The following is a 55,062-nucleotide window of genomic DNA, read 5'->3' on the forward strand; positions in this document are numbered from 1 at the left end:
GCGCAACATAAAAAACTTTTTGTGCTAATCCCTTGACCGATTGCCTATGCGTGTTTTTCGTTCTCCTTGCAAAAGGGGAAAAATAATCCCCCTTTGGGGAACATCAGCGCTTCGGCTTCAAAAGGGAAAACCCAAGATAAAAGAAAAAGGAGGAAAGACAGAAACATTAAAGATGAAAATAGAGAGAAAAAGTAACATTCAAAATCACAAGCACAAAGGAGATTGTAAAAATGAAATTAGAAGCGATTTTTGAAGTTGTACGAATCAAACAGGAAATTAGAGAAGTATCAGCACCATTTGCCAGTTATCGAATCGCATCACCAATGGACGCCCAGAAACTTGCGGCTTCATACATTGCAGACGAGGACAGAGAGGTATTTCTTGTGATGATGCTCAATACAAAAAATGAAGTTATTGGACTTCATCGAGCACATACGGGAAGCTTAAATGCGAGTATTGCACACCCTAGAGAAATCATGAAATGCGCAATATTAAACAATGCGGCTTCGATTATTTTGGCACATAACCATCCGAGTGGGTCGCCACTTGAATCGAGAGAAGATTGCCAAGTAACTAGCCGTGTTGTAGAAGCTGGCAAGATTTTGGGTATTGAAGTTCTAGACCATGTCATCGTAACCCATACTGGAAAACATGTCAGCTTGAAGGAAAAAGGATATATTTAAGTAATAAAACAAAGGGGAAATACCCCTTTGAAAGGAGTTTTCATCAGCTGCAGGATCAGCAGCTGGTGAAGCTTCACGAATGGAGGAAAAAAACATCCGTTTTTTTCTTGAATAAAACAGGCATCGAGCCTGTTTCAAGTTGCTGTCGCAACCTAATAAAACCCTTTGAAAGCAAATTCGAAGAAGGAAAAAAGCTTTTGCTGAAGCAACGCTTTTTTTGTTACCAAAAAAATCTTGAAAACCCATATTTTCGGTTTTTATTTTGTTATTATCAAAGATAAGAACTTGTTTACATACAAATAAAGGGGGTAGTAGTCATATATGCGAGAAATTTTTTCACAATTTGTTGCATATATGATAGTATATATGGAAATAGCTATTGCAAATATCATTTCTTTACCTGATGAGTATGGTGTTGAGCATTTAACGGATTTTCTTCTGTATTTAGAAGAAACAGACGATCATCCGTCCAGAGTTAAATATCAATTCATTATGCAAGCTTGGGAACTTTTAGCGTATGTTAAAAAGGAACAACTTCCAACCGCGGGAAATCCATTATATGAGTCATTTAATATTAGTGTGGACGGAATAGTCTATGAACATCGTTTGGCGTACGTGGGATATTTACACAAACAGCCTATTTATGAATTACGTATCAGCTTGGAACCTTTTAACTGGTATTTCAGAGCAACGTTTTTTCCAGCGTATCACGAAGGAAAACTTTTTTACTGCTTTGTTTTCCCTTTTGAGAAAGACCCAAGATCACCTGTTGATCCAACCGACGAATTTAAAGAATTGACGTATCAGGTTTTAATGAATTTGCGAAGTAACCGACAGAAATACGAGCAATTTTTTAGAGAATAAAAATCCTTTATAGGAGTGATGGACATGGCAAACCTATTAAAATTAGGTCATGACATAGCCAAGAGAAATCCTTCATTTAAACCAGCCGGCAATTTTTTATCTCAAGAATACGCAAAATTAGTATTCTTTTACCGTATGAATGCCGGTTTAACCCAAAAGCAATTAGCTGAAGCAGCAGACGTTTCCCCAAGTACCATTCATCGAATTGAAGGGGGAAGCGGAGGGATTACAGACATTAAGTATGCAGCAGTTTTTAATGTCTTAAATATTACTACAGCGGATATTGCAAATTTTTTCTTGGAGAGAGAAACAAGTAAAGAGAGAGATTTGGTTGAACAATTATAAATCTTTTTGGGGCGGCGGCACTACGGACTGATCAGAAAGGAAGAACGCCTTTCTGTCATTCCATACGTGTCGCTTCGGCATTAAATGGCCCGATAACCACGGTCTGTACGGCTAGCGCCTACATGCCGTAGGTTCCTGTTCCATTTGCGGCAAGCCGCCATACCGAACGAGCCGAAAATCTGAAGGTCAAAAGAATAAAAGATCAAAAGGAAAGCAGCCGTAAAGGCTGCTCTTTTATTGTTATTTTTCCCTTTTGCTTCCGAATCGTAAAACAGCGCAAGCCGACTAAGTTTCCAGCCGGTAGGTACCCGAACCTTTCCGGCAGGAAACTAAGACGGCTAGTCAATCGATCAAGGGGCAAAAAACTTTTTTATTAAAAGCGCTGCGCAACATAAAAAACTTTTTGTGCTAATCCCTTGACCGATTGCCTATGCGTGTTTTTCGTTCTCCTTGCAAAAGGGGAAAAATAATCCCCCTTTGGGGAACATCAGCGCTTCGGCTTCAAAAGGGAAAATAAAAGGAGGAAAACCGTATGAATCAAGTGAAAAAAGCCATTAAAAATCTTGAAAAGGAATTTCATAAATTACCTGTAGAACAACAAGAAATAGCAGAGTTTTTCACAGACATAAAAAGCGAAGAATCCTATGCATGGACATTCAAAATTGAAGGGGAGATTATCCGATACAGCTACTTGTTTGAAACACAAGAAATAGTAAAAAGTACCATTTATCAATTGAAAATTTAGTGTCTAAATGATATAATATAAGTATGAAAGGAGGTGAACAGGAAGTGTTAATGGAGACCGAATTGAGAGTCATTTTGACTGCGTTAGGAATTGTCGCTTCGCTTCTCACAATCATCAAGACGTGGCTTGACATCAAAGCTTTACGGTCCAAAAACAAAAAGGCTCAAAATCGCAAAAAACCCCGCCCTCGAAAGCGTAAGTAAGCGAAAATGAGCCGGGAGGGAAAGACAGCTTGTCTTTCCTTCCTACTTTATTATATAACACTTCCAACGATTTATGAATCGAGATGGTAAATGGCTTTTCTTCATTTTTGTCCTGGTATACATGTTTATTAGAGATTATCCATTTGGCTCCATATGGCAAAGTATTTTAGATTGCTTGATTGTACTTGCGTTTATGTCATGGCTGATCCTTCTGTTCATAAAGAGAAGGAAGTAGAAATGTTCCCCCCATGGGGGAAACCCTTTGGGGGAACCAGATAATATATGTTCAAAGGAGACGATCGTAATGAAAACTTGTCCTTACTGTGGCAGCAACGTAGAAAAGATGAACCAGCATCAGTATTATTGTGATTTTTGCGAAATGCAACTAGATGCAATCAGTGTCAAAGAGAACAGTGAACGGTTGGATGTGCGTGTTCGGGAGTTTGCAGCAGACCACTATATTGATAAAACGACTCCTGAATTAATGATTTTTTCAACTTTTGAGCTTTTGTATCTGCTAAAGTCCATTAGAAAAGAACGTAGCGATATGTATCATCATATGCACGTTTTTCATCGAGCTGGCGAACAGGAAAATACAAATGAGTTTAAAGAGTTTGAAAACGAGACAGGCAACGATTACATGTACTTATCTAAAAAAATGTTTGTTGTTGAAAATATTATTCGCCAGCGATTAGGATATGTGCCGACAAGGATCACTGAAAACTATTTGGTAAAGTATTTAGAGAACATTAAAAACGATAAAAAACGTCCAATGATTATTCGGACCGAGCGCCGAAAAAAGGTGAGTAAAAAGGGGTAATGTTCCTTTTAAACCAGCGTAAAGTCGGGTATAATGAAGATATAATACTCTTGTGCTTGAGTATTGTATGTTACTTATTGCTCCGGCTGATCCCCGGAGCTTGTTTTGATTATATTTAGTGTCCAAATGATATATTTTAAATCAATGACATGAACCTAAAAAAACGGAGGTAACAAACATGAAGATACAATTTTTAAATCAAGAGCATGAAACAAAGTTTCAAGAGTTGAGATTAGGAATGGCGGAGTATTACCGTAATAATAAAGAGTATTTATCAGTGGTGTATATCATGGCTGGTAATGAAGAATTGCACCGTAAAATGAACCGCTACTTCAATACAAAAGAAGGTATGTTTTCTTCAGATGATATGTTTAATGAAGAGGATTTCAGCAGCGGTAACAGAATTTTAGCGAAGTTAGCTGTTCATTTGTTTAATGATAATGAGACAGTCAGTCCGCTTGATATCATTAGTGCGCTTGATGATGAATGGTTTCAGTTAGCCCTAAATGCTATACATTTTCGACGTTACGGGATTTCAAGCGGCTATGACTTTCCAGAGGAAAAACTTTACATGTAGGAGCTGCTTTTATGAAGCGAGTATCTTTCTCATTGTTCCCCGGACAGGCGGAAACCTATAAATCCATTGTGGATTCATCCGTGCGGTCCAAGATTTTGCGGAACTATGTATTGAATGAATATCAATTACCGAGTGACTTGAAGATCATCAATGAAGGCGAAAAAAAAGGTTTGAAACCCGAACCGTTTCTCTTTGATGAAAATACCAATGATCGTCTGAACGAATTGGTAAAAAACGTTCGAGAAGCCGGATACAAAGCGAATCGTTCTTCTTTAATGCGCCACATCATGAATCAGCTAATAAATAAATTGCAGAAACAGAATAATTCGCTTCCAAAAAAGCGAGAGATACGTCATTCAAGTTTTTACTTTGAGAAAGGTACAAGGGAAGTACTTGAACAATTTGTTCCGTTTCGCGATCGTAATGCAGCTATTGAAATATATATTTTAGAAGAATATACACCTAGTCATGATCATGCACTTTTGTTGGATAAACCGGAGGAACCAGAACCAATGCGGATCGGAATGGCAGCAGAAGCATTTCGTAAGCTGGATGGATATGTGAAGGAAATACACTCAAAAGGGATTACCCGAACAGCGCTCATGCGTGATGTAGTGGAGCAGCTTATTGGTAAATTATCAAATACCGATGCAAGAAAGTTAATCGCCGAGAAACGGCTTCAGAATGCCCTACGTGAGTTTGAAAATACATTTGGTAACGATGTATTGAGGGAACGGCTAGAAGAGTACAGAGGTGAAGGGAAGGAATGAAAACAATGAACCGAGATCGATTGGACCAAGTAATGAATAGTTTGTTACCGCTGATTTTTTGCGGAATTGTTTTTTTTATTATGAAAAACACCTTCCCTAAGCCTCTTTTTGAGTTATATGTCTATAGTTCCTTTCCAGCAGGATGGTATTTTTTGAGCATGTGGAAAAAAAGTCAAATGAACACGAGGACGGACACCGATATAATTGTAGATGAAATAAGAAGATTGAGAGTGGATGGATTTTTTGAATTAATCGTTTGGTTGATCGGGAAAGGGATTAAGCTCGGTTTTTCAATCATTATTGGCTTTTTATTAGTTCCTTATTACTTGTTTCAAGTTATTTGGGGGATTTATACCATCATTAACACAAAGATTATGAAGCAAAACAAAAGCCAGGGTAAAGATCTATGACTGATTATTTTACATTCTTATATCCTTCTTCTGTATGGATTGTGAACCGTTTGAAAAAATCAAAAGCACGAACCCATCGGCCATGTTCAGTGTGTCAGATTGATTTACTTCAAAGAGATGATTATCCGGGGCAGTACATAAAGCTAAAGCAACAGAAGGACTGCCTTTGTTTGCGATGCGCTTTCAGGTTGGCGAGCCATCCTATTTTTAAAAAGTACCATACGTTAACGTATGAAGAAATTATGTCTTCAGACTTTAACATGATTGAGTTCCTTATAAAGTTCAAACAAATATATACAACAGACCGATTCTATAAAGAACTGATACGCAAAGACAGACAAAAAGAAGGTTCCATTTTAACTAGATTCGATTTTGACAAGTATTCAGCTATCAGTGATGCAGAAGCGTTTTATACTAGGTTTTTATTCACATATGATCCGATAACCAGACAAGTCTTGGATAGAATTGAAAAGGGAGAAGTTTTAAAATGAAGCCTATATTAGGAAGGGGAGATATGTATGTTTAATAAGACAGTAGAAACACCAATCCATTCAATCATTAATTCAGGATTGTACAAGTTATCGATTCCCTATTTTTTAGGTCAATCAGTTGCAGATAATGAAGCTGACGGACATAGGGTATATCATTTTCCAGTGGAAGCTTATATACGCCGAGATGAAGATTTAGCTAAAGGGATTATGGCTTGATTCGTAATCTATGAAGACGAAAGACGATTAGTCGGTGATTGGTATTATGAGATTGCCAACATTTTAAGAAGAGCCTATTTTACTGCTCTTTTTATTCCTGATCATCCTAAAAAAATAAAATGGATTGAATATGGGTGTTTTTGCCCAGGTATTCCATCGACAGCAATTTTCAGTCCATATCGGCTGTTCAATGTCTTATGGGAAGAACAAGAACTCCTACTATTCAACAGGAGTTTTTATTTTTGCTGCTATTTTTTCAAAAACTTGTATTAAGCTTTCTTCACTTTGCTCATTATTGTTAGAAGACAATATATATGCATAGTTTTTTGTTTCAAACCTAAAAATACGATATTTATCAATTTGTCTATATGTGTAATTGGTTCCATCACTCATAGTTCCATGTTTTTCAGCTTTACTTAATGGTATCTTTTTTTCTATAGGATAAACCATTATTTTAAATTGAGCTTTTGAATGTTCATTTAAAAAGTCAAGTTCCAAAGCTTGTGAATTATTTTTTTCGAGATAACCGTAGGTATGCGTAACTTTAAAGGGAATTTGTTGAGCTAAGTTACTGATATTTGGATCATGATTATATAACTTTTTAAATCGGTTAATTGCCTCTTTCTCGGTTATACCATCAACCTGTTTATAGCTTTTACCCTGTGTAATTACATTATCATTACCTGCTTCAGCACTATTTGATAATGAAGAAGTTGAAATTGTTATTAAAAAAATAATTAGAACAAACCATTGTTTAATGCCCATTTAAATCAGCTCCTTAATAAAATAATTGTTAGTATTTTACCCAGGAATAATATTTTCATGTAGATAAATTACAAATAGATGAAGGAGTTTATATTTTTTAATAGAATATTTAGATTAGAAATTTTTTGCAATGGAGGGTTTAATTGGATATGAAGAAGAATTTAGGTTATATTGGTTTAGCTATACTGGTTTTTTCTATGGTTTTCACTACTGGAATTGATTCTGCAAAAGCATATTACTCTTGTGGAAGTGACGACGTTAGATGTAGGTCAGTACGTATGTTTTATGGACAAAAAACTTTTGTTAAAACAAGCCAAGTTTACTTTTATGCTAATGAATCCATTTATTATTCTTGGGATAATGATAAACCAGGAATTATGCAAGTAGGTTTTTCAATCTATAATGCAGCAGGTAAACGAGTTTCACCGGAAAAGGTTGCTGTAAGGGAAGGCGACAACTATGGAATTTGGCCAGTTCCAACCTCTGGTTATTATTATTTATTAGCTTTGTGTGAAGGGGGAAATGATACAAGGTGTGAGGGTGGAGGAAAGTTAATGAAATGGTAGTTTCAAAAGGTCCTTCTCTTAATTGAGAGAGGCTTTTTACATTTACAATGTTTAATCAATTGTTAATAATAACTTTTATAATCAAGCAAAAGAAATAACATGTATTGATCACTTCTGTGATCCTTATTCCATTAAAGCGGAAACAAATCTCTCCAGTAGCATGGCAACATATTAACTTCTATGGAAGATACGAGTTTGATATACAACAAGAGTCTGTTGACATGGATGCAATCATTCAAGAATTAGCCCAATTAAACGTAATATCAGATACAGAGTAAGCAATATTTAAGGAGTACTTCCCTAATCTTTCAGTGAAGTGCTCCTTATTCCACCTTTTCGGGGGGATGGGCAAAAACACCCAATATCGAAGCACTAGCAGAAGTGATATTTACGAAGAAGAAATTTGAATTGGAACAAGGGTATAGGTACCTTGAAATGAAAAAACTTAACAGCATATTTGATTAAAGAGTCCTGGTAGCAACCATGGCGAGGGCATAAATGATATATGGCAGGGGCTTCAAAAAGGCACAAAAAGACGAATGTTTTTTGGCCATTTTGAAGCTTTTCTATTGTTCACGAATATTAGCTATTCATTATCATTTAATGTATTTTCACGTTCAGGATTATTTGGACGAATTAAAGCAATAGCATGTTTAAAGATGAGTATTTCATCTTCCTGAATTAATACCGCGATGCAGTAATGATCGTATTCAAGAAGCTTTCCTTTGACCTTTAAGCCCGTTAACATATGAATAACAACTGACTGATTCAAATATTTGTGATAAAGCCGATTTTGAGTATGGTGAGGGTTTCGTTTTTTTGGTTTTTGTTCGCTTTTTACTGCCGTAGTCATTAATTTTCTTCCCTTCCCTTTTCTTTAAACTGTATCATAACTGATAATGTAACTTTAGGTATCAATAGAGAAAAAGCGTGAAAAAAACCCCTTCTTTTGCTTTGTGTCAGGTGTTTCTTGACTGGCAGCTGCTGTTTCTTGGCGTGCCTGTTGCGATTCCCGAAAAGCTAGCATTAGCTGTTCATCCCGTTTATTAAGAGAGTCAGTTATATATTTTTGCTGATTTTCCATGTGCATCTGCTGTTTTTTTAGTTGCTGAACGAGAACTTCGTTAAATTCCCTCTGAAGATCGAGCTGTTCCTTAATGTCTTTTAAATCCTTTAGTATTACTTCAGACGCTTCAGGTGTTGGTTCAGGTTTGATATCTTTGCCGCCGGAAGCAAAGTGATATTCAATTTGTTTAATTGAATAATTCTGATCCCGACTTAATTTTCTAATTAGAAGCAGCCTTTCCAATGCCGGTCTATCAAAATAATGATAACCATTTTCGCCTTGTATTGTAGGAATATGCGTTTTTAATTCACGCATCCAATTCCTAATAACGCCAGGACTTTCATTAATGTGTTTAGCAACTTCTTTTACGGTTAAGCGCAGTTCTTCTAGGTCTTCATCAAGCTTGTCTGAACGTTGGTTTTCAGTTTCATTCATGTTTCCGTTCACCCTTTCAAGATAGGTTTCAACGTATGTGACCAAACAAAGAAGTAAAAGAAAATGCCATTTCTGAAGGTATGCGAAGAGATTCGGTGAGGTTTCCATATAGGTAATGCTCCTATGTTAGAGATTCGGTGTATAAAAACAATGTCCTTCATCGAGCTTTGTCTAGTTTTGTTGCTGAAGCAAAAAAAAGTCCACCTATTAATAGGTGGAAAGTCTTTAAGCGAACGGATCATCATCGAATTTATCAAGGTTGGCCCATGATTCCTGTTTCTTTTCTTCTTCTGTTTCATCTATTCCTTCAGAAAGCGATTCATCCTTATTTAGTGATAAATCAACACTTTGTTCAGGTTGATGAATTATTTCTTCTGTTTTTGGAGCTAGGACCGGTGACTTATCAACTGAAGAAAGATCAAAGTTTATCTTTCTTGGCATGATTTCAGAGACATCAATAAAACCGGTTTGCTGATAGAGCTTTTGAGCTGCAAAGAGGAAAAAACTTGATAAATCTGATTGCTTATTGATCCATTCAATAAATTCAGGTGGTACATCCCGACTTAAATAGATATTAATGCGATCCCCTTGTGAATAATCCTTATTACGATTTCGTGCCATTTGCTGCAACACCTAATTCCGTTTCTTTTTGCTGCTCATAACGCGGAGAGCAAGTATAAACTAGTAAGCCGCGCGCATTGACAAACATAGGTTCAGACAAAAAGGTAACATTTGTAGTTCGTCCTTTTGTATCAAGGATTTTTTGAAGGTAATCCTTCAACACAGCTGCACCGCCGCCATAGATAAATACATATGGATCGTCTTTTAAGTCGTCAATCTTATCAATGATTGCGCTGCTGATTTGTTGTGCTAGCTGCAGCATCCCTGTTTGAGATTCTTGTTTTAAATCATTGTGACGTGGATGTTCTGTATCAAAATAGATCTCATTAAATTCAGCCATGCTGTCAATTGATTTACGAGGATGTTTTCGGTTCCAGCGCTTTATAATTTCAAGGATTGTTTGTTTGACTCCATAATTTAATCCTTCTGATAGCTTTGGATTGAATTTAATCCCTTCGGTTACAACGATTTCTGTTGTTCCAGCTCCAATATCAAAGTGAAGCAAAGTTTTGTTTTGGAAGTCTACCTTCATAATTTTGTCGGCAACTTCTATTTTTCGTTCTATTGTCTTTCCAGTTTCATCGAATACAACACCCCATGCAGCAGCTGCGCCTTCTGGTAAGCATTTGCAATATTCAATTTTGATTGTGACTTTTACATTTCTACCGGATGGATGATGAAATGTCACTTCGTGAGTACCCATGAATCGTTCAGAGTTTGCTTTTGCATTGGCTTGAGTAATCGTGCTAACGGGCAATGCAACAGAAAGATCATAAGTTACTTTAATGTTGTCTTTGTCATATTGCTTTTTCATTGCATCAATAGCAAGTCCGGCAAGAGTAACAATAACAGGAATTTCATCTTTTGACTTATCTGATTTTTTTTCTAATTCAACAGCCCGAAGATTATCATTTAAAACTTTTTCACCGATCACATAGCGTTGGCCGTTAAAAGATAAAGCTTTTGAATCAATAGTCAAATCAATATTATTAATCAATTCTTCAGCTGGAATGTCTTCCATGTCCATGAGTTCTGTTGTTTCGCCCATATAAAGTGAATATATCGTTGGTATTGCAATAGGAGCAACATCCTTCACCCAAAGTTTTAACCCATTATTCCCTGCATCAGCACCAGCTTTGAAAATTGTCATTGTAAATTTTTCACTCCTTATTTTTAGTAATTTTTGGATTTCTTACTTATATTATACATCCAATTTAATATTTTAGCAATACTTTAACATACATTGTGCGCACATTCTATGTATTATTTTACGTTTTAGAGTAATTTTTGTATTTCAATTAGTTGTATTTTAGGCGCATATTGTGCGCATGTTAGAAATACAAAAAAAGCTCTATCCGCATTTTTTTAGCGAATAGAGCAAAAAGAAAACTGTATGCTATGGCATATAACAACAGCTAGACAATTCAAAAAGATTTCTGTATAGTGTAGATAGTTTCTAAAATTTACTAGGTAAATTACTTCATAGATTCGTAGATCGTTTACATAAAATAGAATTTTAATAAAAATATATAAGAACAAAACGGCAAAATAAAAGAACGTTGCTGGAAACAACGCTCTTTTGTAAAGCCTCGCTAGCCCCATCCCGTCCAAGGAAACGCTAGCTTTGATAATGATAATGTTAAACCATGTTGCTGGAAACATCATGGTTAATATACATAAAGATATGTACCCTTATAATATCGCATGTATATTATTTTTGCAAGTCATTTAGAATTGATAATAATTCGGAATTTCTCTGCAAAATTCGGCATTTTTCTTTTTCAAAGCAATTTTTCTAGACCGGCACGGGCATTAGCTTGTGGCGGTCTTTTTGTTTTGGAAGGAGAAGCCTTGTGAACGCTTATAGAGACCTTTTTGGGGATCAACTAACAGAAACACCTAAGAGACAATTAGAAAAGCAGAAAACCGGCTATAACAGTCATTTAGGATGGGTTTTTGTTTGTAATAAATTTAATGAAAAACCAAAAGCTGTACGTACATTTCATTCTTTATTTGGAGCTGCAGAAGCGTATACCTATTTCACGCCAAATACATTCTTTCGCAACGATCAGCGACATGCAGGGGCTTTACGCTGGTTAAATGCAATGGTTATTGATATTGATGTGAAAAACGGTCAAAACGAATCTATGATTCTTCCTGATGTGCTGGATCTTGTATCGGAAGCTGGTCTTCCAGCGCCTTCTATGGTGGTCTCTACGCCTTCAGGGGGCTTTCATGTTTATTGGTATTACAATAGCCCAAAACGTGCCTTTCCGAAGGTCACAGAGCTTTATAAACATGTACAATTGGCTATTGCGGAGGTTTTGAGTGGTGATATTCAAGCCGTGGGAGCTGAACGGTGGTTTCGTATGCCAACGGCGGCCAACACACTATATCAAAGTGATAACAGGGTATCATTTGATGTTTTATGCGATTGGCTAGCAATCTACCATGAAGAACGCAAAGAAGAGCTTTTAAAAGAACGCAAGTCCGTTTGTATTGGTTCAGGCGGTCTATTAGGTCATGCAGCAATAAAAAGGCTGTTAGAAGGTGTTTCTAGGGGTCAGAGAGACAATACATGCTATACGCTTGCTTTGGCTTTTAAAGCATCAGGCTACAGTGAATTAGAAACGGAAGCACGCTTGCAAGAATGGAATGGACTAAACGAGCCAGCCATGAATCAGATTGATGTAAAACGAAAAGTGAAAAGTGCCTTCAAGAAAGGATCGCCAGGAGGACCGTCTTCATTTTGGATACGTGAGCTTTCTGGAATGGCATTTACCTATCAAACATGGGAGGAAGCAAAACCAAGAGAAGAACGTACATACAGCCATTTTGATGAGTGGAAAAAAGATGTTATACGCTATCTAAAATCTCAAGATGGTGAGGTTTCTGCTGGACAAAGAACGATTGCTCAAGCAATCAAATCGTCTTCAGACGAAGAGAAAAATATCCCATATTCAACCTTTAAAAAGGTCATTGAGCATCTTGTTCAAATTGGAATTATTATAAAAAGAGTGGAAGGGAAAGGACGAGCTTCAGTGACAACTTTAACCCTTGTTAAAAAGTCGAAGGTGGTTCCGTTCATGGACAAAAAAGGTCGTCAAAAAAATGGGTTCAATTCAAATACATTTATAGATCAGGTGGTGGGTGGGTTCCCTTTCTTTGGCAGTCCTTCCTCTGTTATTAGCTTGCTGCCTTTCTTAGATCGGGGGAAAAATCTGGATCTTTCTGGGGGGACGATCCCTTAATATTCATAAGAACATCTGTTTCTAAAATAAGGTAAATATAGGGAATTAGTCCCTTGTTATATGTTTCCAGTATGTTAAGATTGGAATATGTAAAGTATGTGTTTTGGTATGTATCAGGCTATGTATTCTGATATGTTCACCACCACCCACCCCAAAACACAATTAATCTACGCCCCAGGGGGCGCCGGTCCTGCTAAATGGTCACGGCACGATGAAGCGTTATTCCGTGACCATTTAGCAGGACCTTAGATAAATAATCCACTTACCCGAATTAAATGTAAGTAGTGTGTGTGGGGTGGGTGGTGGTGAGTAGTGAGAGTGAGTGAGAGTGGAGAGTAGAGTAAGAGAGAGAGAGTGGAGAGAGGGAGGAGGAGAGGAGAGAAGAGAGAGAGTTCAAGTGAGTGAGAGAGTAAGAGATAAGTTCAAGAGATGGGTTCAAGGGATAAGTTCAAGAGATGGTTTTTTGGGGTAGGAATTAGAGTGGTATGTAGGGGTGTTTGGTGGGTAGTTATTTGGTTTTAGGAGATGTGTTTTTTAGTTTTTGTGATTGAGAATATAGTGTGTTAGTTGATAATTCGAAGGGTGAGTATGGAAAGTGGGTGAGTATGAGTGAGATACCATTTGTTGCCGTTTTTGATTCCGAAAGAGGGAAAAGTTTATGAGTTGAGAACAACGATGGATGCCAAGATTTTGTATTTTAAGGATGAAACATCATGGACAACAATGTTGAGTTTTTTGACTCGTCCGTGGTACAGGAGATTGGTTAAACAGGAGTGGATTAGCTGGGAAATTGTGGCTAATAAAGATCAGATTCGATACTTCATTTGGGTTCCTGATGAACATATAGGAAGGGCTTTTAAAAGCAAATATTATGCAGAGCATTCAGATGTAGAAATCGTGGAGGTAGATGATCATACTATTGATTTTTCTCGTCCACACGCAGCTACTAAGCTATTCACCGAAAGTCATTGGACAGTACCCATTAAGACCTACCACAATGAAGTAGTGGACACACAAGCAGAGATTATTGAATTTTTGGACGATTTGGAGGAAGGGCAGGAAATTCATATGCAATTTCTTGTACAGCCTGCTTATGGTACAGAAAAAAGTTTTAGAGGAATTGTCCGTCAGTTTCATAAACAGGGTACAGCTGATGAAACGTTAGAACATGATAATGAATTATATTTGTCTGCTATTGAGGGGAAAGCTACAAGGGTTCTTTCTAGGTTAGGAATTAAGGTAGTGGCTTTTGGAAGGGATCAGCGAGATTCAAAGAATTTGATAAAGAGTGCAAAAGGATCGATTGGTACTTTTTCAAGTGGACGGTTAAATCAGCTTAAAGGGCGTGAATGGTGGTGGTTCCGTACGATTCGGCCTTTGTTCCGTTGGGAATACCAAAATCGTATCTATCCAATGGAGCCAATGAAAAAGAGAGTGGTTTTAGGTTCAGAGGAAATGGCTGCTATCATGAGACTTCCAAGTGAGAGAGTTCACAGCAATAAATTGAATCGCCTGAAAATGAGATCAACTCCGTTGCCTAAAGAATTGAAAGATGCAAAGTTTGATCCAGCTTTGGCTATTCCGTTAGGTGAACATTCGTATCATGGAAAGAAAACAGATGTAATGTTTGATCTTGCGACTTTGAGATACCATGCTGCTTTTATGGGTATGTCAGGGATGGGCAAATCTACGGCAATGTATAACTTGGTTGAAGATTTAATCAATCTTGAAGGCGCTGGAACATCCATAGGGGGAACGATTATTGATCCGCATGGTGACTTATGCCAAGACATAGCAGCAAGGATTCCACCCGAAAAACAGCATCTTGTTCGATATATTAAGTTTTCAGAAGGTGAGATTCCCTTTAACGTGTATGATGTGGATTTTGCTTCTGCTGAAGATAAGATTGCTCAAACGGTTGCTGATGTATTGAAAAGGACTTGGAAAGACTTTTGGGGTCCAAACATCGATGACAATTTTTTGAACGGTGGCATTGCATTACAGCGTTTAGGGGAAGCGAGCCTTCCGAATTTACAGAGACTTTTGAGTGACCCTGAATATCGTGAAAATGTGTTAGAGCGTTTAAATCGAAGTGATCCTATCGAAAATGATCTGTATTTGTATTTTGCCAACTTGCAAGGGCTTCAGGATAGGGAGCTACAAGCGAAAACGAATTCCACGCTGAATAAATTACGAAAAATTACTTTATCTGGTGTTTTAGGTAAAATGCTTCGAGCCAAAACGAACGGTTTGCGTTTTCGTGAAAGCATGGATCGAGGGATGATTAATTTGCTTGATCTGTCAGAATTGACTAGTGATGAAAAGAAGTTGATTGGTTCCATGTGCTTAACGTTTGCCGAGCTTGCTGGTAAGAGTCGTGCAGATACGCCATCTTCCGAACGGCACAAGCTACCTTATCATTTTGTAATGGTGGATGAAGCACCTACTTTGATGGAGCACAGTACAGATGCTATCGAATCTTTTGCATCGGAGCTTCGGAAATATAAAGTGTCTATCATTTTAGGGATGCAGGGTATTAAAGATCAGTTACCGAGGGAAGTTGCTTCTGCGATATTCCGAAATTTTGGAACTTTCGTTTCGTTTCGATTGGGAGAACCGGATGATGCTTTATATGTAAACCGATCCATGACGTCTGAAGTACTGCAAGAATCGGATTATTTACAGGTAGAGCCGTATAACGCTTATATGAGAATGCAAGTAGGAAATGAGCGGACACGTCCTTTTTTAATCCGAATGAAGGCTCCTGGGCCAGCACAATATGAAGATTCGATTCCGGTTATAAAGAACCGGACGATTGCAGAAACAATGGAAATTGAAGAAAAAGCTCTTGTTGAATTGGAAGCTAATAAAGTCATTCAGGAAATACAAGAGGATGAAGTAAGTGAAGAAATGTTTGATGATGAAACAAGTGATCCTGAAGTAATTGAAGATTTAGAAGAAAGTCCAGTTGAAACCAATGAGCCAGTTACTGAAACAGCTAGTGAAGTAATAGAAGTTGATGAAGACTTCCTACAAGAGCTTGACGAAATTAAAACAGATAATGAGAGCTTTGATTTATTGGAAGATATAAATGAACCTGAACCAAAAGAAGAAGATCCACTTTCAGATGATCTTACACATGAGCTTGAGGATGAACAGAAGCCGCATGAAACTAACAAAAACGATTCTAACGATACTTCTAGTGAACAAACACAGGTTCAGGAAGAGGTGAAGACCGATGATAAAAAGGATAAAAAAGAAGTTAGTCTTGAGGATGCTTTGTTTTGATTGTAGGGGGATAATCAATGCCGAAACATATTGGAGAACGAGAAGAAAATTTATTCATTGCTTTACATGATTTAGTATTCGTTGATTACGATTACTTAAAAGATTACGTATTTGTCCATGAGGATGGAACAAAGTTTCACAAAAATACAATCATGAATCATCTTCGTTCATTAGAGCGAGAAGGTTATATAAAGTCTTTTCCAGTTGCAAAACCAAACGTCAGGGGTGCAGATCGTTTAGTCTATACGCTTGATACAAAAGGGATTCAAGAAGCCCGTGAGCTTCTTGGTGAAGCTGATTGGGATACAAGATGGACACAGCGAACACCGACATATATTTATCATTCCTTGAAAATGGCGAATATCTTGACTGTTTATAAAAATGCCGAAAAATCAGGTATAGAATTTCATGATTATTTTTCAGAACGCCGTGCTTTTCGCAATTACGGTGAATGGAAGGTAGATAAAGACGGCAAAAAGAGACAGTCATCCAATACAGTTATTCGTCCTGACGGCGCATTTATATTGAAACGTGTTTTGAACGGAAAAACCTTTCATTTTTTATATTTTGTAGAAATGGAGCGCAGCCGCCAGCGAATTGAAAATACACTAGAAAAAATCTATCGTTACAACCAATACGTTAGAAAAAAGTCTTATGAAAATGATCTTCGTTTCGGTGTTTCTATTCATATGGTACGTGTTTTGTTTGTTTCTGAAAAAAGTAATGAACGTGACCGTTTAATGCTGAATGCTAAAAAAGGTGATTCAAGAGAATTAGAAAAAATAAACGGTGGTTTGCTTTTTGCTACTTATGATGATGTAATCGAAAATCCTTATGGTGATATTTGGAAGGCTAAACATTCATCTGATTCAGATAAGCTATTCAGTTTAACTAATAAAATTGAATAAAATTGTACTTTTTGAAACCAGAAACAGAAAATACATGTAGTAGCATGTATAGTTTGAAAGGAGGTGAGAAGTGGTGGGCTACAAAGTTAAGCGTGGTTCGACACCAACCGACAGCTCTATTAAAGAAATGTTGTTAAGCTTTATAAGGCGGATTGTGGTAGTTTTTATCGTTTTAGCAGTGATGGTAGCAATCGGGTATTTTCTTTTCCAATTTTCGTATGAAAAGTTTCCAGCTTTTGCAACAGCAGCTGATGATGTAATAAAAATTGTCAAAGATTTTTATGCAGAACATGGTCTCTGGGCAACTCTTGGAGCGATTGGATTTATCTGTCTTGCAGTTTGGGCATTTGGAGAGGAAATGAAGAAAAAGGAAAGCCGTAAAAATGCCATGAATGAAATGATGAAATAAAGGAGGAGGTAGAAAACGTGGATGGAAACGGATTTTTTATTGGAGGTATTCGCAATTTTAAGCCGGTAGTTTTACCTTCACACGAAGAAAATAATAGAAATGCTTTTGTTGTTGGGAAAATAGGCAGAGGAAGAAAGTTTGGTATGCGTGCTTTAATGTACACGATGATCGAGGAATCGATAAAAAACGGTGAAAGAGTACTTTTTATTGATCCTAAAATGGAAAGGGGTAAATGAAATTGAGCAAACTTCTGATTGGTGCTGTTGGTACGGGGAAAACTGAAAAGCTGAAAGAGATCGTTAATCAATCGAATGTAAAAAATGTAATTCTTGCTTCAAAATATAAAGAATTTGAGCACTTAGAATTTTTGAACAAAGAGCAAAAAGCAATTCATTTATATGGTCACACCGATTTTGATCTAATGCAGTTAAAAGAACGTTTAAAAGGTTTTTGGGGAAAAAGAGAACCTGTGTTAGTAATTTTTGATGAATGTCACCCGGAATATGCACTTGATTTACTTAAAAGCGGAAAAGCCTTTAAGTGGGATGTTTACTTCGCATCTCAAGAATTGCCGCCTAATTTTGAAAAGTGGATTAATAATAGTCATAGCTTACTTCTTTTTAGATTAGGCAAAGAAACTTTAAATGAATTATCGAAAGTGATTGATAATTTACCAAAAGAAGAGATCGCATACTTTTCGACAGGACAATATGTGGAAATCCCAAATGAAGCACTAGCTTTATAAAGGAGGGCATTATGAAAAAGCGTAAATATCCGAAAACCGTATTGAGGAAAAAAGTAATAAAAGGTACCTTCTGGACTGGATTTGCATTGGTACTGTTTCTGTCCGTTGTCGCGATTGTTCGAGTAGGAAATGCCGGTGCCGGTGCAGTTGAAGAAAAGCCGGTTGAAGAGGTGAAAAAAGAAGAGAATCTTGCAGCTGGTGAAGGTGCACAGTCTTTCGCAGAGAATTTCGCTGTTGAATACTTCAATTGGCAGAACACAGACGAAGAGAAGAAAAAACGTGTTGAACGACTGCAACCATTTCTTGCTACAGGGTTAAATGACCAAGCAGGTCTTGCCTTCGATGGAATGGAATGGAACAGCAGTTTGTCGGAATCACAGGTTTGGAATGTGGAAGAAAAAGGGGAAGATACAGCGTTAATTACATTGCGTGTACAGCACAGCTTGAATAAAACAACGCCACCTGATCCAAAAGCGGTAGAGCAAGCAAAGAAAGACAAAAAGCCAGCTCCGAAAGCTAAAGAAGAAAAAACAGGACCGTATGAAAAGTATTTCGTCATTCCTGTAAAAACAGATGGTAAATCTTTTGTCGTTCATAAGGTTCCGTATTTTGTCGCCCCAGCAAAGAAACCGGAAATTACATCGAATGCGACTATCAGTGAAGAAGGAAAGATTCAAAATACGAAACTTCAAGAGGAAATTACTTCAGGGTTAAACACTTTCTTTAAAGTCTATACAACCGGAACACAGGAAGAATTGTCTTATTACACTAAAGGCGATGAGATCCAAACGATGAACGGTATTACTACTTTTAAAGAAGTAAAGAGCACAGTGATTAAGCCAGGTGATTCTGAAAATGAATATGAAGTCCATGCGACGGTGATTTTCCAAGAAAATCAATCCAAAGCTCAAGTGATTTACCCATATGAAATAACCCTTGTGAAAGAAGAAGATCGCTGGTTTGTTAAGGAAATGAAAAATCAATAATTTACTATATTAGGAGGATGAAAGATTATGAACTTCGGAGAAAATATTCAAGAGTGGTTTTCAACACAGGTAGGAGCGTTATTCTTAGTAATCATTGGAGCTGTAGCCATTTATTTCTTGGTTAAACGTGAGTTTTCTAAATTTGTAGGATTTGCGATTTTCGCAATGATCGTTGGAGTATTCGTCTTTACGCCTGATAGTGTCAAAGATTTAGGTTCTAAATTATGGTCAACCGTTTTCGGAAGTTAATGAAACAGAAGAAAGTGAGGAAGTACCATGAAGCCTAAAATACTGCGTACCTATAATAGCGTTTGGAAAGTAGAGAAGGTCTTATACGGGATTCAAGATATCCCACTGCCGATACCCTTGACGTATCGGCAGATAGGATTTTTCGGGGGTGGAGTGTTCCTTGTGTGGGTACTCAACCATTTTCCCCCTTTAAGTTTACTTGATTTAGGGTTGATTGAATATATCTTTTTACCGGGTCTATTTGCTTGGTTTTTTACGAAACAGTTACTAGATGGGAAAGCGCCGCATCGTTTTTTTATACGAGCGGTGCAATATCATCTTTCCCCACATATACAAAATCGTTATCAAGAAGTGTCAGATATGAAGAAACCATATAAATATGCGAGCAAAGTTGGCTATCGTCAATTGAGCTACCATGAGAGGGGTGAAGCTGATGAACATCGAATTTCCGATTAAATATTTTGAAGGCAATCTAGTATTCTCCCAGGACGGAACATGTTGGGCGTACTATCAGCTAGCCGGATATAATTATGATTTTCTAGCTGATGATGAAAAAGATATTATTTTCACAAAGATCAAGCAGTTCTTTTGGCAAATCAATTTAGATACACATTTGTTGGTGGTTCCAAACTTTCAGTCGATCCAAGAAAAGCATGACCGTTTTAAAAGAAAGCTAACTGGACCATTGAAAGATGCAGCAGCTAAACATACTGAAGATGCAGCCGTTCAACTTGAGAAAATGTTAGGAAAAGAAGGAACAGAATACCGCTTCTTTATCGGTGTGAAATTACAAAAACCTGATAGTAAGAAGAAAAAAGCTTCTATTATTAAAGATATAAAAGAAGCGTGGAAAGAATTTATCGGTGGAGTGAATGAAGCATCGGGACTTGATACACCTGAAATCATTGAAGATGAAATTGATCGGTATCGAAAAGCTGAACGCCGAGTTTTTAACAAAGTGGCTACTCGATTAAAGGCTGAACCGGTCATAGAAGAAGATACTCAATGGCTGGTTCGCCGGAATTGGTATCGTTCTATCGGTAAAGCTCCCATTTTAAAGAATTGGAGTCCAGCCTATACGGTTAATTATAAAGAGTTTGAAGAAGGTGAAATCACGGTTCGTCGTCCTTTATATCATGATGTGTTGCGTTTATCAGAAGGTTTAGTCGATGATTCACCAAAACGAAGCATTATTTTAAAACAAATGCACGAAGGTGAAGAAGTTGAAGGACACGTCGCTTTTTTGACCATCGCAAATGTGCCATATGAAATGCAATTTCCTGGTGAGGAATGGATGTATGTTATTCAAAACCTTGATTTTCCGGTAGAAATCAGTGTTCGGACTGAAACAATGGAGAACCGTAAAGCCTTATCTTCTGTTCGTAACGCGCAGAAAGAATTGAAAGACCAAGACCGGCACGCGAGAGAAACTGGAAATGACACAGGATTAAATGTACTTGATGGCAGAGCGGAAGCTCAAGAACTAGAAGCTCATTTGCAAAAATCTCGTATGCCGTTAATTAAAACATCAATCATTTTAGCAGTATCGGCCACTAATGAAGATGAATTAAAACGCCGTTGCGATACTGTCAAAGACATGTATCAAGATATGATGTTTCAGGTTGAACAGCCATATGGTGATCAATGGCTCGCTTTCAATGAATTTCTGCCCGGTGCGAAGCGCTATATCAAAGACTATGTGCATTTTATGGAGCCAGCAACTGTTGCCGGCAGCATGTTTGGAGCAACGAAGCAGCTGGGAGATGGTGAAGGATTCTTTATCGGAAGTACAGGGATTTTGGATCAGCCGGTTTATATTATGCCAAACCGTGCTGCGCAAGGTATTCGAGGAACGAAGACAAATGCCCTTTCAGCCGCATTTCTAGGTTCTCTAGGTGGAGGGAAATCCTTCAGTTCCAACCTAATAACGTACCTATCTGTCCTTTCAGGAGGTAAGGCTTTAGTCCTGGACCCGAAGGGAGAAAGGGGTAATTGGGCCCGAGATTTACATGAGTTGGGCGATCAGGTAAACATCATTTCGCTTTCTACAAGGGCAGAAGATAAAGGAAGGCTAGATCCATTTTCCATTCACAATAATATAAAAGAAGCAGAAACGCTTGCTCTTGATATTTTGACATTTTTAACTGGTGTAAGACTTGATGATTCAGAGCGCTTTCCAAAGCTTACACAGGCTGTACGAACAGTAGCAGAAGGTGAAAAGCCATGTTTAAGTAAAGTCGTTAAAACGCTATTGAGCAGCAAAGATAAAGCCGCAAAACAGTTAGGTGAACATATACGTTCTTTTAGCGAATTATCCTTTGCGCAGTTGCTTTTCGGTGATGGTGAGAATGATTCAGCTATTAATCTTCAAACAGCTTTAAATGTCCTACAGATTCAAAATCTTGAGTTGCCAGCACCAGATACGCCGCAAGAGAAATATAATCTGTCAGAAATGCTTTCAATTGCAATGATGCTTCCGATTTCATCATTTGCTTTAAAGTTCATTCATAGTGACCGTAGCATTTTTAAAACGGTTTTGCTTGATGAAGCATGGGCAGTTTTAAACACAAGCCAGGGAAGCCATTTAGCAACACGCCTTGTACGTGCAGGACGTTCGATGAATGCTGGTATCTATTTTGTTACCCAAAATGCGAATGACTTGCTGGATGAAAAAATGAAAAACAATATCGGAATGAAATTCGCATTCCGAAGCACCGATCCAAACGAGATTGAAAATGTTCTTTCCTTGTTGAACCTTAAAAATACGGAATACAACGCATCAACCTTGAGAGAGCTTCAGAACGGTCAATGCTTGTTCCAAGATATTACTGGACGTGTAGGGGTTGTATCCATTAATGCTTTATTTAAAGACCTATTTGATGCATTTGATACACGCCCGCCAGCAGAAGAAGAACCAGGAGAGATTATTCCCGATGGGAAACTTCGTATAGATGGTGATGGACCAAAGATAGAAGAAAAACTCAAGAAAGAAGGCGTGTTTGTATGAAAAAAGTGATTTTAGTAATGAGTATTTCATTCCTTCTCATTGTTGCCGCAGCTTGCGGCAATGATCAGGTTAACGGTAAAGGACCAGCTGATATACCGGTTGAATGGGCCAACGCAGATACACAAAGAGATCAATCTAAATTGCTTTCTCTTTTAGATGAAAAAGAGACGGCTTTAGATGCTGAAGACAAGGCTGACAATAATAAAACTGTTAAAAAATATAAGCTAGTTGAATGGAAGGTCGATGATGAACATTACTTCTATGAAATTACTTATGAGAATCCGATCAAAGAAAATAGATTAAAGACAGATAAAATGGAAGTTATTAAGACTGATAACGGTTGGAAGCGTACTGAATACGGGGATATATACGATTTTGATAAGAAGGTAGAGGGCTTGAAATCAGAAGTACTAAGGGAGTTGCATGATGAATGAAAAAACTATTGAGGTTTTTCTTGTTGTCAGTAGCCTTACTTCTAACGTTGCAGGTTCCAGCTTCAGCAGAAAGCCTTCAAGATAATTTAGTACCTCAAGATTCCGAAACAGGAACAGTTGGAGAGGTTGACCTAAAATATAATGAATATCCACAGCATCATTATAAGTTGGATACTTGGGTAGATACCGATGGTGACTGGATGCCGTGGAATTGGGCAGACGGTGCAGGAAAACAAATTTATATTGCCTTAATGGAAATTATCAATTCTATTTGGAATGTCAATATTCTGTTAGCAAACTTTACGATGAAAATTGTCCAAGAAGCGTTTGAACTTGATTTTGTTTCCGGTGTGACAGAAGAAGTAGGTTCAGCCATTCAAAATATTGCTGGTTTTGGACCGGGCGGCTTCATGGCAAACGGATTATGGCCGTTGCTTGTGACTTTTATTATCGGAATTGTAGGAGCATGGGCGACTTATGTGGGAATGGTCAAACGTGAAAGCAGCCGGGCTTGGGGCGGTCTTATATCCTCAATGGTTATATTTGTTTTTGCGCTTGGTTTTTTCTCAAATGCATCTACCATTTTGAAAGGTATCAATGATTGGTCTAGTGATCTTCAGGGTGATATTTTAGCTGTCTCCGCTAGTGTTGTAAATCCGGGGGCTTCTTATACCGAAGAAGAAGGAATTGCAACCATTCGTAATCAGATGTTTGATTTGATGGTGAAAAAACCTTATATGCTCATGCAATATGGCACGACAAAAGTTGAGGAAAGCCGTGTTAAGGAAATTCTTTCAATTGATCCTTATGCAAATGCTGAAGATAGAAATAAAAAAGTAGAAATTGAAGTAACTCAACAGGAAAATAAAATGATGTCTATTGATGGGATTTCACAGCGTGCCGGGTTTGTTCCATTGCTTTTTATCGCAAATAGTATCATTGGCATTTTCTTATTAATGGTTTCAGGAACGATTATCCTGTATCAAATGGTATTCCTTGCTTTAGTCCTTTTCGCACCTGTTCCGTTGCTCATGGCTTTAGTGCCACGCTGGAAAAATGCAGCTTTCGATTGGGGAATGAAGGTACTTCATGCACAGCTTATGAAAATCTCCATCGCTTTATTATTGACAATTTTGTTCGGTATTTCAGCCATCTTGTACCGCGCAACTGAAAGTTCAGATTTAGGATATCTTGGCATGATGCTTTTACAGATTATTTGCTTTGTAGGGGTATGGGCGAAGCGAAAAGAGCTGTTTAACATCGTATCTACAGCAGTAAATAATGTAGAAAGCAGTACAGGAGCCACATTACAGAATTATAGGCAGAAATTTAGCCAAGCGAGAAGTATGGCTCGAAATGTCAAAAATAGAATGGATGAAAACAACAGCAGCGGACGTATTCGCAATCAGCCATTAACAGAACGGAAGCCTTTAGGACAGAGTAAAATAGGCATGCTTAATAAAGATCAGTTAGCGGAAAGACAACAGCAACTTCAATCAACAAAGGAAGGACTTCTTAAAACAAAAGACGGCCTTATAGCAGGGGCAAGCACAGCCATGTTAGCTGATCGAAGCAATCAGGAGTTTCAAGAAGGTCAAGAAGATTATGCAAAACTTAAAAATCGTACAGGAGTTGAAAATGCAAGTACGGATCGTGAACAATTAATGGATCGTAAGCTTGAAACACCTTCAGAAAATCAAAATGGCAACATTACATCTATTGATGATTTACGTCGTCGTCGTTTAGAGAGTGGAGGACTTGCAAATGCTCCTTTAGCAGACCGTCAATCTTTGCAGGATGCGCGCAGTGAAATTGCATCATCATTAGAACGACCAGAAATGCGCGATGCAGAAATTTCAGATCGTACGCAAAGTGAACGTAATATTAACTTGGTGAATCAAAACAACCACGAAGATAAGATCAATGAAAAACAAAGTAATCAATTATCTGAACGCAGAATACTTGAACGAACAACAGACCAAGAAGTTTCTCAAGATACGACTAATCGTGAACGATTAGTTAACACAAATAACGAACGCAATATCAATGATACGGTTAATCGTCAGTCTGTTAGTAATGAAGGTAATGAACGCAATATCAATGAGACAGTGACTCGTAATTTTATTAGCAATGAAAACAATGATCGTTCCGTTAATAATGTGACAGATCGCAATAACAATGAGACTGAAACGCATCGTAGAACACAAGAGAATGTTACAACTAGAGAGACCGTTTCTCAAGAAGTCAATCGTCGAAACGAACAGCGCGTTAATAGTTCTGAAAATGTCGAAAACGTTGTAAGTCGTGATAGACCAATAACACAATGGGAAGCTCAACAACAAATTAATGCAAGGAATCGCGATAGAGAGTAGGAGGAGAAAACAGGAGGAGAAATTATATGTTCGGATGGGATTTTCAAAATAGTAAAAGTGATCGAATTAAATTGTTTCTTTTTCTTTTAGTCCTTTTTCTGGTAGTTGGTTTTGCTGCTTCAACTATTTTTCGTAGCTTAAATGAAGATGCAGCTGAAGCTAGGGAGAAAAAACTTGTAAGAGTAGAAGAATCTTCTTCAACCGCAGATTCTTCTACATCTGATTCAAATTCGGAACCAGAAAGGGAACAGTCTAATGAGTATGATCAGACAGAAAAGTTTTCTGAAGAAGAGCTTGAAGCTACTAAGAAAATTGCAGTCCAGTTTGTTACATCTTTTCACAGTTACAATGCAGATAAACCAATGGATTACTTAGAAAATGCCAAACCTTATATGACAGATTCTTTATATGAAAAAATGAGTCGAAATGGCAGAAGAGAAGTACTTGAACGATCATATTTGACCGTAAAAGAAACGGATGTGACGCCAGTCGTTAATAAGAGCAGCATGGTTGTTCGCTGGAATGTCATTGTAAGAGGGGAAGCAAAGTCGGTTGATGGAAAAGCTTCACAAACAGAAGATTGGTACTTAGTCGGGATGCGTGATGTAGATGGCGAATGGAAAGTAGAGGATGTGAGAGTGAATGTCCCAAATTAATGATCCTAACAGCCATGAAACCAATGGCAGTTCTGCATTAAAGAGTGCTGCTGGTGCAGCTGGAAAGGCCGCGACTAAAAAGGTAGCCAAAAAAGCCGTGAAAGCAGCAGCTACAAAGGCTGCCGCAGCTACCGGTTCTACGGTTGGACTTCCTGTCATTTTAGGTATTGCAGCTGCTGGAATCGTCATAATAGGTGGGCTTATCATATTAGCTTTCGTTATTCTATCTTCAACCGGGGGAGAAGAAGAAATGCAGCCCGGTACGGGGTATTACGGAGGAGATATTTCAGAGTTTGGGGCAAATGAAATTCCGTCTCAATATATACCAATCTATAAAGCTGCTCAAGAAAAATATGGTGTGCCGTGGAATTTGCTTGCCGCACACCATAGGGTAGAAACCCGATTTTCTACGTTGGAAGTAATGGTGTCCCCGGTTGGAGCAGCAGGGCACCTCCAGTTCATGCCTTTAACGTGGATTGGCTGGTCCTATCCGGGCGGAAATCGGTTAGGTAATGCCAGTATTCCGAACAAGGTTTTGACCGATCCGGCCATGATTAAAAAGTATGGTGGATATGGTGTAGATGCAAACGGTGATGGAAAAGCTGATCCGTGGGATATAGAGGATGCGATCCATTCTGCAGCTAATTATCTGAAAGCGAATGGTGCAGCTGAAGGTGATTTAAGAAGAGCTGTATTCGCTTATAATCATGCCGATTGGTATGTGGAAGAAGTTCTCGGTTTTGCGGATCAATATGTAAAAGGTTATGTTGCAGTTGGCGGAGGCAGTGGCGGAAGTACAGGTATAGCTGTAGTAGATGTAGGTAACAAATGGATTGGGAATTCGGTTTATGTGTTTGGTGGAGGAAGAAATCAAAGTGACATAGCCAGAGGACGTTTCGACTGTTCAAGTTTTGTGCATTGGGCTTTTAAAGAGGTAGGGGTGGATTTAGGCCCTTTAACTTCAACCAGCACTGAAACTTTGAAACATTTAGGAAAACCGGTTTCTCCAAGTGAAATGAAGCCAGGTGACGTTGTATTCTTTAATACTTACAAAAGAGATGGACATGTAGGCATCTATGTAGGAAATGGTAAGTTCATAGGAGCTCAATCCAGTACAGGTGTTGCAATTGCTGATATGACAAAAGGCTACTGGAAAGAAACCTTCAATGGCCGAGTGAAGCGAATTTAACCTATTGTTATAGCCTAAAGGGAAGCTTGAGCTTCCTTTTTCTATAGCTTTAGTTTAGGAGGGGGAGTATGGAACAGGAAAAACGAAGGTATTTTAAACCTAGTGAGATCAACCAATTTACATTTTGTACTGAAAGTTGGCGTTTAGAAAAGTTGAAAAAACAGCGAAAAATTTTCCTGACAAGTGAGGACTATCGAACACTGAAAACCCGTTTTCAAAGAGGTAATGAGCATCATAAGGACTTTTATAATAAACCTGTTTACCAAGGCAGGAGAAAGTCTACCAGTCTTGTTAAAATTGCCTTTTATGTCTTATTAGCTTGGGTGATCCTATGGATATTACTTTATATTTTATAATTGTGACGGCGAGTGTATTAGGTTTCTTATATGTGTTTCGGAAAGGGGGAAATTTCATAGTTTATGAGGATATTAACGGCGCACAGACGTTAAAAGATGAGGAATTTAGAATAGAAGGTAAGCCGGATCAGATTTTAAAAAACCGCAGATTTGTTACCGTTATTGAAGTAAAGTCGAAATTCATTCCGAACAATCAACAGTCGCCTTATGCCGGTGATCGTATGCAGTTAGCAGCTTATATGAAAATCGCAGAAAACCATTTTGGGAAAGTAAAAGGTGGTTATGTATCCTATAAAAATCGTTCTTTTTATGTTCCGTGGAATTGGTTTTTAAAAAGGGAATTAAAGCGTACGATTCGTCAAATGGAAGATGCTGAAACTGGTAAACAAATGAAGGTTAAACCGCAAAAACAAAAGTGCTATGCGTGTATTTATCGTGATCGTATTTGTAAAATAGCAAAGTGAAAATGGAGGGTTTTTATTCAATGAAAAGTACAGGTATTGTCCGTAATGTTGATGAGTTAGGAAGAATTGTGGTACCGATTGAGCTACGGAGAACGTTAGAAATTGGTATAAAAGATGCGATTGAAATTTTTGTAGATGAGGATAAAATTATTTTGAAGAAATATAGTCCGAATATGGCTTGTTCCATAACCGGAGAGGTTACAAAAGAGAATAAGCATTTTGCTAATGGTAAATTGGTTTTAAGTCCCAAAGGAGCAGATTTATTGGTAAAAGAAATTTCATCGAATTATGTTTTGTAGGAGTGTGGGGGAGACAATGAGTAAGAAAAAATTATTCCTTTTTTCTATGTTTAGTTTGCTTTTGCTCTTTACTTTAGCTGCTTGTGGGGCAAAGAATCAAGCGATGACTGACAAAGAAAAAAGTGAGGAGTCCGGAAAAGCAAAGGAAGATGAAAATACTGCTGGAAAAGAAAAAGAGGATGAGGTAAAAATCGCTGGAAGTATAGAAGAAATTATCGAAGAGAAAGCAGGTGAATATTCAGGTAATGCCTTTAATGAAGCTGTTGTACATAGAGCATTAGATGAAACATCCTTTCAGGATAAAGACAGCTTTCAAATATATGAAACACTGTTAAGTTTAATAAGCGAAGGAGAGAATTATAGTCCTTCCTATGAATATTATGAAGAATTTAATCCAAGTATTGAAACAACACTAAGTGAAATGCCTGGGGGCATGAAGCTAAATGAAAACGGAGAATTAGGACTAAGTGCTAATATTGCCATCCTGTTAGATGCAAGTGGTAGTATGGCTCAAAAGATCGGCGGTAAAACAAAAATGGACCTTGCTAAAGAAGCTGTTAATCAGTTTGTTGCTTCGATGCCTGAAGGGTCAAATGTTTCGTTAAGGGTCTATGGACAAAAGGGTAGTAATAGCGACAGCGATAAAAAGCTTTCTTGTGATAGTACAGAAGTAGTCTATGATTTAAAGCCTTATAATGAATCCGAATTTAAAACGTCATTAGGGAAGTTCCAGCCGACAGGTTGGACACCAATTGCTAAAGCCATTTCTGAAACAAAAGCTGATTTTGAAAAAGCGAATAAGCCAGGGCAAAACATTATTTATGTTGTGAGTGATGGTATTGAAACATGTGACGGTGATCCGGCAAAGGCAGCCAAAGAGCTTCATGATTCTAATATTCAGGCCAAAGTGAATATTATTGGGTTCGACGTAGATAGCGCGGGTCAACAGCAATTAATATCGGTTGCTGAAGCTGGTGGAGGAGAATTTGAAACAGTAGATACAGCAGAGGATTTTAAAAAGTTATGGGAAGATGAACGACAACGTCTTTGGAATGAATGGTGGGATTGGGGTAATAAGAATTGGAACGAAGTTTGGGATGAACAATCTAAAAAATCAAAAGAGTTATTTGAGGAAAAATCAGAGTTTACTAATCTTATCTATGATGAAAAGACCAGACTTTCCGAAACTGCCTATTATTTGCAAGAAAAAGAGCAGATCGATAGTGAAGTTCGACAAGAAGTTGACAGTCTTATAGAACAACGTTATAACATTTTAAAGGATTATGCCGAAGGTAACTATACTGAATTAAAAGAAACCCTGCAAACTGAAGGGGAAGCGTTAAAGGATTCCATCAAAGAAAAGAAAGAAGAAATGCTAAAAACCTATAAAAATTAATCCAAACAATGTTTTGGATCCAAATGCTGCATAAAGGCTCAAAAGACGAACTATTTTTCGCAGCCAACATGCAGTATTTTTCTGTAAGCCGAACAATGGAGTGATTGCATGGAAACCAACAAGGAAATACTTTCAGAACTGAAAACAGAATTGATCCGGATTGGCTCAACCAAAAAGGCTGATTATGATCTATGGAAATCACAAGGTCATGTATCAAGCAGCACTATTTGTCGGCGTTTAGGTGTTAGATGGGGTGAGATAATCGAGAAGATCGATATAAAAAATGAACTAACCCTTAAAGCGCTAAAATTGCAGTTGGAACAGATTGGTTCAACAAGTCGAGAGGATTATGATTTATTAAAGAATCCCGGCCAGTTATCAAGTAGTGCTATCTGTCGGCGGTTAGATATGAGTTGGCGTGATATAGTCGCACATATCGGCTTGAAACCGGCACGAGTGCTTTTGCCTAAAGAAGAACTATTAAAGGTATTGGAAGTCGAATTTGAGCGTTTAGGAAGCTTTAAAAAGGAAGTATACCGAGAAAAACGCAATAAGAAGCAGTTTCCGGCTCCAAGAGTTTTAACCAATCATCTTGAAATGTCGTGGGCAGAAATCATAAAAGCGTGTGGTGCTTCAAAAATTAGGGAACATGTTGCTGATGATGTGAGTGATCAGGAATTAATAGATGAGTATAAAAAAATTAGTGCGGAATTCGGACAACCAGCTACCATCGAGGAATTGAAAAAAAGTACGGCGTATACATATGAGATTTATAGACAGCATTTCGGAACCATCGGCCAGTTACGAAAAGCTTGTGAATTTAAGGTGAAAACAAAGCGTGCAACCCCTGTTATTACGAAAGATGATTGCAAAAGAGAATTGTTAGGAATTTACCGTAAATATGGCCGCGTTTCCTATAGTCAGGTAAAAGAGAAATCGGCTATATCTATGTCAACAATCATCCGAAAATTTCATACGACCAAAATTAATGAAATATGGGAAGAAGTCTTAAAAGATAAAAATAAGGAATAGACTTTTGCAAGTTGTGTTTTCATTTTCGCCGTGGTTTACGCGCATCTTGAAAGCTATGTTTTTTCCTATGTTTTCAATCAATAAAAGAGCGCTGAAGATGCCCTTCAGCGCTTTTATTGTGCCATCCATTTCTCGAATGATGGGATACGTAGATAGCCCTTTTTGGTTAGGTTGCGATATTTTACAACCCCTTTTAAATTTGGATCCAAATAAATAAAATCATCCGTTTCTGTCCGGATATGTTTTTTATATTCCGCATATAGTTTTTTTCGGTCTGCTGGTTTCATAAATTCCATTAAGCCAGCAGGTGATCCATCTTCAAAAGAGAGTAGCACACCAAATTCTTTTTTGCGCAATCCAGTGATCAATATGTTTTCATACTGATAGTTGATAACTTTCAGCCATTGATCAGAGCGAGTACCAGGACGATACTTTGAATCAGCTTTCTTTAAAACGATCCCTTCAAGACCTTGTTCCTTGATCAAATCAAAGTATTGACTGCCGTGGCCTTCTATATGCTGCACATAAGCAATTCGATTGTCTGTAGGAAGAATGCTTTCCAGTAGCATTTTTCGTTCAATTAAAGGCTTATTCATCATGTTTTCGTTCTTATAATAGGGGTAGCGTCAGGAAAATGCGAATTTACAACGCTAAGCCCATTTTCAAGACGATTCCCCCAGTTTTAACAACGTTAAGAAAGTTTCAATGGTCTTAAAGAATCTAACGAGACCATTTTCTCCGAATTAAAATGGTATTCTCCAAGTAAATTAATATGTTCCCAACCTAGAGGTGACATATGGTGCAATAATTCTTCATTAAAACTACCTGACCGTTTTTGATATTCAACTGCCTTTGTTAGATGTAAAGTATTCCAGATACTGATGGCATTGATAATTATGTTTAAGGCACTGGCCCTTTGCAATTGATGCTGTATGGTTCGTTCCCTAAGCTCACCTTGTTTTCCAAAGAAAATAGCCCTTGCCAATCCATTCATGGCTTCTCCTTTATTCAATCCTCGTTGTATTTTTCTTCTTAATGATTCATCCGATATATAATTCAAAATAAAGATCGTTTTTTCTATTCGGCCTATCTCACGTAAGGCGGTAGCTAAGCTGTTTTGTCTTGAATAGGAACCTAGTTTCCCCATAATAAGGGATGCTGAAACTGTTCCTTCCCTTATAGAATGAGCTAATCGCAAAACATCTTCATAATTTTCTTTAATGACCTTTGTATTTATTTGTCCACGTAAAATGGCTTCTAATTTTGGATACTCACTCGCTTTATCAATTGTAAATAATTTTGAGTCCGATAAATCTCTTATTCTTGGAGCAAATTTAAATCCTAATAAATGAGTCAGCCCAAATATTTGGTCTGTGTAACCGGCTTTAATTGTACTAGTATTAGAAGTAGTTATTAACGTATCTTGCGATAGTAACTACTTCTTTTATATTTCATTAAAGAATTATTATTTGTACTATTAAATTTATGAATATATAGTATCTTACGAATTAGGGGGTGGAATGTTGAAAGTACAAGAAGTTCTCATTCAAGAGAAGAAAAGATATCTGTTAATTGATAAGAGAGGCTATCCGGTCATACCGGTTGCAAAGTATATAAAGTATTTAGATAACATTGGAAAAGCTGAAAATACACTAAAGTCATACTGTTACCATCTAAAGCTTTATTTTCAATTCCTAGAGGAAAGTCGGTTAAGATATCAAGAAGTGAACCTTGATATCTTGGCTCAATTCATCGGTTGGCTGAGAATTCCCGATCAATCTACAAAAGTCATTTACTTTGAAGAAACCTTAGCTAAACGATCAGAAAGAACAGTCAATACCATCATAACTTGTGTCATAGGATTCTATGACTATTTGACTCGTAATGAGGATTACGTGGGAAATGTAAATAATCAATTAAAAAAGCAGGCCCCAGGGCGTTTTAGGACGTTTAAACCCTTCCTCCATCACATTACAAAAGGGAATTCTTATGATAAAAACATTTTAAAAGTTAAGGAGCCAAAGCGTACAGTTAAAACGTTAAATAAAAACCAATTACAAGTAATTCATAATGCTTGCAGCAATATACGGGATGAATTATTGTTCCGTATTTTATATGAAGGTGGATTACGTATTGGAGAGGCCCTTTCTCTGTGGGTAGAGGATTTTGATATTGGTAAAAATGCTATTTCGGTTAGGAGATCCAAAACATCCGATGGAGAAAAACGAAAAGTCTATGTATCTATTGAGACTATGAATCTCTTTCAAGATTATCTAATAGACTTTCATTCTTACGAAATTGATAGCAATTATGTGTTTATCACCTTAACTGGACCAAATCGTGGTAAACCAATGACTGATGGTTCTGTACGTTCTTTAATTAAACGGATGAAGAAAAAAACAGGAATAGATTTTACCCCTCATATGCTTCGGCATACATATGCCACAGAGTTACATGAAGCAGGAGTAGATATTGCCATCATACAGAGATTATTAGGGCATGCACACGTTCAAACAACGATACAGACTTATATCCATGCATCCGATGAAACCATACGTGGAAGCTGGGAACAAGCTCAATCAAACAAAAAAATAGGAAGAAGAGATAAATAATGACACAGAGTACATTGAAAATAAAACCCCTTCCCCACCATCTGGAACAGATAAATGAACCATTACATGGATATTGGGCAAATGATGTATGGAATGTACAAGAATGTCCCATCCTGGATAAACATTATGATTGGAATAGAAAATTGATTTTTGATAAGGTACACAATCTTAGATTGAAAAATGAATTAAAATACTATTTTTATAAGGGATTAAAGGAGACAAGGATTTCGATTACCTATGCTTTCATGCATTATTCTCCATGTCTTAAAATTTTTACAGAATTCATCTCTCGATACTATGCCAATTTAGATTCTATTATTGATATACAGAAGGAAAAGTTTCTAACAGAATATCGAACATTTCTTGTAGAGAATGGAAAATCAGTTGAAATTGTACACCGGAAAAAGTCATCACCATGGTTGTCACCAACAGTTCAACCATCTTTGTATATTAGACTCTTTCTTCAAGTTTATGAATTTTATTATCAGCTTTATGATGAACGTGATGAAACAGACAAGGATTGTTGGGATGTACGAAAATTGAATATTAATTATAACAATACAATTAGTAGATATTCATTAGACTTTTCGAAGGTTCCACAACCTTATAGACAATTATTTAAAAAATATATAAAGACTCGCCTAGTTGTTCAGCAATCCATTAGCTTTTCTACAGCAATATGTTATTTAAATAGACTTTCGTTTTTCTTCACCTTTTTGAAGGGTAAACATCCTGAGTGGAAAGAATTAAACCAGCTATCCAGAATGGATATTGAGGAGTACATTGAATACTTGCGACATTCCACTATTAAAAAGGGAAAATATTTAATTAATCCAGATCACAATTATGTAAATCGTTTTTTAATAGACCTTAAAACGTTTATCTCATACATACAGAAATTCGAATGGGAAGAAGCTCCGACAAAGTCAGTAATTTCACTATTGTCAATTGAAGATATCCCTAAAAAGAAAAGAGCAAAAGCTGATGAAATTAAATATATCCCGGATGAAGTATGGGAACAGTTAATTTACCATATTAACCAACTTTCCTCAGATCATATACCTATAATTCTTCTAATGGAAGCTACAGGTTTTCGAATAAGTGACGTTTTATCACTTAAAATTGACTGCTTAGTAAATCAAGAAGATGGCTGGTGGATTATCGGAGATCAAAGAAAAGTAAGTTATAAAAATCATAAAGTTCCTATTTCAGAGGAAATTGCAAATGTGGTCCTAGCGCAGCAAGAACTTACAAAAAAGAGATCAACTTTGGACACGAACCCTAAGAAATATTTGTTTCCAACACTTAAAGGGAAAAGGATGGGTAATCCCATATCGCAAGATTCCATTAAGTTGAACCTTAATAAACTAGCTAACAGATGTAATATTAAGGACAAAGATGGAGAAATTTATTGGTTTAAAAATCATGCGTTCCGACACCGTTACGGTGTTAATTTGATTAATAACGGAATGAATATTCTTCATGTTCAAAAACTGATGGCTCATGCCAGTCCTGAAATGACGTTAGTCTATGCCCAAATTCATGATCAAACACTCCGTGATGAATGGGAAAAGGCTCGCGATATTGGCGCAGTAAGACTAGATACACATGGAGAAGTTATTGTCGCTAATTTAGCTCAACAGGCTGAAGAAAACGGAGTTGAACTGGAATGGATACGTCATAACATGGACTCCATTCGTTTAGATCATGGGTTTTGTGTAAAAAGCCCTAAACTTCATTGTGATTTTCTTGAACAGACATTAGAACCACCCTGTATTAAAAACAACTGCCGAAGTTTTCACGTTGACAAGACGTTTCTCGACTATTACCAAGAACAGATATCTAAAATGGAAGCTGATATTGGAGTATACAAAAAATCCGGAAGGTTACGTTCCGTTGAGTTAATTGAGCCCAAATTAAAAAGATATAAAGAATTAGCAAATGGTTTACTACATACTGGTGGTATCTTTGGTTTAGATAAAACCAGGCGTGAGTATGTTGGAGATGAACGTGAGAAGGTGATGCAAAATGTCTAATGAAAACCCAAATACCGAAGGTATTATAAAACATGCAAAGTTAAAAACGGAAAAGACCATTCAAAAAGTTGAAGAAGCGATCAAAAAGATGATAAAAAAACAAATAAAAATCAATTTTAACTCTGTTTCTGCAGAATCAGGGGTTTCAAAAGCATTTCTATACAGAAATACAGAACTCCGAGAACGAATCGAAACACTTCGCAATCAACAAGAAGGTCTCCCTTCAATAAAACAAGCTAAAAGAAATATGAGTGACGCATCTAAAGATGTAATTATTTCTTCCTTACGGAAGAGAATCAAAGATTTAGAGAAGGAAAATAAAGAAATTAAAGAACAAATGAAAATTAAATTTGGGAAGATTTATGAGGGAATTTAAGATCTACGATTTTCCCTCCCTGTTTGATTTTCTGTGTAATATGACAATGCCGTTAAAAGATAAGTTGTATTCAGCAATCGGGCCATTTTCTGGAACAATAGCTTTAAAGAAAATTGAATATAATGATAAAATTTAAGAGAGGTTGTGAAGCGTTGTACTTAAATTAACGGGCAAATTTAGGAAGGAGTCGTTTAAGATAAATAAAATTAAAACAATAGTTATCTGTACATCTATCGTACTAATAATTTTGTTTGGTATTACCTTTTTTGAATACATATTTTTAAGGTTACTCGGATTACAATATAATTCAATCAGTGCTTTAGTATTTTTCTTTGTTATGTATGTATTCCTTGAAATACCTCTCTCACTCATTACAAATGCGATACCAAAAGCTTTGAGATCTGTTGGTATTATTCAATCAAGCAACGGCTGGTTGTCATTTATTTTGAATACAGGTCTCACTTTTGTGTTAATGGAGTTACTCGATACATTTATGGTGAATATTGAGATTGCTTCGCAAGGTTCACTCATATTTGCATTGATTTCTGGATTTTTTAATTGGACATTAAGAGAAAATGATAAAGAACCACCAGATATTGATAGCAAAGACTTCAAGGAAATAGAGAATAAATTTGGCTCTCAAAAGTAAAGGAAGCGTTAGTAATAACTAAAGATTAATTTTGAAGCTTTATTATTTTTTAAAATCTTCCACAATCGAGCGCGATTGTGAAAGATAATGGCTAACGACTTTAAATCGTTAGTCATTTTTAAATCTTTCGTTAAGTACATGTCTACAATGAAAGAACACATAATAATTTTAATTTTTTTACAAAAAGGTATTGATAACCAGCTGTGTCTGTATAATGCTCTACTATATTTAGATCCGTCTCATGGTGTAACAAACCATCCAAAACATGAATCGCATCCCTTGAATTAGTATGAATAATCTTTGTGTAATAAGAAGAAAATTGATCTTACAACTAAGTAAAATTTATATTGGAGGAAAAAACTTTGGAAGAAGTTAATATTGGTTTACTGACTATCAAAGTCATCGTTGGTTTTGCAACTTTATTTTTTATCATTATCATAACAGGCAGAACATCCATCTATCAGTTAACCCCGTTTCACTTAGTTTTTGTGTTAGTACTTGGAGATTTTTTAGGAAATACCATTTATGAAGATAAGGTAGGGATTTTTCATTTTTTATATGCCATCGGATTGTGGACGTTTCTTATGTTGGGAATAGAGTTTATGACTCTAAAAAATAAATCGACACGTTCTCTCTTATTAGGCAATCCTAACATCATCATTCGAGATGGTGTTATGGACAGAAAGTTACTTACAAAGAACAAATTGGATGTAAATCAAGTATTGAGTATACTCCGTCAAAATAATGTCTTTTCAGTTCGCGAAGTCAAATACGGTATATTGGAAGCTAATGGGCAAATAAGTTTATTATTAAAATCCAAGTATCAAAAACCAGACAAGCAAGATCTCAATCTTCCAGAAAGTCCAGTAGACCTCCCAACATCGTTAATTATAGATGGGGAAATTTTATGGGATAATTTACATGAACTCGGATTTGATCAACAGTGGTTAGATAACCAATTAACTACCAATGGATATGATAATGTAAAGCGTATACTTTACGCAGATTGGCGAGAGAGTGAAGGCATACATGTAAGTCCTAAATAAAATTTGTTAGGATAAGAGCACATCAATTTTCTTGGTGAATATAAACTTTAGTCTTCAACAATCAGGCGCTTTAATGAAGTAACTAAAGCCTAATTTTTCACTTATAACACCGAGAAATTAGACTTTTTATATTTTGATTTCCTTAACGTTGTAAATCCGCACTTTCCTGACGCTACCCCTAATATAAAATATCAAACACGCAATATTGAATGGCATGCAATGATTTTGACGATTGAAACCGTTCCATCATTAGTTCCCAATCGGGTCTGCCTTTGTGATCCGTTACAATGATTTCACCATCGAGAATCGTTCCGGAAGGAATATCGATATTATGCAGCTCTTTGAATTTCGAGCTTACATTGTTTTTGTGCCTTGTATATAAATTCACCTTTCCATCAAATTTAGAAAGGGTCAATCTGATGCCATCAAGTTTTAATTCAGTTAAAAAATTAGCATTAGAAAAAGCTTCATCCGATTTATGAAGCAACATAGGAGAAATATACATATAATCACCCCAATCCTAATTATGGAGCTTTCTTGTATAGAAGTAATTAGTGGGTTTCTGGAATTTGGTGTTAATTTTGACAAGACGGATAAATCCACGGATTTATCCGACATGTCCTGATTTATCCCCCGACTTCGTCAAGGGATAAATCGAACATGTCTGCTTAAAAGCATTCAATCTTCGATCGAATAAAAAGCAGCGGTGGTTACTGTATTTCTGCCTTTCGTCGTCTAAACGTAGCATGCCAACGGGTCTAGTCAAGGCTCGTCAAAAGATTTGATAACAATTTCTCGCAAGCTCCAAATTGTGATAAAATCTTTTTCCTTTCCGCCTTGACAAGCCCCTTTCTGGCATGCAACTTTCGCCTTCGACGAAAGGAGGTGTCATGGACATCATCTTCCAAGCAATCGCAACGATTGCTAGCTGCATTAGCGCAGCTTACGCAGTTCGGAACTTCCACCGGACGCACCCCAAGAAGAAGGGGAAGCACCGCAAGTAGCAAGAAGCCGGGGCGGGGGAAACCTCGCTCCGGCTTTTGTTCGTTTGGTAAGGTGACACGTTATGGATAAATCCAGATATACATATCGGGATTTATCCGACATGTCCTGATTTATCCCCCGGAAAAACACCGAGGGATAAATCGAACATGTCTGCTCCATATGATCCGTATTCGTGAAGAAATTGGGATGTTTTACCATATATTATTTCTTTTTAAATTGTTAATAATTGTAATTGGAGCTTAAAAAGGAGTATGTACATGTCTAAAAAAGTCTTAGATTTACAAGACGATATATCAGTCTTATTTGGAATATACTTTGCTGTTCGATTTATTTACACAAAAGAAGTATATATACAGATATACGGATATACGGTAAATACGCTTAGTGTACTTATACTAACAATTGTATTGGTTGCAATACATAGGCAAGATAAGAAAACTAGCAAAGAAATAAATTCAATAAAGGAACATACTAAACAAAATAAAGGATGATTTCAAAATTGGTTTCTCTGAAAGATTTAGATTTATTAGCAAAAGGGGTATGGTATCCGATTACTGTCAGTATTATAACCATTCTTTTTATGTTATTTATGCCCAAGCGTATTAGTTGGAGAGATATTTATATTACATTTGGTGTTGGGGGTTACTTGACATGGATGATTGACTCGGGTATGAACCAAATTGACATATTTCATCTGGCCGATCCCCAAAAAGTTGGAGTTGGTGATGTCATTTCTTACGGGATTATTCCATCGGCTTTGGCTTCCCTGGCATCTGAAATTTATAAGGAGTTCAAAATCTACTGAATAAAAATAATAATGACTTTAATAATAAAAGGAGTAATGGGCATGTACCCGTGTTAGAAGAACTTTCAACATGGGTTTTTTTCTTATTTACGATGGAATTCATTACTAAAAAACGGTAATACTAAAAAGGCAGCTCAAAGAGTTTGAATTCAAAAATATCTGTTACCTTTTAATTTAAATATAGGGGTGATATCAATAGATAATATATTTGAAAATCTTAAGGAAATACGTTTATTAGAAGATAAGCTCTATCATTTAGAATTAAATGGTTGGCTAAAAAATGAGTTTTTAACTTGGGAATGGTGGATATTAGTTGGTTTTTTAGTTGTGCCTTGGGTTATATGGGCTAAACTCGTTAAACGAGACATTATTTTAGAAATTTTGTTGTTTGGTACTATAATTATCATAACAACAACCTTATTAGATGTAGTTGGCTTACAATATAGGTTTTGGGATTATCCAATTGCATTCCTACCTATTATTCCTCGGGCCTTTCCTTTTGATTTTTCAATGGTACCTGTAGCTTACATGTTGTTATATCAATATTTTAGAACATGGAAATCTTTTATTTTAGCCCAAATCATTATGGCACTAACATATGCTTTTATAGGTGAACCCTTTTGCGAGTGGGTCAAACTTGTTAATTATTTAGAGTGGAGATACAGATATTCATTCCTATATTACATCATTGTTGGAATTGTAACTCGAGCTTTAATACTAAAACTAGCCTCTTTATCTAAACCTCAAGATCTTACACCTAAGTAAAATTTAAATTGGAGGAAAAAACTTTGGAAGAAGTTAATATTGGTTTACTGACGATCAAAGTCATCGTTGGTTTTGCCACTTTATTTTTTATCATTATCATAACCGGCAGAACATCCATCTATCAGTTAACCCCATTTCATTTAGTTTTTGTGTTAGTACTTGGAGATTTTTTAGGAAATACCATTTATGAAGATAAGGTAAGGATTTTTCATTTTTTATATGCTATCGGATTGTGGACGCTTCTTATGTTGGGGATAGAGTTTATAACTCTAAAAAGTAAATCGACACGTTCTCTCTTATTAGGCGATCCCAACATCATCATTCGAGATGGTGTTATGGACAGAAAGTTACTTAAAAAGAATAAATTGGATGTAAATCAAGTTTTGAGTATACTTCGTCAAAATAATGTTTTTTCAGTTCGCGAAGTCAAATACGGTATATTGGAAGCTAATGGGCAAATAAGTATATTATTAAAATCCAAGTATCAAAAACCTGACAAGCAAGATCTCAATCTTCCAGAAAGCCCAGTAGATCTCCCAACATCATTAATCATAGATGGTGAAATTTTAGGGGATAATTTACATGAACTCGGATTTGATCAACAGTGGTTAGATAACCAATTAACTACCAATGGATATGATAATGTAAAGCGTATACTTTATGCAGATTGGCGAGAGAGTGAAGGCATACATGTAAGTCCTAAATAAAATTTGTTAGGATAGGAGCACATCAATTTTCTTGGTGAATATAATGTGGATTTAAAAAAAGATGAACCAGAGAATCCGTTTTATGAATTTATCTGATAGGGTGTTTGTTACTCTTTGGGTTTTCCACAATCGGGCGCGATTGTTGTATAACCTTTAGATTTAAAGACTTTATTGTTTTATTTTTGGTATAGAAAAAGTGTTTTACATGAAAATTAAACAACTTTATTTAACTCCGCCCATATTACGGACAGTGTTATGCGAGTTTATAGCATTGAAATTAAACAACTTTATTGTCACCGATCATAAAAAACCACCTATACCGGTGGCTTCAAAAGTGTAGCAAATATGAAATTGGGACAATTGTCTATTCATTATATGTAAGGAATTTTATTAGGGTGAAAGTTTGGCTGGACTAGCTGGATTGGAACCAACGATCACGGAGTCAAAGTCTGTTGCCTTACCACTTGGCTATAGTCCAATAAAATCCCCTTTGAAGGGGATAAATATTATTGATAACGGTTTTGTTGTTGAACTGAATTTTGTTGTACTTGAACAGTAGCTTGGGCTTGCTGAACTTGTTGTTGAGCTTGTTGAATCTGCTGTTGAGCTTGTTGTAATTGTTGCTGTTGTTGTGCATTAGCTTGAGCCCCTGCTTGGTTTTGAACTTGTTGAAGTTGTTGTTGAGCTTGATCAAGCTGTTGCTGTGCTTGTTGCAATTGTTGTGGATTTGCACTAGCTTGAGCAGATTGAATAGCCTGCTGGGCTTGTTGAGCAGCATTGATAGCTTGCTGAAATTCTTGTTGATTCTGATTATTCTGTGTCATTTTTAAAAAAACCTCCTGATCACACCATTTTTGCTAAAGGTTATTTCACCTTTAACCTTGTTTATTTTGTATAAAACTTTTGAGATTATTCATGTACAAAGAAATAATAATTTTTATTGCCCATAGTAATTTATGTTAACCACTGGATTTTTTGTAAATTTATAGGTTATTCTATTTTGGAAGGAGGTTAATGATTTGAAAGCGAATATAGGTGATGAAATCATATCTAAAACTGGTATAAAAGGAAGAGTTGAAAAGGTAAATGAAAATTCGGTGATCATTAATATTATAGAAAACCACTCGCGGCAAGAGTTTGAAGGAAATAAAACGGTGGTTGCTCATAAAAATTATAAAATCCTAAATATCCATTAATTAGTTATCACTTTATTAAAAACTAAAACGCCCCAATGGGAGCGTTTTTTTTGTTATCGATCATAAAGGGAAAGGAAATTTCCTGACTGATTAAGAATTTTTTTTGAGAAAAATAGCGAAAGCAATCCTAAAATAAGAACCCCAATACCGATATAAATTGCGCTTATTTCAATAAAAGTCCATAAAAATAAATAAATGCTAAAGACTAAAAAAATCCACCCTAAAATCAATAAGATATTCGAATATACTTCACGCATTAGATTCAATCCTTCTATTTAACGTCTTTTTATTTATCTTAACTATTATTCTATTAATTGGAAAGTGCTTCCATAAACTTTTTTTGTTCATTTTGAGTATATCCTATGCGAACATTTGAAAATACAGTAAAATCAAGGTTGAAACTGTTCATTAAGGGTTGTTCACGAAAGGAAGGGGGAAAATGTTGAAATATATTGTTAAGGTGTTCGATATTAAAGGTCAGGAAATGGAGTTTGAAAATACAGCTATTGGAGAAGAAAAGGAAATTAGTTTTGAAAATGTAAAAGCAGCTGAAGCATTTATAGAAGGAATCAAAATTAGTTTACCTAGTACTTGGCAATATAAAATTATTCCAAAGGAAAATGATTAAAAATGACTTTGGGTTATGCACGCTAAATAAAGCATTTTTTCTTTTCTTTAACTATGGATTTACGGGATCTTTTATGCTGTTGATTTAAAAGAAAGTTTGATAATTTAAAACAAAGTTTGATAAAACCCTGTAATCCTAGCGAAAGACAAAGGAATAATTCTTAGTTGAACAAAGCAGGAGCTGAAATAATGAGTTGGGAAGAAACGTATCGTAGAGAATACCCTTGCAACTGCGGTAAAAGTACTTATACAGAAGTAGGTGAAATGGACGATTGGAACAGATCTAGAGAGTATGTAATCATAAATTGTCCTGAATGTGCTGAAAATGCAAAGACCGTTGAAGCTGAACGGAGAAGGCAAGAAGCTGAAAATACTGCACGTTTAAAAGAACTCGTTCTAGAATTAAAGCCTTATTTTGAAGAGCATTACATGCAGAATTGGCTTGATTATTTTGTTTCTGCTAGAAATAAAAAAGCAGCTTGGGCGTTAGCGAAGGAAATAGGTGTTGAAAGTCAAAGCTTATCTTCTTTTTATCAGTTAAATAAAGATTCAAGTGTGGAGGATTATGTCAGAGGTCTTGCAAGACCTTATAACATGCTGAAAATTATAGAGGCTCTAAAGATTAATGACAGTTTTTTTAAAAGCAAGGTTGAGGAATCAGTGAACTTGAATAAGTCAGTACATGTAATTGGTTTTTATTGAAGGCAAGGGCTAAAAATAGTTCTTGTTTTTTTATTTCAACTTTTGAATTTAATATGAATCTAACAAAATAGATATTATGTTAAATTCCTTCTTTTACGTTATAACCCTTTCATTTAAAGGGTTTTTTGTCGTTTTTGTGATTTTATTAAAAACGAATATAACATATTGCTTTTTTGTGTTAAATTTAATCTAACGTAAAATGAATTCCAATAGGAGTGAGACCCTGTATGAATGTAAGGAAAATTGGGGCTAATACTGTTGAACCGATTCGAGATAGAGACAAAATTAGTGAGATGAAAGAAGTGCTATTACATCAATCTTATCGTAATTATTTTCTGTTCGTTTTTGGGATAAATTCGGGTTTAAGGATAAGCGATATTATTAGTTTGAGGGTTTTAGATGTTAGATATCTGGATTATCTTAAAGTCCGAGAAAAGAAAACTAAAAAAATCAGGAAAATTAAAATGACATTGGTTTTAAAAACAGAAATTGAAAAATACATCAAGAATATGGCTGATTCAGATTATCTTTTTCCATCTAGAAAAGGTGATCAACCAATTAGTAGAGTTCAGGCATGGAAGATTATCACAGATGCTGCCAAAGAAGTGGGGATTACAGATTCGATTGGAACCCATACTCTAAGAAAAACATTCGGCTATCACTTTTATCAAAAAACTAAAGATGCAGCGATGCTTCAAAAAATTTTTGGACATTCATCACCATCCATTACATTAAAGTATATAGGAATTAGTGATGATATGATCGATCGGGCATTGGATGACTTTGCCTTGTGAAAATCGATAAAGCTGTAAAAATCAAAGAAGGAATGAACAACATGAACTTAGATTTACTAACTGACAAGAAAACGTTAAGAAATGCAAAGCCAATATTAAAATGGGCTGGCGGGAAAACCCAAATGCTAGACCTTCTACATAACAATGCTCCGAAAACATTTAATAAGTATATCGAGCCTTTTTTTGGTGGAGGCGCCTATTTCTTTTCATTAAAGCCAGGACAAGCTGTAATTGCGGACCTTAATGAAGAGTTGGTTAATCTCTATAAAACAGTGGCTGACAATGTTCATGATGTTATAGCACTGTTAAAGGTATATCCAAATGAAAAGGATTTTTTTCTTGCATTGCGAGCGAAAAACACTGAAAACATGACGAACGTGGAAAGAGCTGCTAGAACTATTTACTTGAATCGGACATGCTTTAATGGCTTATATCGAGTAAATCGGAAAGGACAGTTTAATGTTCCATTTGGAAATTACACTAATCCTAGGATTTGTGATGAAGTCAATTTATTGGAAGTAAGTAAGATGTTAAAGGATACTACAATTATTCATGGCGACTATAAGACAGTTTTAAGGGAATGTGCAGAACCAGGAGATTTTATCTTTTTAGACCCACCTTACTTACCAATCAGTCAATATTCCGATTTTAAACGGTATACAAAAGAACAATTTTATGAAGAAGATCATATTCAGCTGGCAGAGGAAGTAAAACGGCTACAAGAATTAGGTTGTCATGTTCTACTTACGAATTCCAACCATCCATTGGTTCATGAATTATACGAAGAATTTGAGATTAGTGTTCATCAAACAAGAAGAAATATAAATAAAAATGCTGCGAAGAGAACGGGAGAGGACGTTTTGGTTAAGGTCCTACCAAAAAAAAATATTACAATTGTACCTGATAAAGTGGTTTTATCGGATCAAATAAAATTGTATCCATCAACCCGATATATGGGCAGCAAGAAAGACTTAATCGATAACATTTGGGCAGTGGCATCACATTTTGACTTTGAATCGGTAACTGATTTGTTTGCTGGTAGTGGGATTGTTTCGTACATGTTTAAAGCTCAGGGTAAACAAGTACTAACAAATGATTATATGAAGTTTTCCTCTTTGTTCGGTAAAGCGTTAATTGAAAATAATAATATTCGGTTAAATGATTTAGATATTTTAAAATTAATTACTCCAACAAATCATACGAATAATTTTGTTTCGGAGACTTTTGATGGAATTTATTTTAATGAGGATGATAATACATTCATTGATATGATCAGAAATAATGTTCCTAAGTTAAGAAATAAAACAAAAGAGGCACTTGCTTTATCAGCATTGGTACGTGCTTGCATGAAAAGACGGCCAAGAGGCATCTTTACGTTTGTTGGATTAGATAAGTATAATGACGGACGCAAGGACCTTCAGATGACTCTTTCCGATCACTTTATGGAAGCCGTTTCGATTTTTAATAATGCAGTGTTTGATAACAGCAAAGTTAACAAATCACGTCATGGTGATGCCCTAACCTTTAATCATAAATCGGATGTGGTGTATATTGATCCGCCTTACTATAGCCCTCATTCTGATAATGAATATGTTAGGAGGTATCACTTTGTCGAAGGTTTAGCCAGAGATTGGAAAGGTGTAGAAATTCAGGAGCACACTAAAACAAAAAAATTCAAAAATTACCCCACCCCTTTTAGTTCAAGAAAGGGTGCTCATGATGCATTTGATTTGTTATTTAAAAAGCATAAAGATAGTGTGCTGATAGTCTCCTATTCATCTAATTCACTACCAACAAAAGATGAAATGCTAGCTTTGTTAGCCAAACACAAGAAAAATGTAGATGTTATTTCTGTTGATCATAGATACTCTTTTGGTAACCAAAAGCACAAAATAACCGATAATAACAATAAAGTACAAGAGTACTTGTTTGTTGGTTATTAAGGGGGAAGAGTTTTTTGGCATGGTTAATTGCAGATAATGGGGTCCGTAACCCACAACGCTTAAAAGATGGTTTAGAAGTACTTGTAAATTCCGAGTTCCATGGGGACTTTAGCAAGAGAAATGAAGCTGGAATGGCAAAAGTACTTAATGAGCAGGGCATTATCGCTCTTCGTAGCAACACGGATAATACAATTTCAAGAAAATGGAGAATAAATTTAATTCGATTAGGTTTCATATCCAACGATACACATACTGTCACTGAGAATGGGAGGAGACTGATTCATTCTAATTCTTTACCGGAAGAAGAGGAATGTTTTTTGAGAGCTTTGTTAATTCAACAAATTCCTTCTCCATTACATAAATTTAGTTATGCTGATTCGGAAAAGCCATTTAATCCTCTTAGGATGGTACTTGAAACGATTGATCGCTTAGGTAAAAAAGGTGCTGAACCAGTAATTTCTAAAAATGAAATGGCGTCCATCGTGATTTTAAATTATGATATGGATACGATCGATGATGTTGTAGAAAAGATCATTGAGTATAGAAAAGGTCGTTTGGATGCTATGGGGTCTGTTAAACGTTTTGATAGTTCATTCAGAGAACAGGCAGCTCAGAATAATAATACTGGGGCGAATGCTGATAGTTTGAGAGATTATGCAGATGTAAATATGAGATATTTGAAATTGACGGGATTATTTGCTGAAGAAGGGGTTTCAAAATTAAGTTTTGCAACCCATAAAATGACTATCATCACACAGATATTAAATAAAGCGTTTGTAGCGATATCTGATGAGGACTATGAGAGCAAACTGGCTATAGGAGCATCCTTACCGACTGATAATGAAAATGAAGCAATACATGCTATTTTAAATTTATACCAGCTTCTAATAGATAACGGGGAAGCAATACCACCTTTACCTGATTTAGAGAGGATGGCTGTACAGGACCTTTCTTTGTTACGTATACAGTTAGAAAACCAATGGATACATGTTTTAGAGAAGAGGTATGCTGCTGAACAACAGTTTCAATGGGAAGATATTTTGGCTTATCTAAAAGCATTGCAGCAATCTAATTCAGCTAGGAGAAATAATCAACTAATTCCTAGCGGAGAAGGACCAGCTTATTTAGAATGGGCTATTTGGAGGTCCTTCTTGGCCATCAATTCATTAGAAAATTTGCCATGGGAAGCAAGGAAATTTAAAGTAGACCGCAGCTTTAAACCAGTAAGGCATGCAGCTGGTGGAGATGCTGATATGATATTTGAATTTGATGATTTTGTGTTCGTTGCGGAGGTGACACTCTCGGCTTCTTCACGGCAAGAGGCGATGGAAGGGGAACCGGTGCGAAGACATGTGGCGAATTACGTTGATTACTACGCGGCCCAAGGAAAAATGGTGTATGGTTTATTCATTGCAAATAGTATTGATACTAATACTGCAGAAACCTTTAGAATTGGTATTTGGTATCGATCCGATGATTCATCGCTAGCTCTTAGAATTGTTCCGATTACATTGGCAGATTTCACTGATATCTTTGAAGCACTTTTTACAAGTGGTAAATTTAGCGAGGGTCCTACATATTTAAGAAACTTGTTAGTTCATTTATTACAGTTTAGCAATGAACCGGCTCCTTCGTGGAAAAATATCATGAGAACCGAAATACAAAGAAATATAAACAAAATAATATCTTGATGAGATAGAAACCAATGTTTTTAAAAGCATTGGTTTTTTTATAGATACAACCCTAAGGTTGGCGCTTGTAAGGGGCATCGAACCCCTTACAACCGACTGTATCCGGCTGCGCCTTGATACAGAACGCTTCTTTTTCTGATCTTGCTCGCGCCAGCTCAGAAAAAATGGCTTTGTATTTAACGGCTTCAGGCTAAAATAAAGTCGCGACGTTTGTAAAAAAGATGCGAAGCTTTACCCCTTTAAGATTATATTTGTCTAAAGGGCGCGATTGTTGAAGATCGAAGGCAGAAAATAATTAAACTTTTTTATAAAACCATAACTTAAAACTGCTAGAAAAGAATCCATTTTGATCGATCTTTTTTTCAAAATGGATTCTTCTTATTTATCGATAACTACTGGTTTATGAGGTGTTTTAATCAAACTTTATTTCAAAGCAACATGATGAAGTAGTTCGATTATTAAATACTGGTGAAACTGTAATCAACATTCGCAGGAAACCAAGCTCTCAAGAAATACAATTTATAGGATTAAACGGGAAATAAATGATAATTAGAATTTTGCATCGAACTTATAGTTACAATAAATGCTAATTTTTTGTAAATTATAAGGAATTTTGTCTGTATTCATATATAATAATGAGGTACTACATAAGAAAGAAGGTTGTGAAAACGTGGGGAAAACAAAAGTTTTATCAGCAACGTTCTTTTCTGCAGCAATGCTTTTATTAGCGGCATGTGGAAATGAGGAAAAAACATCAGGAGAAGAAAAAGAACCGAAGACAAAAACAGAAGAAACAGAAACAACTTCAGAAGAAACAGAAGAAAAAGAAGAACCAGCTTCAGATAGTTCAGGAGAACAATTAAATCCGAATATTGCCGAAGAATCAGAAGGTAATGTAGAAGTGATTTATACTAATAAAGAACCGAATTATGTACATAAGATGGATGGTTTTAACGTTTCCGTTGACGAATATCAAATTGTCAAGGTAACTGAAATGAATCAAGATCATAAGTATTCTTTCGATGACCAAACAGAAGGATATGTAGTAACTGCAAAAGTGACTTTAGACAACACTAGGGATAAAAAAGTTGTTTATAACAATATGTACCGATTACAGGTCAGCAGCGAATCAGATTTCATTTCAAGTGATATGAACAGAGCTTTCGTTAAAGAAGAATTTCCTAAATCTAAAACTGAAACAGAAGTAAATACTTTTGCAGCTGGTGAGAAAGTTTCAGGTTTAATATCTTTTACTTTAACCAATGCAGAATTTGATTCTTTAAAATCCGTTAAACCTAAGTTTGTTATCGAAGGTGGCGCAGCGGACGACCTTAGTATGAAAGGCATGTTCCAGGGACACGGTGTTTATGACTTTGTTTACAGCGGTGAACAAAAAGAACAGGTTGCGAGTGAAGCTTCAATCTATCCTGATAAACTGACAACAGATAACTTAGCCGATAAGAAAATGATTTTTGAGAAGTCAGGAATCAATGAAACACAACAAATTGGTGATATTAATGTAACCCTTGAAGGAGTTCAATATGCTGAAGTCATTCCGACAGAAGCAAATAAAGAGAGATTTAAAAACTTCGGAGATACCGGAATTGTTGCTTTAACTGTTAAATTAAAGTTGGATAACCAATCGAGTGATCTTCTTGATCTTTGGGGCATCAATTCAAAAGTGGCCATTGATAAAGATCGAGGAAATGTATTATCGCAGTCTATGGTTGAACCGCGTGAACCACAAGAGATTAAGGCAGGTGAGCAAGGCGAAAAATATCATGTCTTCATGTTTAGAAAAGATGAATTTGAGCTGTACAAGCAGTTTGATTTAACATTTGGTCCTTTCATAGGTGATGAAGGAAAAGATTTATACAAAGGAAAAACAGTGACGTTTACTTTGCCTAGATAATTGAACAAACAGCAACCAATGTCTTAACAGGCATTGGTTTTTATATGCGGAAATTTTGTTAGGTTTGGTTAGGTTTGGTTAGGATTGTTAAAAGGAGGGTATCTAAAGGGGACTTTATAATTTCTTTTAGGGAGATACGCAACATGGACAAAGAGTATCGTCTTTTCTTGAAGGAACTTCGCCATTTGCATGAGGAATATCGTCGCTGTAACATCCAAATGATTAGAGTTCTTATACGTGAAGATATGCTCCTAATCATGAAAGCCCTTAGAGAGATTAATACAGAAAAATCTAAGTCTGAACCGGAACCTGAAAAATAAATGCAAGAGTTTTAAGGGTCCATTGTAATGTATGGAGCCTTATCTTTCGTTTATAATGATACGAGAGGTGAGGTTGATTTGGATGATTTACACGACATTCCAGGCTTTATTATTCATCGGACAAATGCAAAACTAACAAGCTATTTTCAAAGTATCATGAAAACATATGGTCTTACTTCAGAACAATGGACTGTTATTTCTGCTCTTGATAAAAAAGATAAAGGAATGACACAGAAAGAATTAGCAGAGTTTATTGATAAGGATCAAACGACGTTGGCCAGAATTATTATAGGGATGGAAAAAAGGGGTACCATAAGAAGAGAAATGAATTTACAAGATAAACGCTCTCATTATCTATATTTAACGGAAAAAGGCATGAAGTTAAGAGAACTGTTGGTTCCTGTAGTGGAAGGAATTAATGATAAGTTTGCTGAAGGTATCAGCTGTGAAGAAGTTGCCCAACTAAAATACATACTGAATAAATTTTATGATAATGCAACAAAAAACGAGTAAAACATAGATGTGCTGGATAGTCGAACATGGCTATCCAGTTTTTTTATAGAAGGTAAAAAGTTGTGTTTCTACTTTCACGGCGGTTTCCACGTAGCTTCAGAACATATGTGAATTCCTATGTTATTAAACCATTCTTGAAGAATCTTTCCGCAAGCCTAAAGGCATTGCAATAGGCTTTTTTGGTTTGTGCAATAAGTTTCTATTTCACTTTAACATCCACAATATCATAAAATTCAAGTTTTATTTCGGCATCTAATTCATCTTGAATAGTAATTTTTTGGTCATAGCGATCAATCTTTTTTACTATCGCAATTCTTGAAGTAAAGAACCCGTTTTTCCATGTAATAATTTCTAGTAAGATATTGTCTTTTAAGCTTTCAGATAGAAGTCGTTCTAAGTCTTCAATTTGTCCTTCATCCAATTGTGGTCTAGGTGTTCTATGATAATCTGTTTCAACATCTATAAGTGCTTTAATGTGTTCTGGCATGAAGAACCCTAGCCACTTCTTGTTCTTTCCGCGATCACGAAGCATAAGATCATCGCCCCTTTCAATTCATTTATTATACAAACATTTGTTCTTATTTTTCAAGTCATATGTGATAAAGAAAATATAGATTGGGCTTCCGGATACATTCTATTTTTACAACGAGGTAGCCTTTAGGCTGCATGTTTTCTTCAAGAATAAGGGCTTCAACAACGTTCAATTTTAAAGCCTTCAGAACATCCTTCGGGCGGCAGCACTACAGACTGATCAGAAAGGAAAGAACGCCTTTCTGTCATTCTGTACGTGTCGCTTCGGCATTAAATGGCCCGATAACCACGGTCTGTACGGCTAGCGCCTACATGCCGTAGGTTCCTGTTCCCTTTACGGCAAGCCGCCATACCGAACGAGCCGAAAACCTGAAGATCAAAAGCAATGGAATCTTCCTGGCTGAAGCCAGGAAGCATGTCGCTTGCTTCGCTTTGCTCCAATGCAATAAGGGCATGAATGCGGTTTTAGGTGGCATCGAGCCCCCGAAAACCGACCGATTCAAAGCTTCGCAATGAACCGGTGCTTCAGTTCCAGTTAGCTGCTGATGCAGCTAGCTGGAATGATCGCTAAATAATCGCTCGGACGGAAGGGTATCCTTCTTTGTTCTCCTAAGTGTAATCATTTGCTCCTAAGGGCAGTAAAGGGGTACTTCGCTGTGCTTCGTAAACTTTGTGAACTTTTTTGAGAAAGGCGCTCAAAAAACTTACACAAACTTCGAGCCCCTTGACAGCCCTTGTCGCAAAGATTCGGAGTGGTCAAACAAAGAAAGGAGTTGTCACATATGACAGCACTAGCAACTACAATCTTTACAGCAATTATTATCTTGGGGGCAGCAACGTTTTTGATTATCTGGACACTTGATAACGTAAGAGAGGAAGCAATCAGAACAACAGCAATCATCATCTATGGATTCTGCTTCATCATAACGATAGCAACAGTATTAGTGGAAGCTATCAAGGCAAGCTTCTAAGAAAAAGGAGAAGGGTGAAACCTTCTCCTTTTTTTAGTGAACTAAAGAAGATTTGCAAGTAAAACATACTGGTAAACCTATGCGCCTTGCTGGGGGCATCGAGCCCCCGACAAGGCGACTGTATCATAGCTTCGCAATGATACAGTAAAGCTCTGTTAGAAAGTTGCTGAAGCATCATTCTAAAAACCGCTCCAATATAAGTTTCTGACCATTAAAGGTAGCTGAAAACTATATTTAGGAAGGTGTAAAGCTGTATGCAAAGGTGGATCTTCTAATGAATTGAGAAGATATGTTCCGAATGTTTCAAGAGAATCAATTGCTGAAAGAATAAAACAAACATCCTTCGGGCGGCAGCACTACGGACTGATCAGAAAGGAAGAACGCCTTTCTGTCATTCCATACGTGTCGCTTCGGCATTAAATGGCCCGATAACCACGGTCTGTACGGCTAACGCCTACATGCCGTAGGTTCCTGTTCCATTTACGGCAAGCCGCCATACCGAACGAACCGAAAATCTAAAGATCAAAAGAATAAAAGATCAAAAGGAAAGCAGCCGAAAAGGCTGCTCTTTTATTGTTATTTTTCCCTTTTGCTTCCGAATCGTAAAACAGCGCAAGCCGACTAAGTTTCCAGCCGGTAGGTACCCGAACCTTTCCGGCAGGAAACTAAGACGGCTAGTCAATCGATCAAGGGGCAAAAAACTTTTTTATTAAAAGCGCTGCGCAACATAAAAAACTTTTTGTGCTAATCCCTTGACCGATTGCCTATGCGTGTTTTTCGTTCTCCTTGCAAAAGGGGAAAAATAATCCCCCTTTGGGGAACATCAGCGCTTCGGCTTCAAAAGGGAAAACCCAAGATAAAAGAAAAAGGAGGAAAACAAAATGATTGAAACAGTATTGTTAACAACTTTATTAGTAGGAGCTGGCATTTTAGCACTTATCATCATTGACAGTAACAAAGTTAGAAGAGAAGGTTGAATATTTGCTCTTAAAAAACAACAAATGAGGTGAAAGGTAATGAAAGCTGTATTTATCGGATATGACATCCCATTGGCTTTAGACACCAAGTGGAATGACATTATGCCAGCTTTAAGCAAGATATATAAGGTCATTCAGTATGAAGGGGATAGTGTTCATGTGATAAATGGCGAATCGGATATCAACTTTATTGAAGATTTGCTTGTAGCTTATAACACGCTTAGACAAATAAATTTAACGCTAGAGGTCTTCAAAGTAGACGAATCATTGTTGAGAGCAGATGCATCAAACCAATAATTCAAAAAGTGGTACTTCAAGAATGGAGGAAAAAGAAAATGGCGAAAAGCGTTTATGAAATTATTACAGAAAAAATCATAGAAAAATTAGAAAAGGGTGTTGTCCCGTGGCGCAAGCCGTGGTCAAATTCAAACGCGGTTAACTGGAAAACACAAAAACCATATCGAGGAATCAATAATTTTCTAGTTGAGCCCGGTGAGTATGCTTCAAAGAAGCAGATTCTAGAAGCTGGTGGACGGATTAAAAAAGAAGAAATGAAAAATTCTCATATTATTGTTTATTGGCTCTGGAAAGAGAAAGAAGACGAGGAAACGAAAGAAAAAAAGACCTTTGCTAAACCCTTCTATTATCGAGTTTGGGAGATTAATAAGCAATGTACAGGCTTAAAAAGTAAAAGTAGCTATGAAACGTTTAAACATGACCCAATCGAAAAAGGAGAGGAAATTTTCAAAGGCTATATCAATGCCCCTGATTATACCTTTCAGTCCGGTAAAGCAGTTTATTATCCAACGTGGGATAGAATTAACTGTCCGCCAATTAAAGATTTTAAGATTCCTGAAGAATATTATTGCACCTTGTTTCATGAAATGGTCCACAGCACAGGCCATAAGAGTCGTCTAGCACGTGCAGGCATCACGACAGAAGGCGTTGCGTTTGGGGATGAAGTTTATTCAAAAGAAGAATTAGTTGCTGAAATGGGAGCGGCGATGTTGTGTGGGGTTGCAGGAATTGATAATAGTACGATAGAGAATAGCGCTAGTTATATTGATTCATGGCTTAGAGCTTTAAAGAAAGAAAGTCGTTTAGTATTACAAGCTGCATCGCAAGCCCAAAAAGCATCAGACTATATTCTAGGAGAATCATGGGAGCAAAAAACAGAAGAAAAGTAAGTAACATATGAAATCACAAGCACAGGAGCGCGCCAGTTGATCAGCTGGTGCTGCTTCACGAATGGAGGAAAAAAACATCCGTTTTTTTCTTGAATAAAACAGGCATCGAGCCTGTTTCAAGTTGCTATCGCAACCTTTTAAAATCGTTTGAAAGTCGATTCCTGGGAGGAAGGTAACCATTTGCTGAAGCAAATGCTTTCTAGGGCATTATTGGAAAAAGCCCCCCTCAAGAACAAAAATAGCCTCTTTCTACCGGTTAATGACCGTGAAGGAGGTTGTTTTTAGGTTGAGGGAGGTCTAAACCTTGGGATTGCTGCATTTAATAAATTAAAAGCATAAGACTTTAAAACTTTAAAACATTTAATCTTTAAAAGTTTTAGTGAGCTATTTTGCTTTCTGGACGAGTGATTGTTCAAAAAAGGGGGAGTGGTTAGTGATCAAATTAGATTTGAGAAACCATCGAACACGCAAAGAAAGATCCGACAAAAAAATCAATGTGAATCCTGCACTGGATCAGGACACGCATAATAAGCTGAAAAAGTTGTCTGTCAGCTGTGATGTATCAAAAACAAAAATGGCTGAAATGCTTTTACGAATGGCATTGAATCATCCTAATATTATTCAGCACTTTCAGGATCACTACAACAAAGATTCACAGTATCGGGTGATTCCAGTTAAACAAGGAGATAAAATTGTTTATTAAGCCCAGAATTTTTTGTACCTGTCCATATTCTTAGAAATACGATTCCAGTTCTTATGACACTTAGGGCAACGGCCATTCGTTGTCTCTTTAACATTGTTTTTTTTGCAGTCTTTGCATGTTTTCAATGGATTTCACCTCGGATTATTAATATTGTCATTATTTCCGAGGTTGAGAGGTTTTATACATGGTAGGAACAAGGCAGTCTTCAGGCTGCTTTTATTCTTTAGAATGGATCGATTTATTTAGTAAAATCAATCTATAAGGATACATCGGGCGGCAGCACTACGGACTGATCAGAAAGGAAGAACGCCTTTCTGTCATTCCATACGTGTCGCTTCGGCATTAAATGGCCCGATAACCACGGTCTGTACGGCTA

General features: G+C 36.5%; 61 protein-coding genes, 1 tRNA gene and 4 pseudogenes. 54 read left to right on the plus strand and 12 right to left on the minus strand.

The window, feature by feature from the left end:
* Positions 1 to 230 precede the first annotated feature (230 nt).
* From CYJ36_RS22460 to CYJ36_RS22510, 10 genes are all read left to right on the plus strand, one after another.
* Complete coding sequence (locus tag CYJ36_RS22460; RefSeq protein WP_070875889.1) at positions 231 to 683, plus strand: JAB domain-containing protein; 453 nt, start codon at positions 231 to 233, stop codon at positions 681 to 683.
* Positions 684 to 1,004: 321 nt separating this feature from the next.
* Entirely contained in the window at positions 1,005 to 1,547 is a 543-nt protein-coding gene (locus CYJ36_RS22470) for a hypothetical protein (RefSeq protein WP_070877095.1), read from the plus strand.
* Between the two features lie 24 nt (positions 1,548 to 1,571).
* On the plus strand, positions 1,572 to 1,892 hold the full coding sequence (locus tag CYJ36_RS22475) for a helix-turn-helix domain-containing protein (RefSeq protein ID WP_070877096.1): 321 nt from the start codon (positions 1,572 to 1,574) through the stop codon (positions 1,890 to 1,892).
* 532 nt (positions 1,893 to 2,424) lie between these two features.
* Positions 2,425 to 2,637, plus strand: a complete 213-nt coding sequence (locus CYJ36_RS22480; RefSeq protein WP_070874380.1) for a hypothetical protein — start codon at positions 2,425 to 2,427, stop codon at positions 2,635 to 2,637.
* 507 nt (positions 2,638 to 3,144) lie between these two features.
* The gene (locus CYJ36_RS22485) at positions 3,145 to 3,660 is read left to right on the plus strand and encodes a hypothetical protein (RefSeq protein WP_070874379.1); all 516 of its coding nucleotides are present in this window, start codon (positions 3,145 to 3,147) and stop codon (positions 3,658 to 3,660) included.
* A gap of 178 nt (positions 3,661 to 3,838) precedes the next feature.
* Positions 3,839 to 4,237, plus strand: a complete 399-nt coding sequence (locus CYJ36_RS22490) for a DUF6075 family protein (RefSeq protein WP_070874378.1) — start codon at positions 3,839 to 3,841, stop codon at positions 4,235 to 4,237.
* Positions 4,238 to 4,248: 11 nt separating this feature from the next.
* Positions 4,249 to 5,007 carry a hypothetical protein gene (locus CYJ36_RS22495; protein WP_070874377.1) on the plus strand — a complete coding sequence of 253 codons (759 nt, stop codon included), beginning with the start codon at positions 4,249 to 4,251 and terminating at the stop codon, positions 5,005 to 5,007.
* 176 nt (positions 5,008 to 5,183) lie between these two features.
* Complete coding sequence (locus CYJ36_RS23445) at positions 5,184 to 5,417, plus strand: hypothetical protein (protein ID WP_219621151.1); 234 nt, start codon at positions 5,184 to 5,186, stop codon at positions 5,415 to 5,417.
* Positions 5,414 to 5,908, plus strand: coding sequence for a hypothetical protein (locus CYJ36_RS22505; RefSeq protein ID WP_070874375.1), 495 nt, complete (start codon positions 5,414 to 5,416; stop codon positions 5,906 to 5,908). Before CYJ36_RS23445 ends, CYJ36_RS22505 begins: the two co-directional genes overlap by 4 nt.
* Before the next feature lie 27 nt (positions 5,909 to 5,935).
* Positions 5,936 to 6,124 carry a hypothetical protein gene (locus CYJ36_RS22510; protein WP_070874374.1) on the plus strand — a complete coding sequence of 63 codons (189 nt, stop codon included), beginning with the start codon at positions 5,936 to 5,938 and terminating at the stop codon, positions 6,122 to 6,124.
* Between the two features lie 219 nt (positions 6,125 to 6,343).
* Here CYJ36_RS22510 and CYJ36_RS22515 read toward each other — a convergent pair whose 3' ends face one another.
* Positions 6,344 to 6,889: a hypothetical protein gene (locus CYJ36_RS22515; RefSeq protein ID WP_070874373.1), complete on the minus strand. Its 546-nt coding sequence runs from the start codon at positions 6,887 to 6,889 to the stop codon at positions 6,344 to 6,346.
* Positions 6,890 to 7,032: 143 nt separating this feature from the next.
* Between CYJ36_RS22515 and CYJ36_RS22520 the strand changes: the two genes are divergently transcribed.
* Together CYJ36_RS22520 and CYJ36_RS24195 are read left to right on the plus strand one after the other, a co-directional pair.
* Complete coding sequence (locus CYJ36_RS22520; protein ID WP_070874372.1) at positions 7,033 to 7,455, plus strand: hypothetical protein; 423 nt, start codon at positions 7,033 to 7,035, stop codon at positions 7,453 to 7,455.
* 104 nt (positions 7,456 to 7,559) lie between these two features.
* Positions 7,560 to 7,733 (plus strand): transposase, encoded by a 174-nt coding sequence (locus CYJ36_RS24195; protein ID WP_219621152.1) that lies wholly within the window; start codon positions 7,560 to 7,562, stop codon positions 7,731 to 7,733.
* Between the two features lie 308 nt (positions 7,734 to 8,041).
* Here the strand turns inward: CYJ36_RS24195 and CYJ36_RS22525 are convergent, their stop codons facing one another.
* From CYJ36_RS22525 to CYJ36_RS22540, 4 genes are all read right to left on the minus strand, one after another.
* On the minus strand, positions 8,042 to 8,308 hold the full coding sequence (locus tag CYJ36_RS22525) for an RNA chaperone Hfq (RefSeq protein WP_070874371.1): 267 nt from the start codon (positions 8,306 to 8,308) through the stop codon (positions 8,042 to 8,044).
* A 54-nt stretch (positions 8,309 to 8,362) separates the two neighbouring features.
* Entirely contained in the window at positions 8,363 to 8,956 is a 594-nt protein-coding gene (locus tag CYJ36_RS22530) for a helix-turn-helix domain-containing protein (protein WP_070874381.1), read from the minus strand.
* Positions 8,957 to 9,181: 225 nt separating this feature from the next.
* A complete protein-coding gene (locus CYJ36_RS22535; protein ID WP_070874370.1) occupies positions 9,182 to 9,577 on the minus strand; it encodes a hypothetical protein in 396 nt (131 codons plus the stop codon).
* Positions 9,561 to 10,727, minus strand: a complete 1,167-nt coding sequence (locus tag CYJ36_RS22540) for a ParM/StbA family protein (protein ID WP_070874369.1) — start codon at positions 10,725 to 10,727, stop codon at positions 9,561 to 9,563. Before CYJ36_RS22540 ends, CYJ36_RS22535 begins: the two co-directional genes overlap by 17 nt.
* A 703-nt stretch (positions 10,728 to 11,430) precedes the next feature.
* Between CYJ36_RS22540 and CYJ36_RS22545 the strand changes: the two genes are divergently transcribed.
* From CYJ36_RS22545 to CYJ36_RS22635, 19 genes are all read left to right on the plus strand, one after another.
* Entirely contained in the window at positions 11,431 to 12,828 is a 1,398-nt protein-coding gene (locus CYJ36_RS22545; protein WP_070874368.1) for a primase C-terminal domain-containing protein, read from the plus strand.
* Positions 12,829 to 13,437: 609 nt separating this feature from the next.
* Entirely contained in the window at positions 13,438 to 16,116 is a 2,679-nt protein-coding gene (locus CYJ36_RS22550) for a type IV secretory system conjugative DNA transfer family protein (protein ID WP_257962594.1), read from the plus strand.
* A gap of 17 nt (positions 16,117 to 16,133) precedes the next feature.
* The gene (locus tag CYJ36_RS22555) at positions 16,134 to 17,024 is read left to right on the plus strand and encodes a replication-relaxation family protein (protein WP_070874451.1); all 891 of its coding nucleotides are present in this window, start codon (positions 16,134 to 16,136) and stop codon (positions 17,022 to 17,024) included.
* A 73-nt stretch (positions 17,025 to 17,097) separates the two neighbouring features.
* Positions 17,098 to 17,433 (plus strand): hypothetical protein, encoded by a 336-nt coding sequence (locus tag CYJ36_RS22560; protein ID WP_070874450.1) that lies wholly within the window; start codon positions 17,098 to 17,100, stop codon positions 17,431 to 17,433.
* Between the two features lie 17 nt (positions 17,434 to 17,450).
* Positions 17,451 to 17,669, plus strand: coding sequence for a hypothetical protein (locus CYJ36_RS22565; RefSeq protein ID WP_070874449.1), 219 nt, complete (start codon positions 17,451 to 17,453; stop codon positions 17,667 to 17,669).
* 2 nt (positions 17,670 to 17,671) lie between these two features.
* Entirely contained in the window at positions 17,672 to 18,178 is a 507-nt protein-coding gene (locus tag CYJ36_RS22570; RefSeq protein WP_070874448.1) for a hypothetical protein, read from the plus strand.
* A gap of 11 nt (positions 18,179 to 18,189) precedes the next feature.
* A complete protein-coding gene (locus CYJ36_RS22575; protein ID WP_070874447.1) occupies positions 18,190 to 19,164 on the plus strand; it encodes a conjugal transfer protein in 975 nt (324 codons plus the stop codon).
* Between the two features lie 27 nt (positions 19,165 to 19,191).
* Entirely contained in the window at positions 19,192 to 19,413 is a 222-nt protein-coding gene (locus CYJ36_RS22580) for a hypothetical protein (protein WP_070874446.1), read from the plus strand.
* Positions 19,414 to 19,440: 27 nt separating this feature from the next.
* Positions 19,441 to 19,869 carry a conjugal transfer protein gene (locus tag CYJ36_RS22585; protein ID WP_070874445.1) on the plus strand — a complete coding sequence of 143 codons (429 nt, stop codon included), beginning with the start codon at positions 19,441 to 19,443 and terminating at the stop codon, positions 19,867 to 19,869.
* On the plus strand, positions 19,847 to 22,420 hold the full coding sequence (locus CYJ36_RS22590; RefSeq protein ID WP_070874444.1) for an ATP-binding protein: 2,574 nt from the start codon (positions 19,847 to 19,849) through the stop codon (positions 22,418 to 22,420). The genes CYJ36_RS22585 and CYJ36_RS22590 overlap by 23 nt, the downstream gene beginning before the upstream one ends.
* Entirely contained in the window at positions 22,417 to 22,854 is a 438-nt protein-coding gene (locus tag CYJ36_RS22595) for a hypothetical protein (protein WP_070874443.1), read from the plus strand. Before CYJ36_RS22590 ends, CYJ36_RS22595 begins: the two co-directional genes overlap by 4 nt.
* Entirely contained in the window at positions 22,851 to 25,226 is a 2,376-nt protein-coding gene (locus CYJ36_RS22600; RefSeq protein WP_070874442.1) for a CD3337/EF1877 family mobilome membrane protein, read from the plus strand. The genes CYJ36_RS22595 and CYJ36_RS22600 overlap by 4 nt, the downstream gene beginning before the upstream one ends.
* 26 nt (positions 25,227 to 25,252) lie before the next feature.
* Positions 25,253 to 25,882 (plus strand): hypothetical protein, encoded by a 630-nt coding sequence (locus CYJ36_RS22605; RefSeq protein ID WP_070874441.1) that lies wholly within the window; start codon positions 25,253 to 25,255, stop codon positions 25,880 to 25,882.
* Positions 25,869 to 27,071, plus strand: a complete 1,203-nt coding sequence (locus CYJ36_RS22610) for a C40 family peptidase (RefSeq protein ID WP_083328038.1) — start codon at positions 25,869 to 25,871, stop codon at positions 27,069 to 27,071. The genes CYJ36_RS22605 and CYJ36_RS22610 overlap by 14 nt, the downstream gene beginning before the upstream one ends.
* A gap of 68 nt (positions 27,072 to 27,139) precedes the next feature.
* The gene (locus CYJ36_RS22615; RefSeq protein WP_070874440.1) at positions 27,140 to 27,427 is read left to right on the plus strand and encodes a hypothetical protein; all 288 of its coding nucleotides are present in this window, start codon (positions 27,140 to 27,142) and stop codon (positions 27,425 to 27,427) included.
* Positions 27,403 to 27,891 carry a CRISPR-associated protein Cas4 gene (locus CYJ36_RS22620; protein WP_070874439.1) on the plus strand — a complete coding sequence of 163 codons (489 nt, stop codon included), beginning with the start codon at positions 27,403 to 27,405 and terminating at the stop codon, positions 27,889 to 27,891. Before CYJ36_RS22615 ends, CYJ36_RS22620 begins: the two co-directional genes overlap by 25 nt.
* Before the next feature lie 20 nt (positions 27,892 to 27,911).
* Positions 27,912 to 28,190 carry an AbrB/MazE/SpoVT family DNA-binding domain-containing protein gene (locus CYJ36_RS22625; RefSeq protein WP_070874438.1) on the plus strand — a complete coding sequence of 93 codons (279 nt, stop codon included), beginning with the start codon at positions 27,912 to 27,914 and terminating at the stop codon, positions 28,188 to 28,190.
* A gap of 16 nt (positions 28,191 to 28,206) precedes the next feature.
* Positions 28,207 to 29,586 (plus strand): VWA domain-containing protein, encoded by a 1,380-nt coding sequence (locus tag CYJ36_RS22630; RefSeq protein WP_070874437.1) that lies wholly within the window; start codon positions 28,207 to 28,209, stop codon positions 29,584 to 29,586.
* 108 nt (positions 29,587 to 29,694) lie between these two features.
* On the plus strand, positions 29,695 to 30,618 hold the full coding sequence (locus tag CYJ36_RS22635) for a homing endonuclease associated repeat-containing protein (RefSeq protein ID WP_070874436.1): 924 nt from the start codon (positions 29,695 to 29,697) through the stop codon (positions 30,616 to 30,618).
* A 113-nt stretch (positions 30,619 to 30,731) separates the two neighbouring features.
* On the opposite strand, the pseudogene CYJ36_RS22640 reads toward CYJ36_RS22635, so the two are convergent.
* A pseudogene (locus CYJ36_RS22640) lies at positions 30,732 to 31,223 on the minus strand (ATP-dependent DNA ligase); the annotation flags it as partial.
* Between the two features lie 86 nt (positions 31,224 to 31,309).
* A pseudogene (locus tag CYJ36_RS22645) lies at positions 31,310 to 32,041 on the minus strand (Tn3 family transposase); the annotation flags it as partial.
* Between the two features lie 97 nt (positions 32,042 to 32,138).
* On the opposite strand from CYJ36_RS22645, the gene CYJ36_RS22650 reads away from it, so the two are divergent.
* The 4 genes from CYJ36_RS22650 (at position 32,139) to CYJ36_RS22665 (ending at position 36,291) form a co-directional block, all read left to right on the plus strand.
* Positions 32,139 to 33,230 (plus strand): tyrosine-type recombinase/integrase, encoded by a 1,092-nt coding sequence (locus CYJ36_RS22650; RefSeq protein WP_061794291.1) that lies wholly within the window; start codon positions 32,139 to 32,141, stop codon positions 33,228 to 33,230.
* On the plus strand, positions 33,230 to 35,266 hold the full coding sequence (locus tag CYJ36_RS22655) for a tyrosine-type recombinase/integrase (protein WP_061794292.1): 2,037 nt from the start codon (positions 33,230 to 33,232) through the stop codon (positions 35,264 to 35,266). Before CYJ36_RS22650 ends, CYJ36_RS22655 begins: the two co-directional genes overlap by 1 nt.
* Positions 35,259 to 35,642, plus strand: coding sequence for a DUF6262 family protein (locus CYJ36_RS22660; RefSeq protein ID WP_061794293.1), 384 nt, complete (start codon positions 35,259 to 35,261; stop codon positions 35,640 to 35,642). Before CYJ36_RS22655 ends, CYJ36_RS22660 begins: the two co-directional genes overlap by 8 nt.
* Before the next feature lie 214 nt (positions 35,643 to 35,856).
* Positions 35,857 to 36,291, plus strand: a complete 435-nt coding sequence (locus CYJ36_RS22665; RefSeq protein ID WP_223254552.1) for a YrvL family regulatory protein — start codon at positions 35,857 to 35,859, stop codon at positions 36,289 to 36,291.
* A gap of 193 nt (positions 36,292 to 36,484) precedes the next feature.
* On the opposite strand, the pseudogene CYJ36_RS24955 reads toward CYJ36_RS22665, so the two are convergent.
* Positions 36,485 to 36,616 (minus strand): annotated as a pseudogene (locus CYJ36_RS24955) (Tn3 family transposase); the annotation flags it as partial.
* 37 nt (positions 36,617 to 36,653) lie between these two features.
* Between CYJ36_RS24955 and CYJ36_RS22675 the strand changes: the two are divergent.
* Positions 36,654 to 37,337, plus strand: coding sequence for a DUF421 domain-containing protein (locus tag CYJ36_RS22675; RefSeq protein ID WP_097159208.1), 684 nt, complete (start codon positions 36,654 to 36,656; stop codon positions 37,335 to 37,337).
* A gap of 181 nt (positions 37,338 to 37,518) precedes the next feature.
* Here the strand turns inward: CYJ36_RS22675 and CYJ36_RS22680 are convergent.
* A pseudogene (locus CYJ36_RS22680) lies at positions 37,519 to 37,842 on the minus strand (ATP-dependent DNA ligase); the annotation flags it as partial.
* Between the two features lie 757 nt (positions 37,843 to 38,599).
* On the opposite strand from CYJ36_RS22680, the gene CYJ36_RS22685 reads away from it, so the two are divergent.
* From CYJ36_RS22685 to CYJ36_RS22700, 4 genes are all read left to right on the plus strand, one after another.
* Positions 38,600 to 38,833 (plus strand): hypothetical protein, encoded by a 234-nt coding sequence (locus CYJ36_RS22685; protein WP_101569470.1) that lies wholly within the window; start codon positions 38,600 to 38,602, stop codon positions 38,831 to 38,833.
* Positions 38,830 to 39,147 carry a hypothetical protein gene (locus CYJ36_RS22690; protein ID WP_219621154.1) on the plus strand — a complete coding sequence of 106 codons (318 nt, stop codon included), beginning with the start codon at positions 38,830 to 38,832 and terminating at the stop codon, positions 39,145 to 39,147. The genes CYJ36_RS22685 and CYJ36_RS22690 overlap by 4 nt, the downstream gene beginning before the upstream one ends.
* Positions 39,148 to 39,333: 186 nt before the next feature.
* Complete coding sequence (locus CYJ36_RS22695) at positions 39,334 to 39,912, plus strand: CBO0543 family protein (protein ID WP_101569472.1); 579 nt, start codon at positions 39,334 to 39,336, stop codon at positions 39,910 to 39,912.
* Between the two features lie 23 nt (positions 39,913 to 39,935).
* The gene (locus CYJ36_RS22700; protein ID WP_101569473.1) at positions 39,936 to 40,619 is read left to right on the plus strand and encodes a DUF421 domain-containing protein; all 684 of its coding nucleotides are present in this window, start codon (positions 39,936 to 39,938) and stop codon (positions 40,617 to 40,619) included.
* A 404-nt stretch (positions 40,620 to 41,023) separates the two neighbouring features.
* On the opposite strand, the gene CYJ36_RS22705 is transcribed toward CYJ36_RS22700, so the two are convergent.
* Both CYJ36_RS22705 and CYJ36_RS22710 read right to left on the minus strand, forming a co-directional pair.
* Positions 41,024 to 41,097: transfer RNA gene (locus tag CYJ36_RS22705), tRNA-Gln, on the minus strand.
* Positions 41,098 to 41,125: 28 nt separating this feature from the next.
* Complete coding sequence (locus CYJ36_RS22710) at positions 41,126 to 41,443, minus strand: hypothetical protein (RefSeq protein ID WP_070874348.1); 318 nt, start codon at positions 41,441 to 41,443, stop codon at positions 41,126 to 41,128.
* Positions 41,444 to 41,638: 195 nt separating this feature from the next.
* Between CYJ36_RS22710 and CYJ36_RS22715 the strand changes: the two genes are divergently transcribed.
* The 9 genes from CYJ36_RS22715 (at position 41,639) to CYJ36_RS22755 (ending at position 50,317) form a co-directional block, all read left to right on the plus strand.
* Complete coding sequence (locus tag CYJ36_RS22715) at positions 41,639 to 41,815, plus strand: DUF2187 family protein (protein WP_070874349.1); 177 nt, start codon at positions 41,639 to 41,641, stop codon at positions 41,813 to 41,815.
* A 442-nt stretch (positions 41,816 to 42,257) separates the two neighbouring features.
* Positions 42,258 to 42,443: a hypothetical protein gene (locus CYJ36_RS22725; protein WP_070874351.1), complete on the plus strand. Its 186-nt coding sequence runs from the start codon at positions 42,258 to 42,260 to the stop codon at positions 42,441 to 42,443.
* A 188-nt stretch (positions 42,444 to 42,631) separates the two neighbouring features.
* Positions 42,632 to 43,144 (plus strand): hypothetical protein, encoded by a 513-nt coding sequence (locus CYJ36_RS22730; RefSeq protein WP_070874352.1) that lies wholly within the window; start codon positions 42,632 to 42,634, stop codon positions 43,142 to 43,144.
* Positions 43,145 to 43,371: 227 nt separating this feature from the next.
* Positions 43,372 to 43,938 carry a site-specific integrase gene (locus CYJ36_RS22735; RefSeq protein ID WP_070874353.1) on the plus strand — a complete coding sequence of 189 codons (567 nt, stop codon included), beginning with the start codon at positions 43,372 to 43,374 and terminating at the stop codon, positions 43,936 to 43,938.
* Positions 43,935 to 45,881 (plus strand): Dam family site-specific DNA-(adenine-N6)-methyltransferase, encoded by a 1,947-nt coding sequence (locus CYJ36_RS22740; protein WP_257962595.1) that lies wholly within the window; start codon positions 43,935 to 43,937, stop codon positions 45,879 to 45,881. Before CYJ36_RS22735 ends, CYJ36_RS22740 begins: the two co-directional genes overlap by 4 nt.
* 14 nt (positions 45,882 to 45,895) lie before the next feature.
* Complete coding sequence (locus CYJ36_RS22745; RefSeq protein WP_070874354.1) at positions 45,896 to 47,572, plus strand: AlwI family type II restriction endonuclease; 1,677 nt, start codon at positions 45,896 to 45,898, stop codon at positions 47,570 to 47,572.
* 670 nt (positions 47,573 to 48,242) lie between these two features.
* Positions 48,243 to 49,484, plus strand: a complete 1,242-nt coding sequence (locus CYJ36_RS22750) for a DUF5068 domain-containing protein (protein WP_070874355.1) — start codon at positions 48,243 to 48,245, stop codon at positions 49,482 to 49,484.
* Between the two features lie 143 nt (positions 49,485 to 49,627).
* Complete coding sequence (locus tag CYJ36_RS23935; protein ID WP_175443455.1) at positions 49,628 to 49,804, plus strand: hypothetical protein; 177 nt, start codon at positions 49,628 to 49,630, stop codon at positions 49,802 to 49,804.
* 27 nt (positions 49,805 to 49,831) lie between these two features.
* Positions 49,832 to 50,317, plus strand: a complete 486-nt coding sequence (locus CYJ36_RS22755) for a MarR family winged helix-turn-helix transcriptional regulator (protein WP_070874356.1) — start codon at positions 49,832 to 49,834, stop codon at positions 50,315 to 50,317.
* A gap of 199 nt (positions 50,318 to 50,516) precedes the next feature.
* Here the strand turns inward: CYJ36_RS22755 and CYJ36_RS22760 are convergent, their stop codons facing one another.
* Positions 50,517 to 50,849, minus strand: coding sequence for a YolD-like family protein (locus tag CYJ36_RS22760; protein WP_070874357.1), 333 nt, complete (start codon positions 50,847 to 50,849; stop codon positions 50,517 to 50,519).
* A 781-nt stretch (positions 50,850 to 51,630) separates the two neighbouring features.
* On the opposite strand from CYJ36_RS22760, the gene CYJ36_RS22765 reads away from it, so the two are divergent.
* From CYJ36_RS22765 to CYJ36_RS22780, 5 genes are all read left to right on the plus strand, one after another.
* Entirely contained in the window at positions 51,631 to 51,819 is a 189-nt protein-coding gene (locus tag CYJ36_RS22765; protein WP_070877848.1) for a hypothetical protein, read from the plus strand.
* Positions 51,820 to 52,098: 279 nt separating this feature from the next.
* Complete coding sequence (locus CYJ36_RS24200; RefSeq protein WP_219621155.1) at positions 52,099 to 52,239, plus strand: hypothetical protein; 141 nt, start codon at positions 52,099 to 52,101, stop codon at positions 52,237 to 52,239.
* A 596-nt stretch (positions 52,240 to 52,835) separates the two neighbouring features.
* A complete protein-coding gene (locus CYJ36_RS22770; RefSeq protein WP_070875699.1) occupies positions 52,836 to 53,093 on the plus strand; it encodes a hypothetical protein in 258 nt (85 codons plus the stop codon).
* A 38-nt stretch (positions 53,094 to 53,131) separates the two neighbouring features.
* Entirely contained in the window at positions 53,132 to 53,983 is an 852-nt protein-coding gene (locus tag CYJ36_RS22775; RefSeq protein WP_070875700.1) for an ArdC family protein, read from the plus strand.
* A gap of 433 nt (positions 53,984 to 54,416) precedes the next feature.
* Positions 54,417 to 54,686, plus strand: coding sequence for a hypothetical protein (locus CYJ36_RS22780; RefSeq protein WP_257962596.1), 270 nt, complete (start codon positions 54,417 to 54,419; stop codon positions 54,684 to 54,686).
* Positions 54,687 to 55,062 lie beyond the last annotated feature (376 nt).

Source organism: Bacillus sp. UMB0893, from assembly GCF_002858905.1.
Classification (GTDB): Bacteria; Bacillota; Bacilli; order Bacillales; family Bacillaceae; genus Bacillus_P.

Excerpts from the sequence above, each read along its gene's own strand:
- CYJ36_RS22620 (WP_070874439.1), top strand. The coding sequence starts at position 27,403 with ATGGATATTACTTTATATTTTATAATTGTGACGGCGAGTGTATTAGGT.
- CYJ36_RS22580 (WP_070874446.1), top strand. The coding sequence starts at position 19,192 with ATGAACTTCGGAGAAAATATTCAAGAGTGGTTTTCAACACAGGTAGGA.
- CYJ36_RS22490 (WP_070874378.1), top strand. The coding sequence starts at position 3,839 with ATGAAGATACAATTTTTAAATCAAGAGCATGAAACAAAGTTTCAAGAG.
- CYJ36_RS22625 (WP_070874438.1), top strand. The coding sequence starts at position 27,912 with ATGAAAAGTACAGGTATTGTCCGTAATGTTGATGAGTTAGGAAGAATT.
- CYJ36_RS22535 (WP_070874370.1), bottom strand. The coding sequence starts at position 9,577 with ATGGCACGAAATCGTAATAAGGATTATTCACAAGGGGATCGCATTAAT.
- CYJ36_RS22575 (WP_070874447.1), top strand. The coding sequence starts at position 18,190 with ATGAAAAAGCGTAAATATCCGAAAACCGTATTGAGGAAAAAAGTAATA.
- CYJ36_RS22730 (WP_070874352.1), top strand. The coding sequence starts at position 42,632 with ATGAGTTGGGAAGAAACGTATCGTAGAGAATACCCTTGCAACTGCGGT.
- CYJ36_RS22555 (WP_070874451.1), top strand. The coding sequence starts at position 16,134 with ATGCCGAAACATATTGGAGAACGAGAAGAAAATTTATTCATTGCTTTA.
- CYJ36_RS22635 (WP_070874436.1), top strand. The coding sequence starts at position 29,695 with ATGGAAACCAACAAGGAAATACTTTCAGAACTGAAAACAGAATTGATC.
- CYJ36_RS22610 (WP_083328038.1), top strand. The coding sequence starts at position 25,869 with ATGTCCCAAATTAATGATCCTAACAGCCATGAAACCAATGGCAGTTCT.
- CYJ36_RS22685 (WP_101569470.1), top strand. The coding sequence starts at position 38,600 with ATGTCTAAAAAAGTCTTAGATTTACAAGACGATATATCAGTCTTATTT.
- CYJ36_RS22480 (WP_070874380.1), top strand. The coding sequence starts at position 2,425 with ATGAATCAAGTGAAAAAAGCCATTAAAAATCTTGAAAAGGAATTTCAT.
- CYJ36_RS23935 (WP_175443455.1), top strand. The coding sequence starts at position 49,628 with ATGGACAAAGAGTATCGTCTTTTCTTGAAGGAACTTCGCCATTTGCAT.
- CYJ36_RS22470 (WP_070877095.1), top strand. The coding sequence starts at position 1,005 with ATGCGAGAAATTTTTTCACAATTTGTTGCATATATGATAGTATATATG.
- CYJ36_RS22760 (WP_070874357.1), bottom strand. The coding sequence starts at position 50,849 with ATGCTTCGTGATCGCGGAAAGAACAAGAAGTGGCTAGGGTTCTTCATG.
- CYJ36_RS23445 (WP_219621151.1), top strand. The coding sequence starts at position 5,184 with ATGAACACGAGGACGGACACCGATATAATTGTAGATGAAATAAGAAGA.
- CYJ36_RS22525 (WP_070874371.1), bottom strand. The coding sequence starts at position 8,308 with ATGACTACGGCAGTAAAAAGCGAACAAAAACCAAAAAAACGAAACCCT.
- CYJ36_RS22655 (WP_061794292.1), top strand. The coding sequence starts at position 33,230 with ATGACACAGAGTACATTGAAAATAAAACCCCTTCCCCACCATCTGGAA.
- CYJ36_RS22595 (WP_070874443.1), top strand. The coding sequence starts at position 22,417 with ATGAAAAAAGTGATTTTAGTAATGAGTATTTCATTCCTTCTCATTGTT.
- CYJ36_RS22505 (WP_070874375.1), top strand. The coding sequence starts at position 5,414 with ATGACTGATTATTTTACATTCTTATATCCTTCTTCTGTATGGATTGTG.
- CYJ36_RS22710 (WP_070874348.1), bottom strand. The coding sequence starts at position 41,443 with ATGACACAGAATAATCAGAATCAACAAGAATTTCAGCAAGCTATCAAT.
- CYJ36_RS22515 (WP_070874373.1), bottom strand. The coding sequence starts at position 6,889 with ATGGGCATTAAACAATGGTTTGTTCTAATTATTTTTTTAATAACAATT.
- CYJ36_RS22530 (WP_070874381.1), bottom strand. The coding sequence starts at position 8,956 with ATGAATGAAACTGAAAACCAACGTTCAGACAAGCTTGATGAAGACCTA.
- CYJ36_RS22755 (WP_070874356.1), top strand. The coding sequence starts at position 49,832 with ATGTATGGAGCCTTATCTTTCGTTTATAATGATACGAGAGGTGAGGTT.
- CYJ36_RS22485 (WP_070874379.1), top strand. The coding sequence starts at position 3,145 with ATGAAAACTTGTCCTTACTGTGGCAGCAACGTAGAAAAGATGAACCAG.
- CYJ36_RS22540 (WP_070874369.1), bottom strand. The coding sequence starts at position 10,727 with ATGACAATTTTCAAAGCTGGTGCTGATGCAGGGAATAATGGGTTAAAA.
- CYJ36_RS22615 (WP_070874440.1), top strand. The coding sequence starts at position 27,140 with ATGGAACAGGAAAAACGAAGGTATTTTAAACCTAGTGAGATCAACCAA.
- CYJ36_RS22630 (WP_070874437.1), top strand. The coding sequence starts at position 28,207 with ATGAGTAAGAAAAAATTATTCCTTTTTTCTATGTTTAGTTTGCTTTTG.
- CYJ36_RS22770 (WP_070875699.1), top strand. The coding sequence starts at position 52,836 with ATGAAAGCTGTATTTATCGGATATGACATCCCATTGGCTTTAGACACC.
- CYJ36_RS22590 (WP_070874444.1), top strand. The coding sequence starts at position 19,847 with ATGAACATCGAATTTCCGATTAAATATTTTGAAGGCAATCTAGTATTC.
- CYJ36_RS22460 (WP_070875889.1), top strand. The coding sequence starts at position 231 with ATGAAATTAGAAGCGATTTTTGAAGTTGTACGAATCAAACAGGAAATT.
- CYJ36_RS22765 (WP_070877848.1), top strand. The coding sequence starts at position 51,631 with ATGACAGCACTAGCAACTACAATCTTTACAGCAATTATTATCTTGGGG.
- CYJ36_RS22605 (WP_070874441.1), top strand. The coding sequence starts at position 25,253 with ATGTTCGGATGGGATTTTCAAAATAGTAAAAGTGATCGAATTAAATTG.
- CYJ36_RS22775 (WP_070875700.1), top strand. The coding sequence starts at position 53,132 with ATGGCGAAAAGCGTTTATGAAATTATTACAGAAAAAATCATAGAAAAA.
- CYJ36_RS22510 (WP_070874374.1), top strand. The coding sequence starts at position 5,936 with ATGTTTAATAAGACAGTAGAAACACCAATCCATTCAATCATTAATTCA.
- CYJ36_RS22650 (WP_061794291.1), top strand. The coding sequence starts at position 32,139 with ATGTTGAAAGTACAAGAAGTTCTCATTCAAGAGAAGAAAAGATATCTG.
- CYJ36_RS22495 (WP_070874377.1), top strand. The coding sequence starts at position 4,249 with ATGAAGCGAGTATCTTTCTCATTGTTCCCCGGACAGGCGGAAACCTAT.
- CYJ36_RS22660 (WP_061794293.1), top strand. The coding sequence starts at position 35,259 with ATGTCTAATGAAAACCCAAATACCGAAGGTATTATAAAACATGCAAAG.
- CYJ36_RS22600 (WP_070874442.1), top strand. The coding sequence starts at position 22,851 with ATGAAAAAACTATTGAGGTTTTTCTTGTTGTCAGTAGCCTTACTTCTA.
- CYJ36_RS22690 (WP_219621154.1), top strand. The coding sequence starts at position 38,830 with ATGATTTCAAAATTGGTTTCTCTGAAAGATTTAGATTTATTAGCAAAA.
- CYJ36_RS22735 (WP_070874353.1), top strand. The coding sequence starts at position 43,372 with ATGAATGTAAGGAAAATTGGGGCTAATACTGTTGAACCGATTCGAGAT.
- CYJ36_RS22475 (WP_070877096.1), top strand. The coding sequence starts at position 1,572 with ATGGCAAACCTATTAAAATTAGGTCATGACATAGCCAAGAGAAATCCT.
- CYJ36_RS22585 (WP_070874445.1), top strand. The coding sequence starts at position 19,441 with ATGAAGCCTAAAATACTGCGTACCTATAATAGCGTTTGGAAAGTAGAG.